At 62.1% G+C, this 56,955-nt stretch carries 51 protein-coding genes and 1 tRNA gene (1 of these 52 only partly in view); 23 read left to right on the plus strand and 29 right to left on the minus strand.

All coding sequences use genetic code 11. The features are described from left to right. Nucleotides 1-197 (plus strand): hypothetical protein (locus AAFO90_RS09790; RefSeq protein ID WP_347509274.1); only part of this gene is annotated, 197 nt, incomplete at its 5' end. Between the two features lie 194 nt (nt 198-391). Here the strand turns inward: AAFO90_RS09790 and AAFO90_RS09795 are convergent. From AAFO90_RS09795 to AAFO90_RS09810, 4 genes are all read right to left on the minus strand, one after another. After that, the gene (locus tag AAFO90_RS09795; protein WP_347509275.1) at nt 392-844 is read right to left on the minus strand and encodes a thioesterase family protein; all 453 of its coding nucleotides are present in this window, start codon (nt 842-844) and stop codon (nt 392-394) included. A 15-nt stretch (nt 845-859) separates the two neighbouring features. After that, a complete protein-coding gene (locus AAFO90_RS09800) occupies nt 860-1,906 on the minus strand; it encodes a methyltransferase (RefSeq protein WP_274828192.1) in 1,047 nt (348 codons plus the stop codon). Nucleotides 1,907-2,199: 293 nt separating this feature from the next. Continuing rightward, nucleotides 2,200-2,922, minus strand: coding sequence for a CpXC domain-containing protein (locus AAFO90_RS09805; protein WP_274828193.1), 723 nt, complete (start codon nt 2,920-2,922; stop codon nt 2,200-2,202). Nucleotides 2,923-2,944: 22 nt separating this feature from the next. Then, nucleotides 2,945-8,479, minus strand: a complete 5,535-nt coding sequence (locus tag AAFO90_RS09810; RefSeq protein WP_347509276.1) for a hypothetical protein — start codon at nt 8,477-8,479, stop codon at nt 2,945-2,947. A gap of 312 nt (nt 8,480-8,791) precedes the next feature. Here AAFO90_RS09810 and AAFO90_RS09815 point away from each other — a divergent pair, with 312 nt between their 5' ends. Beyond that, a complete protein-coding gene (locus AAFO90_RS09815) occupies nt 8,792-9,142 on the plus strand; it encodes an META domain-containing protein (protein WP_347509277.1) in 351 nt (116 codons plus the stop codon). A gap of 35 nt (nt 9,143-9,177) precedes the next feature. Here AAFO90_RS09815 and AAFO90_RS09820 read toward each other — a convergent pair whose 3' ends face one another. The 7 genes from AAFO90_RS09820 to AAFO90_RS09850 all read right to left on the minus strand — a co-directional run bounded on the left by AAFO90_RS09820 (nt 9,178) and on the right by AAFO90_RS09850 (nt 15,765). Further along, nucleotides 9,178-10,110 (minus strand): AEC family transporter, encoded by a 933-nt coding sequence (locus tag AAFO90_RS09820; RefSeq protein ID WP_274828195.1) that lies wholly within the window; start codon nt 10,108-10,110, stop codon nt 9,178-9,180. Between the two features lie 41 nt (nt 10,111-10,151). Next, the gene (locus AAFO90_RS09825; RefSeq protein WP_065271017.1) at nt 10,152-10,949 is read right to left on the minus strand and encodes an MBL fold metallo-hydrolase; all 798 of its coding nucleotides are present in this window, start codon (nt 10,947-10,949) and stop codon (nt 10,152-10,154) included. Beyond that, nucleotides 10,949-11,761 (minus strand): TatD family hydrolase, encoded by an 813-nt coding sequence (locus tag AAFO90_RS09830; protein WP_347509278.1) that lies wholly within the window; start codon nt 11,759-11,761, stop codon nt 10,949-10,951. The genes AAFO90_RS09825 and AAFO90_RS09830 overlap by 1 nt, the downstream gene beginning before the upstream one ends. A gap of 67 nt (nt 11,762-11,828) precedes the next feature. Then, a complete protein-coding gene (locus tag AAFO90_RS09835) occupies nt 11,829-12,947 on the minus strand; it encodes a DNA polymerase III subunit delta' (RefSeq protein WP_347509279.1) in 1,119 nt (372 codons plus the stop codon). After that, on the minus strand, nt 12,944-13,597 hold the full coding sequence (gene tmk / locus AAFO90_RS09840) for a dTMP kinase (protein WP_274828198.1): 654 nt from the start codon (nt 13,595-13,597) through the stop codon (nt 12,944-12,946). Before tmk ends, AAFO90_RS09835 begins: the two co-directional genes overlap by 4 nt. Then, complete coding sequence (locus tag AAFO90_RS09845; protein WP_065273536.1) at nt 13,594-14,724, minus strand: D-alanyl-D-alanine carboxypeptidase family protein; 1,131 nt, start codon at nt 14,722-14,724, stop codon at nt 13,594-13,596. The genes tmk and AAFO90_RS09845 overlap by 4 nt, the downstream gene beginning before the upstream one ends. A 123-nt stretch (nt 14,725-14,847) precedes the next feature. Next, the gene (locus AAFO90_RS09850; RefSeq protein WP_347509280.1) at nt 14,848-15,765 is read right to left on the minus strand and encodes an SPOR domain-containing protein; all 918 of its coding nucleotides are present in this window, start codon (nt 15,763-15,765) and stop codon (nt 14,848-14,850) included. A 248-nt stretch (nt 15,766-16,013) separates the two neighbouring features. Here AAFO90_RS09850 and AAFO90_RS09855 point away from each other — a divergent pair. From AAFO90_RS09855 to AAFO90_RS09865, 3 genes are all read left to right on the plus strand, one after another. Beyond that, nucleotides 16,014-16,103 (plus strand) — tRNA-Ser (locus tag AAFO90_RS09855). A 143-nt stretch (nt 16,104-16,246) separates the two neighbouring features. Then, nucleotides 16,247-16,744, plus strand: a complete 498-nt coding sequence (locus AAFO90_RS09860; RefSeq protein ID WP_347509281.1) for an N-acetyltransferase family protein — start codon at nt 16,247-16,249, stop codon at nt 16,742-16,744. A 129-nt stretch (nt 16,745-16,873) separates the two neighbouring features. Then, nucleotides 16,874-17,662 carry a hypothetical protein gene (locus tag AAFO90_RS09865; protein WP_347509282.1) on the plus strand — a complete coding sequence of 263 codons (789 nt, stop codon included), beginning with the start codon at nt 16,874-16,876 and terminating at the stop codon, nt 17,660-17,662. Nucleotides 17,663-17,676: 14 nt separating this feature from the next. Here the strand turns inward: AAFO90_RS09865 and AAFO90_RS09870 are convergent, their stop codons facing one another. From AAFO90_RS09870 to AAFO90_RS09890, 5 genes are all read right to left on the minus strand, one after another. Further along, the gene (locus AAFO90_RS09870) at nt 17,677-18,621 is read right to left on the minus strand and encodes a hypothetical protein (RefSeq protein ID WP_347509284.1); all 945 of its coding nucleotides are present in this window, start codon (nt 18,619-18,621) and stop codon (nt 17,677-17,679) included. 16 nt (nt 18,622-18,637) lie between these two features. Continuing rightward, on the minus strand, nt 18,638-19,951 hold the full coding sequence (locus tag AAFO90_RS09875) for a TRAP transporter large permease subunit (protein WP_065270971.1): 1,314 nt from the start codon (nt 19,949-19,951) through the stop codon (nt 18,638-18,640). Then, entirely contained in the window at nt 19,948-20,661 is a 714-nt protein-coding gene (locus AAFO90_RS09880) for a TRAP transporter small permease subunit (protein WP_347509285.1), read from the minus strand. Before AAFO90_RS09880 ends, AAFO90_RS09875 begins: the two co-directional genes overlap by 4 nt. An 81-nt stretch (nt 20,662-20,742) precedes the next feature. Beyond that, nucleotides 20,743-21,723 carry a TRAP transporter substrate-binding protein gene (locus AAFO90_RS09885; RefSeq protein ID WP_274867359.1) on the minus strand — a complete coding sequence of 327 codons (981 nt, stop codon included), beginning with the start codon at nt 21,721-21,723 and terminating at the stop codon, nt 20,743-20,745. 55 nt (nt 21,724-21,778) lie between these two features. Further along, on the minus strand, nt 21,779-23,020 hold the full coding sequence (locus AAFO90_RS09890) for an FAD-binding oxidoreductase (RefSeq protein WP_347509286.1): 1,242 nt from the start codon (nt 23,018-23,020) through the stop codon (nt 21,779-21,781). 144 nt (nt 23,021-23,164) lie between these two features. On the opposite strand from AAFO90_RS09890, the gene AAFO90_RS09895 reads away from it, so the two are divergent. Continuing rightward, on the plus strand, nt 23,165-24,070 hold the full coding sequence (locus tag AAFO90_RS09895; RefSeq protein WP_347509287.1) for a LysR family transcriptional regulator: 906 nt from the start codon (nt 23,165-23,167) through the stop codon (nt 24,068-24,070). Between the two features lie 148 nt (nt 24,071-24,218). Beyond that, the gene (locus AAFO90_RS09900) at nt 24,219-24,956 is read left to right on the plus strand and encodes an aspartate/glutamate racemase family protein (protein ID WP_347509288.1); all 738 of its coding nucleotides are present in this window, start codon (nt 24,219-24,221) and stop codon (nt 24,954-24,956) included. 15 nt (nt 24,957-24,971) lie between these two features. Here the strand turns inward: AAFO90_RS09900 and AAFO90_RS09905 are convergent, their stop codons facing one another. From AAFO90_RS09905 to AAFO90_RS09915, 3 genes are read right to left on the minus strand one after another with little or no spacing between them, the layout of a single operon-like run. Then, nucleotides 24,972-26,018: an ABC transporter substrate-binding protein gene (locus AAFO90_RS09905; protein ID WP_347509289.1), complete on the minus strand. Its 1,047-nt coding sequence runs from the start codon at nt 26,016-26,018 to the stop codon at nt 24,972-24,974. Beyond that, a complete protein-coding gene (locus AAFO90_RS09910) occupies nt 25,988-27,403 on the minus strand; it encodes a sensor histidine kinase (RefSeq protein ID WP_347509290.1) in 1,416 nt (471 codons plus the stop codon). The genes AAFO90_RS09905 and AAFO90_RS09910 overlap by 31 nt, the downstream gene beginning before the upstream one ends. Continuing rightward, entirely contained in the window at nt 27,400-28,065 is a 666-nt protein-coding gene (locus AAFO90_RS09915) for a response regulator transcription factor (RefSeq protein ID WP_347509291.1), read from the minus strand. Before AAFO90_RS09915 ends, AAFO90_RS09910 begins: the two co-directional genes overlap by 4 nt. Nucleotides 28,066-28,187: 122 nt before the next feature. Here AAFO90_RS09915 and AAFO90_RS09920 point away from each other — a divergent pair, with 122 nt between their 5' ends. From AAFO90_RS09920 to arsB, 8 genes are all read left to right on the plus strand, one after another. Beyond that, nucleotides 28,188-29,168 (plus strand): tripartite tricarboxylate transporter substrate-binding protein, encoded by a 981-nt coding sequence (locus AAFO90_RS09920; protein ID WP_347509292.1) that lies wholly within the window; start codon nt 28,188-28,190, stop codon nt 29,166-29,168. Nucleotides 29,169-29,264: 96 nt separating this feature from the next. Next, nucleotides 29,265-29,759, plus strand: coding sequence for a tripartite tricarboxylate transporter TctB family protein (locus AAFO90_RS09925; RefSeq protein WP_065270962.1), 495 nt, complete (start codon nt 29,265-29,267; stop codon nt 29,757-29,759). Nucleotide 29,760: 1 nt separating this feature from the next. Continuing rightward, nucleotides 29,761-31,278: a tripartite tricarboxylate transporter permease gene (locus AAFO90_RS09930; protein ID WP_347509293.1), complete on the plus strand. Its 1,518-nt coding sequence runs from the start codon at nt 29,761-29,763 to the stop codon at nt 31,276-31,278. 142 nt (nt 31,279-31,420) lie between these two features. Beyond that, on the plus strand, nt 31,421-32,332 hold the full coding sequence (locus AAFO90_RS09935; protein ID WP_347509294.1) for an MBL fold metallo-hydrolase: 912 nt from the start codon (nt 31,421-31,423) through the stop codon (nt 32,330-32,332). Between the two features lie 155 nt (nt 32,333-32,487). Continuing rightward, nucleotides 32,488-33,333, plus strand: a complete 846-nt coding sequence (locus AAFO90_RS09940) for a helix-turn-helix domain-containing protein (RefSeq protein ID WP_347509295.1) — start codon at nt 32,488-32,490, stop codon at nt 33,331-33,333. Next, nucleotides 33,330-34,328, plus strand: coding sequence for an ArsJ-associated glyceraldehyde-3-phosphate dehydrogenase (locus AAFO90_RS09945; protein ID WP_347509296.1), 999 nt, complete (start codon nt 33,330-33,332; stop codon nt 34,326-34,328). The genes AAFO90_RS09940 and AAFO90_RS09945 overlap by 4 nt, the downstream gene beginning before the upstream one ends. Then, on the plus strand, nt 34,325-35,590 hold the full coding sequence (gene arsJ / locus AAFO90_RS09950) for an organoarsenical effux MFS transporter ArsJ (RefSeq protein WP_347509297.1): 1,266 nt from the start codon (nt 34,325-34,327) through the stop codon (nt 35,588-35,590). The genes AAFO90_RS09945 and arsJ overlap by 4 nt, the downstream gene beginning before the upstream one ends. Beyond that, nucleotides 35,587-36,603, plus strand: a complete 1,017-nt coding sequence (gene arsB / locus AAFO90_RS09955; RefSeq protein ID WP_347509298.1) for an ACR3 family arsenite efflux transporter — start codon at nt 35,587-35,589, stop codon at nt 36,601-36,603. The genes arsJ and arsB overlap by 4 nt, the downstream gene beginning before the upstream one ends. Before the next feature lie 19 nt (nt 36,604-36,622). Here arsB and AAFO90_RS09960 read toward each other — a convergent pair whose 3' ends face one another. From AAFO90_RS09960 to AAFO90_RS10005, 10 genes are all read right to left on the minus strand, one after another. Beyond that, nucleotides 36,623-37,480: a TauD/TfdA family dioxygenase gene (locus tag AAFO90_RS09960; protein WP_347509299.1), complete on the minus strand. Its 858-nt coding sequence runs from the start codon at nt 37,478-37,480 to the stop codon at nt 36,623-36,625. 31 nt (nt 37,481-37,511) lie between these two features. Next, nucleotides 37,512-38,303: an SDR family NAD(P)-dependent oxidoreductase gene (locus AAFO90_RS09965; RefSeq protein ID WP_347509300.1), complete on the minus strand. Its 792-nt coding sequence runs from the start codon at nt 38,301-38,303 to the stop codon at nt 37,512-37,514. Then, complete coding sequence (locus AAFO90_RS09970) at nt 38,300-39,742, minus strand: AMP-binding protein (RefSeq protein WP_347509301.1); 1,443 nt, start codon at nt 39,740-39,742, stop codon at nt 38,300-38,302. The genes AAFO90_RS09965 and AAFO90_RS09970 overlap by 4 nt, the downstream gene beginning before the upstream one ends. After that, nucleotides 39,742-40,341 (minus strand): thermostable hemolysin, encoded by a 600-nt coding sequence (locus AAFO90_RS09975; protein WP_347509302.1) that lies wholly within the window; start codon nt 40,339-40,341, stop codon nt 39,742-39,744. Before AAFO90_RS09975 ends, AAFO90_RS09970 begins: the two co-directional genes overlap by 1 nt. A gap of 111 nt (nt 40,342-40,452) precedes the next feature. Next, entirely contained in the window at nt 40,453-41,820 is a 1,368-nt protein-coding gene (locus tag AAFO90_RS09980) for an ATP-binding protein (protein ID WP_347509303.1), read from the minus strand. Beyond that, nucleotides 41,817-42,494 carry a response regulator transcription factor gene (locus AAFO90_RS09985; RefSeq protein ID WP_274832381.1) on the minus strand — a complete coding sequence of 226 codons (678 nt, stop codon included), beginning with the start codon at nt 42,492-42,494 and terminating at the stop codon, nt 41,817-41,819. The genes AAFO90_RS09980 and AAFO90_RS09985 overlap by 4 nt, the downstream gene beginning before the upstream one ends. A gap of 11 nt (nt 42,495-42,505) precedes the next feature. Then, a complete protein-coding gene (locus AAFO90_RS09990; protein ID WP_065270950.1) occupies nt 42,506-43,105 on the minus strand; it encodes a DUF6134 family protein in 600 nt (199 codons plus the stop codon). Nucleotides 43,106-43,269: 164 nt separating this feature from the next. Beyond that, nucleotides 43,270-45,000: an OFA family MFS transporter gene (locus AAFO90_RS09995; RefSeq protein WP_347509304.1), complete on the minus strand. Its 1,731-nt coding sequence runs from the start codon at nt 44,998-45,000 to the stop codon at nt 43,270-43,272. Between the two features lie 346 nt (nt 45,001-45,346). Continuing rightward, a complete protein-coding gene (locus AAFO90_RS10000; protein ID WP_347509306.1) occupies nt 45,347-46,720 on the minus strand; it encodes a sigma-54 dependent transcriptional regulator in 1,374 nt (457 codons plus the stop codon). Between the two features lie 128 nt (nt 46,721-46,848). Further along, entirely contained in the window at nt 46,849-47,769 is a 921-nt protein-coding gene (locus AAFO90_RS10005) for a LysR family transcriptional regulator (protein ID WP_065270947.1), read from the minus strand. A gap of 149 nt (nt 47,770-47,918) precedes the next feature. On the opposite strand from AAFO90_RS10005, the gene AAFO90_RS10010 reads away from it, so the two are divergent. From AAFO90_RS10010 to AAFO90_RS10045, 8 genes are all read left to right on the plus strand, one after another. Continuing rightward, nucleotides 47,919-48,890: a membrane dipeptidase gene (locus AAFO90_RS10010; RefSeq protein ID WP_347509307.1), complete on the plus strand. Its 972-nt coding sequence runs from the start codon at nt 47,919-47,921 to the stop codon at nt 48,888-48,890. A gap of 121 nt (nt 48,891-49,011) precedes the next feature. Further along, the gene (locus tag AAFO90_RS10015) at nt 49,012-50,673 is read left to right on the plus strand and encodes a hypothetical protein (protein WP_347509320.1); all 1,662 of its coding nucleotides are present in this window, start codon (nt 49,012-49,014) and stop codon (nt 50,671-50,673) included. Then, complete coding sequence (locus AAFO90_RS10020) at nt 50,670-51,320, plus strand: DUF3726 domain-containing protein (RefSeq protein WP_347509308.1); 651 nt, start codon at nt 50,670-50,672, stop codon at nt 51,318-51,320. The genes AAFO90_RS10015 and AAFO90_RS10020 overlap by 4 nt, the downstream gene beginning before the upstream one ends. 52 nt (nt 51,321-51,372) lie before the next feature. Beyond that, nucleotides 51,373-52,392: an Ldh family oxidoreductase gene (locus AAFO90_RS10025; protein ID WP_347509309.1), complete on the plus strand. Its 1,020-nt coding sequence runs from the start codon at nt 51,373-51,375 to the stop codon at nt 52,390-52,392. Nucleotides 52,393-52,770: 378 nt separating this feature from the next. Then, nucleotides 52,771-53,358 (plus strand): heme NO-binding domain-containing protein, encoded by a 588-nt coding sequence (locus tag AAFO90_RS10030; protein WP_065270943.1) that lies wholly within the window; start codon nt 52,771-52,773, stop codon nt 53,356-53,358. Next, nucleotides 53,355-54,365 (plus strand): GGDEF domain-containing protein, encoded by a 1,011-nt coding sequence (locus AAFO90_RS10035; protein WP_065270942.1) that lies wholly within the window; start codon nt 53,355-53,357, stop codon nt 54,363-54,365. Before AAFO90_RS10030 ends, AAFO90_RS10035 begins: the two co-directional genes overlap by 4 nt. Before the next feature lie 239 nt (nt 54,366-54,604). Continuing rightward, entirely contained in the window at nt 54,605-56,671 is a 2,067-nt protein-coding gene (locus AAFO90_RS10040; RefSeq protein ID WP_347509310.1) for a molybdopterin-dependent oxidoreductase, read from the plus strand. 41 nt (nt 56,672-56,712) lie between these two features. After that, nucleotides 56,713-56,955 carry the start of a PLP-dependent aminotransferase family protein gene (locus tag AAFO90_RS10045; RefSeq protein ID WP_347509311.1) on the plus strand. 1,182 nt of this gene lie beyond the right edge of the window, so 243 of the gene's 1,425 nt are visible here — the first part of the coding sequence; its start codon is at nt 56,713-56,715; its stop codon lies beyond the right edge, outside the window.

Raw genomic sequence — 56,955 nt, forward strand, 5'->3', positions numbered from 1 at the left:
GCCCGATCCGCCCAGCTCCAGGCGTTTGCGCGACCGCAGACGCCGCTCGGCGCGAAAAACGCTTGTCCAGCGGGCAAAATCAGGCGATCTTGACGTCAGACGGCAGGCCACTTGGGGAATGTCGGTTTCAATGGCATGAGCTTGAGCTTGAAACCGATAAAGGAAAGGTTGCCCTTGAACGGGAGCCTGCTGAGTGAAGATTTTGAGCTGAAAATCGGTAGTGTAAGCTGGGGCCCAGTGTCTTGCAGTTGAGCGGAAGAGCCCGCATCGGGGCAGGGTATCCCCGCACCGATGCGGGCCGGTGCAAGCATCCTACGTCGACACTCGGCCGTGGAAATGCGGGCATTGGCCCAACAGGGAGAATGCGCCCCTCTGGTCTCCAGCGCCTGGCCTATGCCAACTGGCGCACAGCCCGCCCGGCCCATTCCGGGGGCGGGGACAGGACGGCATCCAAAAGGCTGTTATAGATCGCCTCGGGGAAGGCCGTGGCACGTTGCTGGCGCGTATCGTAGTGCAGCAGCATGCATTCAAACGTCGCGCATTCCTGATCGGCCGACCACATTGTGTGCCCGATCTGCAAACGTTTGCTGTCCACGCCCAGGATCGCGGCCTCGATTGACAGGGTTGCCGGAGCGCGCACTTCCCCCACGTACCGCAGGTGCGTCTCAAGCGTATATAGCGCGCAGCCCGTTTCCTCGAAATATGCGGTACCGATCCCGAAACGGTCTTGCAGTTTCCATGTCGCATTGCTGAACGGGACCAGATAGTAGGCTTCGTTCAGGTGGCCATAGGCATCCAGCCACTCCTGCTGAAGCGGCTCTTCGTGTACGCGAAATGTCGACATCTCCGCTCCCCCGGCTCAGGCAGGTTTGGAAAAGACGACCAGTTTGGTCATCGCGGGGATTAGGTTGTCGACGGTCTCTACCTCGAAACCGATCTTTTTGCCCATTTCCGTCAGCCAGCCCACCGACAGCGAACGGGCGTCGGGGGTAAAGGCCATGTGCTGCAACTGCCAGAGTGCGGCCAGCGCGGGTCCGCGGCGGTTCTCTTCCACCATGAAGTCATGCACCATCAGCTTGCCACCGGGAGCCAGCGCCTCAAAGCCTTTCGTCAGCAGGCCCTCGACGTCGTCGCCGGGAACGCCGCTCATCAGATAGGACATCAGGATGGCGTCCTGGTTGCCTGGCCACTGGATTTCGATGGCGTTGCCTGGAATATAGCGCACCCGGTCGATCAGACCGGCCTCGGAGACAAAGCCCCAACCGATTTCTGCCACGTTGGGGAAGTCGATGATGGTGGCCTCAAGGTTCTCATATTCGTTGCACAGGCTGATGGTCATCGCGCCGGTGCCGCCGCCCACGTCCAAGAGGGTCTTGGCATGGGACAGGTCCACAGTGCGGGCCAGTGTGCGCCCCGGGCCAAGCGAGCCGGCGTGCTGGCTTTCGGAATAGACCGAAGCCTGTTCTTCATCCGCCATCCAGTGCCGGTAAGAAGCGATTGCATCCTCGGAGAGTTCGCCTTTCATCACCGCATTCAACTGCAGCAGGAAAGGGTACATCTGTTGGTCGATCTGATAGCGAAGATAATCGCCGAAATCGTATTTCGATGTTTTTGAAAGGAAATTCTGAGCGGCGGGGGAATTCTTGATCTTGTCATCGTCCGTGTTGCTCAGCAGCCCGACGCTGGCCAGCGCGGTTGTCAGCGTGACGATGCGGTTGAGCGGCACATCTGCGGCCTCTGACAGTTCTTTGGCCGTCTTTGGGCCGTCCGCGAGCAGTGAAAAGATACCGACATGCAGACCGGTGAACAGCGCCTTTGATGCCATGAAACTGAAAGCGATGGACGACAGATCCTCCGCGCTTTCGATTGCATTGTTGTCGAGTGTCGCCGGGGTCAGATCCTGCATGAAGCCCACTTACCTTTCTGTCATTTCGGATGTGTCTGGGAGCATACACAGCCGTAGCTGTCACGCAACAGTAGTGCCGGAAACATGTTACAAGTTGTCGGTTTTGAGCCAAATTTTGATGCATTCTACGGTGAAGAGCGCCTTCCATCCCTGCTTTTCCAGCCGCGATGGGCAGAGCACGGATGGGTTTAACCGCACCTAGTGGCAGGGCAGATCGCCTGATGTCTGCCCGACAAGAGGAACGTTTTTGCCCCCCGCCGCCGCGGTTTGCGCTGAGTGTCGGCTGCGCGGTGTTAACCTGCCTGGCGTTCATCGCCCGTATGGCGGCCTTCACCCATGTAGAGTTTCTGCATATCGACGAAAGGTCCTGTCTCCAGCCGACCGCGGATCGCGGCCCATCCCTCCGGGTTGTCGTGGATCACCTGATACAGCTCTGATGGCACGTTCAGGTATTCAATGTATTTTTCCGATGCGGTTTCCAGCCAGGCAAAGACATAGCTGCCGGTCTCTTCGTCCACATCGACAAGCCGCAGCTCAATGCCTTCAGCCAAGGGGGCGGTTTCGACGCTGCGCAGGATGTGCAGCTTCATCATCTCGACGATCACATCGTCCAGATCCAGCTGCCGCAGCAGCAATTTTTCCCGCACCGCTGGCCAGCCAAAGGTCAGTCGCACGGTTAGCCCTTTGCCGACCTCCTGCGCGGCAGCGGGGGCCTGCGACCCATAGCTGGTGGAAAACAGATCATTGGCCTCATCCTCCAGCTCCAGATGATCGCGCAACCGGTTGGCGGGCATCGCAGCGATCCATTGCCCGCGCCCGGCGTCGAGGTAATTGAACTGCGGTTGCAGGCGAAAACTCTCGCCGCAGGCGGGGCAGGCCGCGTCCTGAAACCGGTTTTCCAGGATGTCGTCCCGTAGGTCGGGACGACGGTCGGCGTTGACACTGCCGACGGCGGACATGGAAACGGGCGCCTCGCATTGCGGGCAGAGCAGATTGACGGGATGAAACAGGGACATCGGTCGACAGCCTTTCGATCAGTCAGAGTTTGGACAACCAGTCAATCGCCGGATGGTTCGGTTTCAGCTTGCCCGAGTGATAGGCGGCATAAAGTTCGGAAAACCATTCGCCCGGCGCCCGGAACTGGTAGCCGGTCATGCCCTTGGCGCGTGCGCCAAGCAGATAGGAGGTCCAGCTGTTGGTATAACTCTCCTGATACACAACACCGTCAATCGCGAGCTTCTTGGCAGAGGTCATGCTGGACCATGGTTTTGCGGGCTCCGAGGCGCTATCGATATGCGCCTGAACCTGAACGCGCCGGGTTTCCCATTCTTCGTCCGTGCAGGTCTCGTCCGCGGGTTTGTCCGGGGCGTGGGCGCTTGTGTTATGGGCCATGTATTCGGTGATATAGTCCTTGTCATATTTGAACTTCTTGGCAAATTTCTCGGCGATGTCCGAAATCGCCATGCCGTATTCGGTCCAGCCACCGAAATCCTTTTTGCTGCCGTTGCTGTTCATGAAACCGTGTTTGTCATCCACCGCATGGCCAACCTCGTGCAGGGTGTTCCAGTTGAAGAAGGTCACCGGTTCTTCGTTCGCGGGTTTGCATTTTTCCAGCTCGGTGCGCTCTTCCGGGGTGGCCGCATCATCCAGGCTGCCGACCGCGTCATCACTGCCGAAGGCATAGTTGGGCGACAGGCCCGCATCACCTTCGTGCATCACGATCCGCTTCTCGTTGCCCTGGTACATGGATCCGCCTTTGTCGGCTTCGTTGATGGCGAATTTCTTCAGCGAGTCATTGTTGAGCGTGTGGTCCAGCGGCAAGTCTTGCATTGCCTTGTAGAAGGCCACGATATTGGGGCCTTTCAGATCGCCATCGGCGATTTCGGTGGCTGGCGCCAAGTTCTTGTTGCTGAAGTTCTTGATATCGCAGCCAAAGCGCGCCTTGAAGGCGACCTTGACCACCGCGCGCTGGGCTTCCGGCTCCAGATTGTCGATCATCGCATCCAGCTCGGCGGTGCCACCCGGGCGTGCCAGGATTTTCTCGATGTCTGCCGGGTCTGGCGGCGTATTGGCCCGCATCTGCGCCATGACATAGGCGCTGGTGCCAATGGCGCGTGCCTCTTCCAGCAGCTTGATAGCATCTGCAGGCTGTTTACCTGCGTCCTGCGCCGCGGCATCCGCCAGTTTCTTGCGCATGGTGTCGATGCTGGGTTTGATGGCGTAGCGGTGTTCGTGCCCTTCGAGCACGGCCAGGCGGGGCTCCACTTCCGGTTCGGCGCGCAGCTCTTTGTACGTCTTATGCTGCTTGGCCAGCTCCAATGCGGTTTTGGTCAGGGCGATAGCCTTTTCAATATCGGCGCTGACCGATGCATAGTTCTGGCCACCTCTGGCAGCGGTCTGTGCCCCGGTCAGCAGCTTTTCAACTTCGGCGACCTCGGCGGCGACATAGGCGGCTTCTTCGTGGTCCTCGACCGGGGTCAGGGCCGTGCGGGCGTGGGCGATTTCCTGCGTGATGAAGGCATATTGCGAAATCACCTCATCCGCCGTGTTGCAGGCTTCCAGCGCGGCGAGCAGATGCCCCTTGGCGACCTTGGGCGCCAATCCGTCTTTCTGGCAGTTTTCGATTTCCGCCGTCGCGGTCTTCAGGTGTACCGCTGCGACATCGGCGTTTTCACGGCTGCCGACCACTTTGATCGACAGTTTCGCCGCCTGCACCTGCGGCCACCACGGGGCGCTGTCCTCATCCCCGCCAATGGCAGAATTCACCACTTCAAGGATGCCATGCGTCTTGGCAGTCGACAGGGCCTCTTCGGCCGAGGTTGCAACTTCCTCTGCCATGGTTTTTGCCGTCGCGTAGTCACTTGGTGCCAGCTTGACCAGCGCGTCATATTTGGCTGTCAGCCGGGTCAGCTGCGCCGCGATGGCGTCGGCCTGCTTGTGCGCCTGTGCCTCGTCCAGCTTGGCCTTTGCCTCTGCCCTGGCGGTTTCATACTCCGATGATCCGGTGATCGCGGTCAGCAGCGCCTTGGCAGCCTCGGTAAGTGCCTTCAGCTCTTTCACGGCTTGCGAATAATCGTTTTCCGTCAGGTCGGTCCGGGTGGTGTCGAGCTTGGCTGCCGCCAGCCGGTCTGTCATCTCCTTGATCCGGTCCTTGGTGGCATCGTTGCTTTCGGCGGCCAATGCATCGACCGCCGCCTGCGCATCGGTTACCGCCTGAGGGTAGGGGGCCGCCGCCGCGAGAAGAACCTTGCACGCCTCGATCTTCTGGTAAGCCTTTTCGAACATGCCGCGCGCCGCCGTATAGGTATGCGCGGCCTTCATCGCCTCATATTTGGCGAAATCTGCGTCCGCCCGGGCAATCTGATGCACCCCGGCTTCCTTGCCCGGGCCGATCAGCGTGGCGCGGGGAACCTTGAAATAGGGCCCTTCCCAGCCCAGCACGGTTTTGAGTGTCGTCAGATCCGCGTCGGTGGCCTTTTCCCAACCGGCTGCATCCTTGGCCTTCTCCGCGGCGCCTTTGAAATCCCGCGCGGTTTGCAGCCGGATGCTTTCGTCGATCAGCGCCTGTATCTCGGTCTTTCGATGCTCCAGCTGGGTTTCTACATCGCCGCCCTCGGTGGTGATTTTGGCGATCACCGCGGTGGCCTTGGCCCGGTCGGCCTTGATCGTCTTGTAAAGTTCACCTTCTGCGCGGGCCTGGTCGACCATAGCGCGTGCGGCGGCCAGCTTGGCCTCGGCGCCGTCGTAGTCATAGGCTTCGGGCTTGATCAGATTGTCTGCTTCGCTGGTCAGACGGGTGATGTCATCCAGATGCGGCTGCAGGCAATTGGCATCGTTCAGCGCCGCCAGCCCAGCCACCCGCGTTCCCAGAGAGGTTTTCAGTTCCTCATAGGCGTGATGCTGATGGACCAGCACCATGGCGAGTTTCAGATTGGCGATGGCGCTGTCCAGATGGGCGCGCGCATCGTCATATTTCTTGGCCTTCTTGGCTTTTTCAGCCTCGGCGGCAGGCACCTGCGCCTTGGCGATCGGCAGGGTGAAATCATTGCCGGTATCCGCCGCGACCACCTTGTCCCGGATATCGGTGAAGACCTTGAAGGCCGGATCCCATTTCTTTTTCAGGTTATCCAGCGCGGCGGTATCGGTCAGCCCGTCGAGTTCAACCGAGGCCTCTGCCGCAGCCTTGGCGCTGTCGATGCGTTTTTCCGCATCCGCCAGGCAGGTGTTGGCCGTGGGGAAGTCGAGCTTGAGCGCACGGGCCACGGCTTCGGCCAGCAGCGCCTCGGCATCGGCCAGCATGCCAGCGGCTTGCGGTACGTTCTTCAGCGGGGCGATCTTGCCCTGAACGACCTGGCGCTTTTCCTTGTAGGCCTTACAGGCGTCCGCCTGCGCAGTGGTCGCTGCCCAATCCCCGGCCGTGGCATCCAGCAGGGATATGGCCGTTGAGTATTTGTGAAGCGCTGCTTCCGCCTTGGCCGAGGCGAGATCGCTTTCCATTTTCAGGATGATCACCTGAATGCCCGAGGCGCCATCGTGGTCCTTGAATTCCTTAAGCTTGGCCTCAAAGGCGGTCAGCTTGGGCGCGTATTGCTGCACCACCGGAATTTCGGTTTCCAGAAACGCGCGCAGGTGCCAGAATTTGCCAAGGGTCTTGAGTGACTCGGCGTAGTCCTTGCTCGTGGCGACATCGGAATCGTTGTAATAGCCGTTCGCCTCGGTCAACTTCACCGTGAGCAGGTTTTTGACAGCGCCGGGAAGCGTGGCCCAGTAATCGACCCAAGTCTTGGCCTTGGGCCGGGCGTCTTCATAGCTTTCCCGCAGCGTCCGCACCCGGGCAGTTTTGGCGTAAACTGCGGCGATCTCATCCAGCTTCTTGATGCCATCCTTGAATTTCTTCGCGGCCTTGTCCTGCTGCGCCGCATCGTAAAGGCGTTCCATCTCGCGGGCGGCATCGTCGATCGCGGGATCGCCGACCGTCACCCCACGCGCAGCGTCGGCCAGCTCCTTGCGGTCGGGGTCCAGCGCCATGAAATGGGCAAAGTCATCGGCCAGCACCTCGGCCTTGGTGATCTCGGCCTCAGCAGCCGTGAGCGCCTCAGTCGCGGTTTTCAGATCGTGAGCCTTTGCCTTCGCGATGGCGTCCGTGCGGATGTCGTTGATCTTGGCGATTTCGGGCGCGATTTCCGGGGCCCCGGCCTTTGGATGGCTGGTCAGGGGGACCATCCGCAGGTCAAAGATTGCCAGCGCCTTGCCAAAACCGGTCTTGGCTTCGGTGTCGGTGGCAACTGCCTTTTTCAGCCCGGCAAGGGCCTTTTCGCCAGCCTCCAGCTTGGCCGTGCTGCTGCTTTCGGGCTTGGCCTTGGCTTCGTTCGCCAGCGCCTCGACTTTCTCCAGGGCGGTCCTCCATTTGTCCGGGGTCTGGCTGACCGCCTCGGGCACGATGGTGTTATAGGTCTTCACCGGCCCGTCGCGCAGCTCTTTCAACGCGGCTTCGATACGGGCAATCTGGTCGGAAAGGTCGGTATCATCCGTATCACCAGTGGCCTCGCCCGATGGCGGTGCGGCCTGTTCGGGTTCCTTTTCCGGTGCGTCCGGGCGGGGGATCGTTGTAGTGTCGCCGCCTTCCGCCGCCTCGGCCCCTCCGCTTGGCGGGGCCGGTTCTTCCTGAGGTGCCTCGGCCGCGGCCTGACGAGCCTTGGAAATGGCCTGTGCCAGCGGACCGACCGCCTTCAGCGCGCCTTCGAAATCAGGCGGCGTGGCTTCCACCCTCGCGGTGATCTGCGCCCAGACCGCCTGAATTTTCTCGGATTGGGTTGTCTTGAAGGAGAGAACCTCGTCGATCAGCGGCTTCAGCTTAGCTTCTGCCTGCTGCCACTTTGCCTCAAGCAGGGTTTGCCGCTTGGCCCGGGCGGCGGCGTCCTGGGCCGCCGTCTTCATCTCGACCGACAGCTTGGCCACATGCTCTAGCGCCGTGGCAAAGGCGCCGCTGTCCGCCTTGGCCTGCAGCGCCTTCCAAAGCGCCTCGACCCGGGAAAGATCAATCCCGGCGATCTGGCGCAGCTTCACGAGGTTGGCTTCGACCTTTTTCGCGGCTGCGGCCCATTTCTCCTCTGCCGGATCTGGCGTGCCCGAGGGCGCCGCGGGGCCGTCCGGTTCTGCCGTTTCCGTCGCCGTCTCGCCGCTTGCGGCCTCTTTCGCTGCTGGGGCTTCTTCGTCTTCATCCTTCTCGGCTTCGACGACCTTTCCGTCGGGGTCCTGAATGATGATGCTGTATTTCAGCCCGACGACCATGAACATTTTCTTGGCCTTGCGGGCCATGCCCGGCGGGATCTTTCCTTCGACGATGAGGGTCAGCTCCTTGCCGTCCAGTTTCAGCCGTCCAAAGGTGAATTGCGGCGTCTCCCCATCGGATTTCGCCTGCTTACCAAGCACCTTGGCGGCTTTGGTCTTGTGGGTGAGAAAGACCGAGTCTTCGATCTTCTTGCCAAAACACAAACCAAAGGCCAGCTCGCGTTTGCGGGCAATCGCCATCTGTTGTTTTATTTCTTTCGCGGCAGATCCATCAAGAGGCATTGGGCAGCTCCTGGACTAAAAAACTGTTTAAAACTAGAACATTAGACTCTCGCCCTGTTTCAGGGTCGCACGCGGTTAACGTTTCGGCAAGAAATTTCTTCTTGTGAAACTGTGCAGACTGCGCACACTCAAGGCCCATATGCACCAAGGTGAAACCATGCTGATATTCCTGATAACCGGCTCTGCCGCATGAGGATTTCAGGTCCCTTCCAGGCCCTCATTCTGGCGGTTAGCGCCGGGATTTCCGGTGGCGGATTGCCGGGATATTCTTTTGCCTCGGAGCACGCGAATGCACCCAGTGGAGGTTTCCCAATGGCTTCAACCACGGCAGAGAGTTTCGATGGCGCCTGGATCGTTCAGCGGGTAAAGGGCATCGACATTGCGGGCTTTGACGAAATGCGGTTCGATTTTGCCGAGGGCACGCTCTACGGCTCCAGCCCCTGCCGCAGCTTCACCACCACCTATGGGCCGGACCTGCAGAACCTCATGTTCACGCCGTTTGATATCGGCGGCGGGCTCTGTGACGAACAAACGATGATCGCAGAGCGCGAGTTCCTACAGCAGCTGGGTCTGGTCAACCGGATTGAACTGGCCGAGGACGGACAGCTGGTCATGTATAACTTTGATGAGCCGCTGCTCTGGGCGGTGCGACTGCCCGGCTGAACCTGCGCGAGGCCTAGGCGGGCAGGGGTGGTGCCTCAGGTGAGGACCACGAGCCAGAACCACACCGTCAGTACCGAGGCCCCGGTTGCAATCAATACCGAGGAAGCGGCGACGCGCCGGGCGCGGCCGTACATATTGGCAAAAATATAGGCGTTAAAGCCCGGCGCCATCGCGGCATTGAGAACACCGGAGCGGAACAGATCCTGTTTCAGGCCAAGAGTGCTGCCAAGGGACCAGACGATGGCCGGGTGCACCATCAGGGCGGTTACGCAGACAAATGCGATAGTGCGCAGATCGCCCTCGGGGCGGTATTGCACCAGTACGCCGCCAAGGGCGAACAGCGCCGCCGGGAGCGCGGCGCGGATCAGAAGCTGCAGGGCATCGTCAATTGCACCAGGAATGGTGAGGCCGATCAGGTTGGCGGCAAATCCCAGTGCAATCCCGAGGATCAGCACGTTGCGGAACATCGCAGTCAGCACCGAGCGCGCCATCTTCATGCTGCCGCTGCCGCGGTTCTTGACGATCTCCATCACGGTGATGCCGATGCCATAGCAAAAGGGCGAATGGAACGCGATGATCGCATAGTTGCCGGTCAGATTGTCGGGGCCAAAGGCGCGTTCGGTGATCGGCAGGCCCAGCAAGACCGAATTGGAGAACAGGCAGCAGAAGCCGATGGCCACGCAGTCTTCCCAGTCGCGTTTGAAGATCAGCCGCGCACCGAAGAGGCCGATCAGAAAACAGATCCCCGCCCCGGTGTAAAAGCTGACGAGCAATGTCGGGTCAAAACTGCTGGAGAGATCCAGATTGGCAATCGCCCGGAACAACAAGCAGGGGATGGCAAAGCTCTGGGTGAATTTCATCAGCCCTTCGATATGGCTGTGCGTGAAATATCCCTTCATCGTTGCGGCATAGCCCGCAGCGACCACCAGGAAAACGGGCAGAATGACGTCGATCAGGCTTTGCAGCATATAGTCGTAGTCCTAATGGGCGCTCGCCCGGTTGGGCGGCCCTAGATCGGACTGCGGATCACCATGCCATCATAGGCGGCAGAGATATGATCGGGGGTTTCTGCCTCGACAGTGGCATAATCCATATCGATATGCATGTTGGTCAGCACCGCGCGCCGGGGCTGCATCCGCTCGATCCACTCCAGCGCCTGCGTCATGTTGAAATGCGTGGGATGTGGGGTGCGGCGCAGGGCGTCCAGAACCCAGCAATCCATATCCTGCAGCTCGGGCAGGGCACTGTCGGGGATGTCGACCACGTCGGGAAGATAGACCAGCCCCCCCATCCGGAACCCCAGCGCGTCGATCGACCCATGCCCGACCTCGAAGGGGCGGAAGGGGATTTCTCCGCCAGGGCCATCGATAACAAAGGGGCCATTGATGCTTTGCAGATCCAGGATCGGCGGATAGGGCGATCCTTCGGGTTGCACAAAGGCATAGCCAAAGCGCGACAGCAGGGCATTTTGGGTATCGCCATCGGCGTAGACCGGGATCCGCTTGCGCATGTTGAAGACGATCATGCGCAGATCGTCGATACCATGCACGTGGTCCGCATGGGAATGAGTATAGACCACCGCGTCCAGCCGCCCGACCTCTGCATCCAGCAGCTGGCTGCGCATATCCGGCGAAGTATCGATCAGCACCGTCGTGGTGCCATCCGGGCCGTCGCGCTCAACCAGCATGGAGCAGCGCCGCCGTCTGTTGCGTGGGTTCTCAGGGTCGCAATCGCCCCAGTGACCGCCAAGGCGCGGCACCCCGCCCGAAGAGCCGCTGCCGAGGATGGTAAAGCGCAGTTCAGCCATCAGGCGGCCGCCTGATATTGCGCTGCTTTCCAGAACAACCGGTCGAAATTTTCCTGCGTCTGGGCCGCGAAATCGGCGTAGTCCATGCCAAAAGCCTCGGCGCCGACTTTGGCGGTCAGTGCTGAATAAGCGGGTTCATTGCGTTTGCCCCGGTGCGGCGGCGGTGCCAGATAGGGTGCGTCGGTTTCCACCAGAATGCGATCGATGGGCGCGGCGGCAAAGATGTCGCGCAGCGCCTGGCTTTTGGGGAAGGCGGCAATCCCGGACATCGACAGGTAAAACCCGAGATCCAGCGCCGCCCGGCCAAGTTCCGCCGAGGAGGAGAAGCAATGCATCACGCAGGAATAGCTGCCGTTTTTCATTTCTTCGGACAGGATGCGGGCCATGTCGTCATCCGCGGCGCGGGCGTGGATGATCAGCGGCAGGCCGGTTTCACGGGCGGCGGCAATGTGATTGCGCAGCGAGACCTGCTGAATCTCGGCGCTGTCCGCGGTGTAGTGATAGTCCAGCCCGGTTTCGCCAATGCCGACAAATTTGGGGTGTTTGGCCAGCGCCACCAGTTCATCCACGCTGACCAGCGGCTCATCAGCCGCGCTCATCGGGTGGGTGCCTGCGGCGTAAAACACCGGCGCGTGGATTTCGGCGATGGCGCGCACCGAGGGTTCATTCTTCATCTTGGTGCAGATGGTGACCATCCGGGTGACCCCGGCCTCGGTGGCACGGGCGATCACCTGATCCAGCTCGCCAGCGAAATCCGGAAAATCCAGATGGCAGTGGCTGTCGGTGATCTGGGGAAGGGATGTGCTGCTCATGCCTGTCTTTCGTCGTCTTGTGCGCCGCAGCCCCGGACCTGCCCAGACCAGCCCGGACGAGTCGGGATCAGCGCGACGCGGTTTCCTGCATCTTGAAAACCGTATCTAGGACTAGCGCGGCGGGGTCAAGGTTCACGGCCTGACCGTGGCGGGCGCGTGCCGTTGCTTCGGCAGAAAGGTCAGCCCATGCCCGGCCTTTGTGCGGACCGGGGGCGAGGCGCTGCAACATGGCGGTTTCACCGGGGGCGGCCTCTGGCTGGGGCGGCTGTCCGGTGGCGCCGGTACGGGCCAGCCGGGCCATGGCGACCTCGGTCAGGGTCAGCAGTAGCTCAAATTTTTCCGCGCCGCCACGCTGGGCCGCGGTTTCGGCCAGCGCCATGGCGCGCTGACGGTCCAGACGGGGCAGAGAATCGAGGATCTGTACAAGTTCGGCGTATGTCTTCAGCCCACCAAGGTTCAGAAGACGCAGCGCCGCGCCGACCGATCCGGCCGCCAGCGCCGCAAGATGATCGGCGTTCTCTGGCAGCTCGGCCCCGGATTGGCTGAGGGCGGCCTGCATATCCTCTGCTGACAGAGGGCCAAGGCGCAGCGTGCGGCAGCGCGAGCGGATCGTCGGCAACAGGCGCGAGGGCTGATGCGAAATGAGGAACATGGTGGTCCGCGCGGGCGGCTCTTCCAGCATTTTCAAGAGGGCGTTGGCGGCGCTGGGGTTCATGTCATCGGCGGCATCCACGATCACCACCCGGCGCCCGCCATCGGTGGCAGACAGGCCGAAGAACCGGTTCAGTGCGCGGATATCATCGACAACGATCTGATCGCGCAGTTTTCCCTTGTCGTTATAGCTGCGGGTGATCGCAGCCAGCCCCGGTTCGGCCAGGGCGTGGATCCGGTGCGATACCGGGTGATCCGGGGCGACGTCGAGCGTGGTCGCTGGCGGCGGCGCGCCGAACAGCCCGTCCTCGGCCGGGGGCGTCGCCAGAAGAAACCGCGCGATGCGCCAGGCCAACGTCGCCTTGCCAATGCCCTGCGGCCCGGTCAACAGCCAGCCGTGATGCAACCGGTCCGAGTTGAAGGCGGTAAGAAAATCCTGCTCTGCCTTGTTCTGGCCGAATATCTGCGGGGTTTCCCGCGGGTGTGGCGCGCCTGCGGCCTGATCTGCGCGCGGTAGCTCGTCCTGCGCGCTCATACCGGGTGTCCTTCGGGGGAAAGGGCCGCCAGCGCCTGCGACAGAACGTCCTGCGCGACCGTATCCAGAGCACGGTCGCCGTCCAGAACGCGGAACCGGTCGGGGAATTCCTGCGCCAGTGCCAAAAAACCGGCGCGCATCTTTTCCTGCAAGGACAGGCCGAAATCCTCGAACCGTTCTTCAGTGCCCTGACGCCCCTTGGCGCGCGAGAGGCCGGTGGCCGGGTCCATGTCGATCAGGATGGTAAGATCCGGTTCACGGCCGATCATCAGGTCATGCAGCTGGTCCACCGTAGCGCGCAGATCGCCGCGCGACAGGCCCTGATACATGCGGGTGCTGTCGGCAAACCGATCGCAGATCACCACCTTGCCAGCGGCAAGCGCCGGTTCGATGGTGCGCTCCAGATGATCCCGACGCGCGGCTGTGAACAACAGGATTTCGGTCTCCGCCGACCATTTGTCGGGATCGCCCTCCAGCACCAGCCGCCGGATCTCTTCGGCCCCGGGGGAGCCGCCGGGCTCGCGAGTTAGCACCACCTCGCGCCCTGCCGCCTGAAGCGTCTCGGCCAGCAGCCGACACTGGGTGGATTTGCCGGACCCGTCGATGCCTTCGAAGGTGATGAACAATCCGCGTTCGGGACCGGGTGTCACAGCGCGTCCTCGGGGCCGTTCAGAAAGCGTTTGATCAGAACCTGCGCGGCGGTCTTGACCCGCACCGGAAAGCCACCTGCGGGTACGTCATTCGCCGCCACCAGCGGCAAGCGCACCTCGGGCAACTCATCGGGCTGGAAGACCAGCTCGGCCAGTTTGTCGCCCTTGCGGACCGGCGCGTCGATGGGGCCGGTGTAGACCACCTCGGCGTTGATCTCACTGCCGGTCAGGGCGGGTACCAGGATTTCCAGATCTTCGGCTGGCACCAGGCCTACCGATCGTGCAGCGCCGCGCCATACTTCGGCTTCGGCGACAGGGGTGTCAGCTTTGGCGATGGTTTTCTTGGTAAATTGGCGAAACGACCAGTTAACGAGGGCCTCTGCCTCCTCTGCACGCGCCTTGGTGCTGGCCAGCCCCGTGATCACGAAGATCACCCGCCGGTCGCCCTGTTTGGCCGATCCAACAAGGCCATAGCCCGCCTCGCTGGTGTGGCCGGTTTTCAGACCGTCGGCGCCAATGCCGAGCGTCAGCAGCGGATTGCGGTTGCGGGTGTTCGACGGCGCGCGTCCATCAAATTCAAAGGTCTTTTCCGAAAACAGCGGGTAATACTGCGGAAAATCTTCGATCAGATGCTGGGCAAGAATGCCCAGATCCTGCATCGACATGCGATGCCCAGCGGCGGGCCAACCGTTGGAATTGGCAAAGGTGGCATTGGCCATGCCCAGTTCGCGCGCGCGCTTGGTCATGTAACGGGCGAAACCGGCCTCGGTTCCGTCCGGGCTCAGTGCCTCGGCGATCACCGCGCAGGCGTCGTTGCCCGACAGCACGATGATGCCGCGCAGAAGATCCTCGACCCGGACACGGTCGGTTGTGTCCAGGAACATGGTGGAGCCGCCATAGCTCATCGCGTGTTCGCTGACCGGCAGCTGTTCATCCAGCGTCAGCCGCCCATCGCGCAGGGCTTCAAAGGCCACATAAAGCGTCATCAGCTTGGACATGGAGGCCGGGGGCAAAGGCACCTCGGCATTCTTCGAAAGCAGAACCGTATCGGTGCTTTGATCTAGCACGAAGGCGGCGCGGGCCTTTGTATCAAAGGCCGAGGCCGGAACAGAGGCAATGCTCAGCATAAACCCGGCGCAGGCGGTCAGTTTCAGTGCGGATTTGACAAGATCGATCACCGGTGTGTCATCCTTGTTGGTCTGTGTGCAGGCGACGCGGGGCTGGACGCGGGGCTGGGGGCGTCATGCAGGTCAATTGGTCACCGCGTAGGCATCCGAGAAGCCAGCCTGTTTGACGCTTTTCAGCAGCTGGCTGCGCTCGCTCTTGGTCTGTGCCGGTCCGACGACAACGCGCCAGAAGGGTTTGCCGTTGGAGGATTGCTCATAAACGATCGGGATCATGCCTGCATTGCGCATCTGACCTGCGGTGCGATTGGCGTTTGCCTCGACGCTGAAGATGCCGATCTGGATGTAAGGTTTTTCAAGCGGCGAAACGCGTGTTTTTGCCGTCGCGGGCGTGGGCTGTGGTTTTGCAGGTGCAGCCGCCGTGCTCGCGTCTGGAGCCGACGCATCAATGGCAGCAGCAGCCCCGGCGATCGGGTCCAGCGGTGCCTCTGCTACCGCATCGGGCGTCAGTGCCTCGCTCTGTGCCGTGGTATCTGCGGCATCCTCCGCCGGTTCTGCAGCGACCTCTTCCGGTGCTGTCTCGCGGCGCAGGGCGGTGACGTTCAGTTCGACCGGGGCGCCTGCCAGCATGCCCAGAGCCGCTGCCGCATCCGAGGAGGCCTGAATGCGCGGTCCGGGAATTTCACGCTCGCGGCGGAACAGGGCGCCGATTACGAATTTTCCATTGGCGCTGTTGCGGATGATGACCCGTTCCGGATCCTGCGCATCGGGGTGGGCCACCCAGACACCGCCAAGGGAGGGACGCCCGTCCCAAAGCCCGGCCTCGGTCACCTGAAACACATCCGGCGATTCTACGTCGCGCTCCACCAGCTTGGTGCTGCTGGCGGATGTCGGCGCTGTGTCGGTCGCAGAGGCTTTGGGCTGCAGGAACGGCAACCCGGCGCCGTCTTCACAGGCGGTCAGCATCAGCAGACATAAAGCAGACGCGCAGATCCGCGCGCCGGTTTTTCCGAGTGGCGTGGCCCGAGTTCTGGCCTGTGTCATGGTTCTTCCCTTGCCTGTGCTCAAAGCGGCGATGCGCTGCTTGCCGGGTTCCCGGTCATCGTTTGATTTTGCAAATGATAGCCTGCGTCTTCTTGCATGAAAACCCTGTCCCCAGGCGGGCGGCACAAAAGCATGGCAATTGGCATTATTTCGCGTGCGTTTACATCGGGCGCAGCTCCTTGTTCGAAAAAGATGGCACGATTTTCCCTTGCACGATGTGCTGGCGCGGCCTAAACCGCCAGCTGACCGGGGAGGTGGCAGAGTGGTCGAATGCGGCGGTCTTGAAAACCGTTGAACGTGAGAGCGTTCCCAGGGTTCGAATCCCTGTCTCCCCGCCACCGATTGCATGATGCGATCACCCCCCGATCTTCTTTCGCAATATGCGCTGATCTTGTCCGTTGCTATGGTTGCTCCACGGGTGCGATGCTGCGGGCGCTGGACCCGCGGCGACAACAGGTTGGAACAGTCCAGAGGAGACAGAATGGCCGAGCTTATCCGTCAGGCCCGCCTTGAGGATGCTGAGGCGATTTCAAAGATCGCCAATGACATGATCCGGGATACGCTGATCACCTTTACCAGCGACGAGAAGACCCCCGCTGCCCTGCGGGACGTCATCGCGGAACGCGGTCCGCGTTATCTGGTGGCCGAAGTCGACGGGCAGGTGGTGGGCTTTGCGACCTATAGCGCGTTTCGCGGTGGGCCGGGTTATCGGCACACGGCGGAACATTCGATACAGCTTGCTTCGGCCGCGCAGGGGCGTGGGCTGGGGCGGCGGCTGATGGCGCGGCTTGAGGATGTCGCCCGCGCCGACGGCATCCATGTGCTGGTGGCCGGTGTCAGTGGCGCCAATCCCGGCGGCATCGCTTTTCATGCTTCGCTTGGCTTTGCCGAGGTGGGCCGCATGCCGCAGGTTGGGCGCAAATGGGGGCAATGGTTGGATCTGGTGCTGATGCAGAAGGTCCTGTCAGAGGCGGGCTAACCCGGGGCGGTGGCCTTTGCCTGTCAGTTTTAGGGGCGGTTCGCGTATTTTCTCGAATGCAATTAAAGGAAATATCAATTCTGTCCGGTCAGGATGAGGGCTGCTTGTCGCTCGAAACAGAAGGTTTCCATGGCCCATCGCAATTCTGCACTGGCGTTTACAGCCCTGTCATTCTCTTTTCTGGCCACCGGTTTGGGGGCGAGCGAACAGTTCTCCATTGTCAGTGAACAGTTCTTTCAGAAGGGCGGGGGAGACAGGCGCCCGGTTCTGGCCATCCCTGCCAAGGCCGAGATCATTCCGCGCACGAGTACAGAGACACGGGCACAGCCCGATCTGGAGGCTGAGATGGAGGCAGTACAGGCCAATCTGGCCAGCCTTTTCCGGGGCCGCAGCGGCACCAGCATGTTCCGGGATGTAACGCGCCGCAGCATTGTCGGCGGCGATGCGGCGCGCAGGCTGATGCAATTGATTGCCAGCGCCGAGGCAGGCAAGGCGCAATATGATGCGGTGCAATACGCGGCAACGATCCGTCCTTCGAAACTGCCGACGCATATGACCATCGGCGAAATTTACAAATGGATCGACGACACCCCTGGTCAGCAGCATGCCATCGGCCGCTATCAGTTCATTCCGGCCACCCTGAAACGGCTGGTGAAACATGTGGGGGCCAACCGCTCTGACCGGTTCTCTCCACAGCTTCAAGACCGGCTGGCGCAACAGCTTCTCGAAGAGGCCGGCTTCAGCGCGACCGTGGCAGGGGATATGAGCCGCCATGACTTTATGAACAATCTGGCCAAGATCTGGGCCGGTCTGCCGACCTCCAGCGGGAAGTCCTACTATCACGGTCTGGCGGGCAATAAGGCAGTGCTGAGCTGGGCCAAGTTCGACAAGGAAATGGCGCAGCTTTTCCCAGGCTGACAGTGGGCCATGTGTTACCCGGCCTTTTTTCCAGGTCGAGAGCGCGCATAGACGCGGTGCATCACGACAGCAGTCAGATACATCGGCACCTGATAACAGCCGAGAAAGATCAGCAGCGGATCGGTGGTGCTTGCGGGTAGAGCGATCAGAAACAAAGCAAAATTGCGGTTGCCCGCGACCACGGCATAGGGTGCGGCAACCGCTTCGTGGCCCCGGCGCCGCAGCACGGCATAGGTCAGCAGCTGCATGCCGAAATTGGCGGCCAGCGCGAAGGTCATCCATTTGGCGACCAAGAGGGGATCCTGTCGCAGCGCAGGCCCCAGCGCCGCCATCAATCCCACCACGATCACCGCAAGCGCCAGGGTCGTCATCCCGTCCAGCGCCTGCACCTGCTCCTGACGCAGATCGGGGCGGACCAAGTGGCGCAGGGCAAAAGCGGTAATGACCGTGAGAGCGATAGTGCCGATGAGCCGCAGTGTGGCCCATAGGACAGCTTCCAGCCCGCCAAGATCGGGCACCAGCAGGAAGACCGGGATCACCGTCAGCGGCATCAGCGCCGTGCCCAGCACCAGAACGCGAAAGGCAGGCTCTGGCGCGTGTCCCAGCAGGAGGGTGATATTGGGGGCGCCGGTGACCGACGGGGCGCTCAGCATCAGCACCAGCGCAATTGCCGCGGGCGTTCCGGCGAGACCGGCGAGCCAAAGGAGCAGCAGCGCCGCCAGAGGTAGCATCAGTTGCAGAACCAGAACCGCCCGCAGCGATGACAGCCCTTCGGAAAGTTCGCCAAGGGCGGCGCGGGCACCGATGCGGAATGCGGTCAGGAACAACAGTCCCGCCACCATCTGTGGCAGCCAAGGGCGCAGGAGCCGAGCCAGATCCGGCAGGAGAAGCCCTGCCACAAGGCCCAGAACCAAAGCGGCCCGGCCGTGCCGGGCCACAAAGGCAAGCGCATTCAGCATGCCCTCAGCCCGCCCCTTAGCCGGACGGCGTGCTGCGGATGTTCTCCGGCAGCCAGGTGGCCAGCTCGGGCCAGGCGACAAGGATCACCACCATCACCAGCATCAGGCCGACCATGGGAATGGCAGTCTTCGAGATGTAGGAAATCTCGTGCCGGGTCATGCCTTGCAACACGAAAAGGTTGAAGCCGATGGGCGGTGTCACCTGCGCCATCTCCACCACTACGACGATGAAGATGCCGAACCAGATCACGTCGATCCCGGCCTGACGGATCATCGGCTCGACAATGGCCATGGTCAGCACGACCGAGGAAATACCATCAAGGAACATCCCCAGCACCACGTAGAACAGTGTCAATGCAATGATCAGCACCAGGGGCGACAGGTTCATCTGGTCGATCCAGCCAGCCAGTGCCCGCGGCAGTCCGGTGAACCCCATGGCCAGCGACAGGAAGGAGGCGCCCATCAGGATCAGTGCGATCATCGCCGAGGTGCGTGTCGCGCCCATCAGCGAGGCCGAGAAGGTGTTCCAGGTCAGCGAACCCTGCGCCAATGCCAGCGTCATCGAACCAAGGACACCGACTGCGGCGGCTTCGGTCGCGGTGGCATAGCCCAGGTACATCGACCCGATGACAACGGCGACCAGCAGCAGCACCGGGATCAGGAACCGGCTTTCGGCCAGCATCTGCCCAAGTGTCATTTTCGGCTCTTCCTGTGGGCGTTCGCCTTTGTAGAAAAAATGCCAGCCGACGATATAGGCCATGAACAAACCGGCCAGCACCAGACCCGGAAAAATCCCTGCCATGAACAGCTTGGTGATCGATTCATTGATCGACACGCCATAGACGATCAGCGTCAGCGAAGGCGGGATCATCAGGCCCAGCGTTGCCGCGCCCGCCAGCGTACCGATGATCATGAACTCAGGGTAGCCACGTTTGCGCAGCTCGGGGATCGACATCTTGCCAACGGTGGTCAGCGTCGCGGCGGAGGAGCCCGAGACAGCCGCAAAGATGGTGCAGCCGGCGATATTGGTGTGCAGCAAGCCACCCGGTAGCCAGCGCATCCAGGGCGCAAGGCCACGGAACATATCCTCGGACAGGCGGGTGCGATAAAGGATCTCTCCCATCCAGATGAAGAGCGGCAGCGCTGTCAGCGTCCAGCTGGAGGCGCCGGTCCAGATCGTGGTGATCATCGCGTCGCCTGCGGGGCGGGTGGTGAACAACTCCATCCCGACCCATGCCACGCCCATCAGCGCGAGGCCAATCCAGACCGAGCTGCCAAGCAGGGCAAACAGCACAAAGAGAAAGATGATTGTGGTGTAGATCTCGCTCATTCCACGGCCTCCGAGGTGATGCTGGACCGGCGGGTGATCAGCAGGCGACACAGGTAGTCCCACAAGGCAAGCGCCAGCAGAACGGTGCCGATGGACATGGGCAGCTGCGGCAGCCACACCGGGGTATAGACCCATTCGGACCCGGTCTTGGCCCAAAGCTCCCCCCATTTGCTGGGGGCGGTCGCGAACATGGCGAAAAAGGACAAGAGCCATTCCGGCACGAAATCCTGTCCCTGTGTGCGGTCATTCAGCATCTTGGAAAAGATGTTGGTCTTGATCGCGTAGCGGGCGAAATAGGTCGCTGTGATGGCCGCGATCCACATCGCCACGGCATCGAGAACCAGACCGATCCGGGGGCTGATATTGAGGAAGATCGACACCCGGATATGGGCGCCGCGCGTCAATGCGTGGGCCAGCGCCAGAAAGGAGGTCGCGGCCATGGCATAGCCGGCGTATTCGGTGGAGCCGGGAAAGGTCAGATTGCTCCAACGGGCGACCATCTGCGCCACGATCAGCAGCAGGATCAGCAGCATGAAGCCCGCCGCCAGAACGCCAGAGCCCAGATAAATCCGGTCCGCCAGCCGCTGGAGGGGGCGCAGTATGCGCCCGGCGGGACCGGGGACCAGCAGGCATGCCAGTGCCATAAGGGTTGGAATTACAAACAGCCACAGCCAGAGCGGCAGGCCCAAAAACGGTTGCCAGTCGCGCAAATCGACACCCCCAGAAAGTCAGAAAGGATTAGGCTCCGCCCGCACCAGGCAGGGCGGAGCCGTTGCGCCCGGGTGGGCGGATCAGTTGCCGTTATAGGCGTCGAGAATGGCCTTGCCGTCATCGCCGACCGAGGCCAGCCATTCTTCGGTCATCTTGGCGCCGATTGCCTTCAGCTCACCCAGGAATTCGGGGCTGGCGTCGGTGACGGTCATGCCATTTTCGCTCAGCTGGTCGAAATACCAGTTGGCCAGTTCCTCGGACTTGGCGGCGCAGGCGGCACCGGTTTCATCTGCAGCCTTCTGAACGGCGGCCTGCATATCATCGCTGAGGCCTTCCCAGGCTTGCTTGTTGACGATGACATAGTTGCGCGGCAGCCAGGCGTTAACCTTGTAATAGTGGCTCAGATGCTCCCAGACCTTGCGGTCATAGCCGGTGGAGCCGGAGGAGATGAAGGCCTCGGCAACGCCGGTGGCCAGTGCCTGCGACAGCTCTGCCGCTTCGATCTGCACCGGGATCATGCCCAGCTCTTCGGCAAAGGTGGCGGTGGCGGTGTTATAGGAACGGAACTTCACCCCCTGAGTATCGGCCGAAGAGCCGACTTCCTTGTTGAAGTAGAAGCCCTGACCGGGCCAAGGGCAGGTGTAAAGCGCCACGAGGTTGAGATCGGACAGCTGGGCGTTCACCTTGTCCTTGGCGGCGGCCCACAGCTTTTCGTTGTCCGCGTATGTGGTGGCGACAAAGGGCAGGTTGTCCCAGCCCAGAAGCGGTGCCTCGTTGGCGTGGGCGGACATGAAGCGTTCGCCGATGGGGGCCTGCCCCGTCTGCACGGCGCGCTTGATCTCGCCGCCTTTGAACAGCGAGCCGCCCGGGTGCACGGTGATGTCGATCTCACCGCCGGTATAGTCGCGGACCTTGTCGGCAAATACGACGCCCATTTCCGAATGGAAGTTGGTGGCGGCATAGGCCATGGGCATGTCCCATTTTTCCGCTGCGGCTGCCGCAGCCGACAGGGCCAGGGCAGAGACGGAATATGCGACGGTCTTTGTGAAATTAGCGATCATTGTGATCTCCCTGTTTTGGTTGGTCTTTTTTTATGGTTCTTATGATTTTGGCGCCTCAGGCGAACCGGTCCGGTTCATAGGGGCGCAGGTCGATATTGCTGGGCTGGCCTGCGATCATATCAGCGACCATGCGGCCGGTCTTGGCGCCGCCGGTCAGACCCACGTGGTGATGGCCAAAGGCGGCATAGACGCCGGTGCTGCCGACCTCGCCGATCAGCGGCAGGCTGTCCGAGGGCGCGGGGCGATAGCCTAGCCATTCTTCCTCGCTCTCCGCGACCATCTGCGGGAAACATTCCTTGACCTTGCGGCGCAAGAGCGCCAGCGGTGCCTTGGATTTTTCTTCGCTGAGGCCGCCGAACTCCACCACACCCGCGCAGCGTAGCCCCTGATCCATCGCGGTCGCAACGAATTTCCCCGAGGCAAGCATCATCGGATTGTTGGGGGTCTGGCTGGGCCCCTTGAAGACGATGTGATAGCCGCGCTCGGCCTCCAGCGGCACGTTGAGTCCCAGTTTCTGCATCAGTGGCTTGGACCAGACGCCGGTGGCCAGCACCGCCTCGCGGCACTCAAAGCGGCCCTTGTCGGTGTCCACGGCGCTGATGCGCCCACCGGACAGGTCAAAATCCTTAACCTCGGCCTGTACGAAGCGTCCGCCCATCTCTTGCAGCAACTTCACCAGATCCTGAACATATTTGCCGGGGTTGAGGATAAAGCCGTGATTTTTCATCACCGCGAGCAACTTCATCTCGGGCGCAAGGATCGGCTCCCGTTCCTGTACTTCGGCGCCTTCGATCAGCTCGGGCACGAACCCGGCCTCGCGGCGCAGATCCCAGACGTATTTATCCGCGTCAAAGGCCGCGCGGTTTTCATAGGCAAAGCAATAGTCGCTTTCCTGCACCCATTTGGCCGCGGGGGTGCCACGGGTCAGGGCCTGATGCTGTTCGACGCTGTCGCCGATAACATGGGTCAGCCCCTTGGCGATGCGGCGGGTGTCGCCATCGTTGGCATGCGACAGGTATTTCACCAGCCAGGGCACCAGTTTCGGTGCGTAGGACCAGCGCATGAACAGCGGGAAATTGGGGTCCATCAGGTATTTCGGCCCCTTGGGCAGCAGCCCGGGCGTGGTGACCGGCACAATGGCGCAGCTGGCCAGAATGCAGCCATTGCCATAGGAGGTGCCCATGCCGGGTTCTCCCTTGTCGATGAGCGTTACCTCATGGCCCGCGCGGCGTAGCCAGATGGCGGTGGCGGCGCCGACAATGCCCGCGCCGATCACGATGGTCTGCGGCGCGCTCATGCGGGGGACCGTTCTGCGAAACTGTAGGTGGTCATGATTTCTGTCATTGTCTCTGCTGGTTTTGGCCAACCATGCATAGGGAATGATATCATTTCAAATACTATTATCTGGCAGGGGTATCAGGAAAAATGATATGATTGTGATATGAACCTCAGATTCCGACAGATGCAGGCTTTTCATGCAGTGATGGAAACCGGAACCGTCACTGGTGCGGCGGCGACCCTTGGGATTTCGCAGCCGGGCATTTCCAATCTGCTGAGCCAACTGGAGCGGCAGACCGGGATCAAACTGTTCGAACGGGTCAAGGGGCGGCTGACCGCCACGCCCGAGGCAACGCTGCTATTCCGGGAAATCGATACCGTGGTGCGGGGCTTTGATCATGTGACCCAGGCGGTGATCGATTTGCAGAACAAGCAGGTGGGCCAACTGCAGGTTGCCTCGCAGCATTCGATGTCCTTTGGTTTCATGCCGCGGCTAATCGCCGAATTCGCCCGTGACCGGCCGGATCTGTCGATTTCCTTCCAGTCGCAATATTCGTCCAAGATACAGGAATGGGTGCTGTCGGGCCTGTTCGAGATCGGCATCTGCGAAATGCCGCTTCTGTATGATGCGCTGGATGTGCATCCGGTCACCGTGGAATGTCGCATCGCCATGCCGGAGGCCAGCCCGCTGGCCCGGCACGAGGTAATCACGCCCGATTTGCTGGAGGGCGAACCGTTTATCGTGATGGGGCCGGATCACATGACCCACCGCCGCACACGTGAAGCGTTTCTGCAGGCGGGGGTGCCGCTGCGGGCGCGGGTCCATGCGCATCTGTTCAAGAACCTGCTGAGTTTCGTCAAAGAAGGCATGGGCGTTGCCATCATTGATCCCTTCGTGCTGGATTTCGACCGGGACGGCGGCTTTGTCTCGCGCCGGTTTCAGCCTGCAATCCTGATGGAAATGGCTGTCATCACCTCAAGCGCACGACCGCTTTCGGCGATCGGTCAGGAATTTCTGGACCGGCTGAAAACCGCGCTGGTGCCCTATACCCGGGCCGTGTCAGATTGACCCCGCGCGGTCATACCTGCATCGAAGAGGCCACAACGGGTTATCTCAACGACGCTTATCTGTTGACTTGAGGGCCTGCTATCGCGTGAATTTATGATAATTTTACGATTTATGGCTGTTTGAGAACGCAAAGCGGGAGGGCTCGGATATGGAGCGCGGTGGCAAGACGGTTTACGGAGCGATTGTTGGGATTCTGATGCTGGAAACGCAGTTTCCCCGGGTGCATGGCGATGTCGGAAATGCGCTGACCTGGGATTTTCCGGTGCAGTATCGTGTTGTCGAAGGCGCCAGTCCCGACCGGGTGGTGCGCAATGACCCATCCGACCTGGCCGAGCGCTTTATCGAGGCGGGGCATGACCTGATCCGCACGGGCTGCGATGGTATCACCACCACTTGCGGTTTCCTGTCGCTGATACAGGAGGAGGTGAAATCGGCGCTTGGCGTGCCGGTGGCTACATCCTCATTGATGCAGGTGCCGATGGTGCAAAGCCTGCTGCCCGCCGGGAAACGCTGTGGCGTTCTGACGATCTCCGAAGAGGCGCTGGGCCCGGAGCATCTGGCCGCTGCGGGGGCGCCGCCGGACACGCCGGTGGTGGGAACCGATGGCGGGCGCTGCATGACCCGCGATTTTCTGGGGGACAAGCCGACAATCGACTTCGCGGCCTGTCGTCTCGACATGATCGATGCGGGTCTTGGCATGATGCAAAGCTATCCGGACGTTGGCGCCATCGTGCTGGAATGCACCAATATGGTTCCCTATGCGCGGGACCTGCGCAAGGTCACCGGGGTACCGGTTTATTCCATTTACAGTTTCATCAACTGGTTCCAGGCCGGGTTGCTGCCGCGGCATTTCCCGCTAGAGGTGGATGATCCGCGCTGGATGTGACGCGGCGCGCGCAGGCTATTTCTGACTGACGGCGCTGTGCCATTCGTTCAGGAACCGCGCCCGCTTCAGTCGATCCAGGAACACCAGCAGTCCCGGCCCCAGCTGGATCGGCCGAAGGGGCGCGCTGTGATCGCTGGCTTCGACCGGGTAGCGGTGAAACGGGTAGCCGGGATCGGGATCAGAACCCCAGGCTGCCTGCAACAAATGATCGACAAAGGCTCCGGCCAGATCCGGCTGCTGGGCATTTTCCAGGATTACGGCAGTGCGCAGCATCATGTTGGTGTAATCCTGCGGATCGATGATCACGATACTGTCTGTCAGGTCCGTGCGCGCCAGCGCGTAACTGCCCAGCACATTATAGGCGATGGCGAGATCTCCGCGCGCGACATCGCGGATCATCTGCCCCGAACAGCAGTAAAGCCGCACCTCTAGCCCGCCAAAGATCTCCATCAGGCGCCAGTAAGAATCCGAGGTCCGCGCATCCTGGGTGGCAAACAGATAACCAAGGCCGCTGGTGGCGATGTCATAGGTGCCGAGACGGCCTCGGAAGCGATCGGGGTTCTGTCGTAGAAGGCGGATCAGATCCTGTCGGGTCCGGGGCAACTCCAGCCCGTTAAAGGCGGCGCGCGACAACAGCAGGGACGCAGGCTCCTGCGAAAAGGCAAAGACATGATCACGCCAGTTCGCCCAGTCCGGCATGACGTCGGGCGCGGCAGACCTGTGGCGCCGGGTATAGCCATCGTTGGCCAGTTTGGTCTGCAGGTCCATGGCAGAAGACACGGCGATATCAAACCGCGCCTGCGGGCCCGAACCCGTGGTCACCACCTCCATCAAAACAGCGCTGCTGACGGTGGTGTATTCGATGGCGGTGCCCGGCCTGTCCGCAAGAAAACTCTCGACCAGCGGCGCCAGAACATCCATGTCCGTGGTGGACAATACCCGCAGCGCCGGGGCGCCCTCGGGGCCAAACCGGCGGAACTCCTCCACTTCAAAGCTGTGTGCGGGGAGGACCAGCCCGAGGGCTGACACCATCAGCGCAAGGGAAAAGACAAGGAAACGCATGCTCCGGCTCCTGTATCTGAATGGGCGATGACCAGCTTACCACCGTGGGCTTCGGCAACTTCGCGGGCAATGGTCAGCCCGAGGCCGGAGCCGATTGTCCCGGCGGCATTGCTGCCGCGCACAAACCGTTCGGTCAGGGCGGCTGTGTCTGTGTCTTCGGGAAATCCACCTGCCTGATCTTGGACCGAGACGATGGCGTCCAGCGGTCCCTGCCGCACCGTGACCTCAACATTGGTTTCCGAAGGGGCGTATTTGATGGCGTTATCCAAAATATTGCGCACGGCGTTCTGGATCAGAATGGCATCGCCCCAGAGCGGCGCAACCCCGTCGCATGCAAACTGCAGGTCGATATCCTTCAGATCCGCCACGGGCCGCAGCCGATCGACGAGATCATGGGTCAGCGTATCAAGGGCCACCTCCTTACGTTCCAGACTGTCGGTGCGGAAGGTCACCATGGCATGATCCAAAAGCTGCCCCGCCGCGCGGGAGCTTTCGTCGATGGCGCGGATCATCTCACGCAAGGAGGCCCGGTTTTCTGCCTTGTCCACTCGGCGCAGGGTGATTTCGGCCTGTGCTCGGACCGTGGCCAGCGGCGTGCGGACCCGGTGCGCGGCCTCGGCTATGAAGTCTTCGGATCGCGCGAGGGAGACCCGCAGGCGTTCAATAAACCGGTTCAGTGATTGCACCAGTGGCAGCATTTCGCTGGGCACCGCATGGCGGACCGGGCGCAGATCCTTAGGGCCGCGGCGCGAGACAACGGCACTGAGCGCGTGCAGCGGCTGGATGCTGGATTGTGCGGCCCAGACACCAAGCAGGGCGGAAATCAGGAAAAAACCGCCGCCCATCAACATGGCCCAGCGGGTCAGCCGCCCCAGCTCGGCCGTCTGTCCTTCGCGGGTCTGAGCCACGGTGATGACCACATCGACCGGTCCGTTGTTCAGGGACAGGCGCCGGACCAGCGCCACCATGCGCAGGCTGCTGCCGCGGTAGCTTTCGGTATCAAAGGCGGGATCTCCCGGGGCAGGGCGCTGGGCGGTCTGCGGCAGGTCTTCGTATCCGGTCAGCAGCAGGCCATCCTGACGCACACTGTAGAACACCCTGTCGTCGCTGACATTGCCCAGCATCGAAAGCGCCGCATAGGGAATGTCGAGGGTGACGGCGCCGGACTGTACCCGTACCGAATCCATGATCGATGTCGCCGAGGCGAGCAGGATGCTGTCATGGGTGCGCTGAGACACGTCGCGCGTAAAGACAAGAACGGTGAAAAACAGGATCGTGGCCAGACACGCCGCGCTCATCACCACCTGCAGGATCAACCGGCGCCGCAGCGATCCGCTGGTGCGCAGGGGAGGTGGCTGGGGTGCGGGGGGCTGCGGCGGGGTCATGCCAGCGACATCCGGTAGCCCAGCCCGCGCACCGTCACGATGGCGGCGCCGGATCCAGCAAGGCGCTTGCGCAGCCGACCCACGTAGACCTCGATGGCGTTCTCCGACACTTCCTCGTCGTAGGAAAACAACCGGTCCACCAGTTTTGCCTTGGAATAAATGCTGTCTGGGGCGCTCAGGAAGATTTCTAGCAGCCGCAGTTCCTTGTTGCGCAGCGGCACCGGGGTTCCGGCCACCACAAGCGTGCCGGCCAGCGGATCAAAGACCAGATTCGCGAATCGCTGTTGGTTGGAACTGTTGCCGCCCTGACGCCGCAGAACCGCACGGCAGCGGGCTTCCAACTCGGAAAAATCAAAGGGTTTGGTGATGTAATCGTCAGCGCCAAGGTCCAGCACGCCGACCCGGTCCGACACTTCTGATCGCGCCGTCAGCACGATCACCGGGGTCTTTCCCTCGCGGGCGCGATGGGCTTTCAGGAAACTGCGGCCATCCCCGTCCGGCAACATAATATCCAACAAAATCAGATCGTAATCCGTGGTTGCGGAAAATGCCTCGGCGTCCCGGGCGCCTGGCGCATGGTCGACAACATGGCCATCCATCCGCAACCGGTCACAGACCGCAGCTGCCAGGCTCATGTTGTCCTCAACCAGCAGAAATCGCATCCCATCCCTGTCCTTGATCCGGCGCATGCTGACAGGTCTGTGACAGGTCCGTGTCAGTTTTGCGTGTTCTTCATTCAGTCATGAGCGGCTTGGCCGCCACTTGTCAAATGGGAGGACAACACATGACATTTACCCTGACCCGACGGGCCCTGATGGCTGCGGCGACCGCGACCCTTGCCCTTGGCGCACCCGCGATGGCCGAAGACATGGCCGTCGACAGCATCCATTTCCTGATTCCCGGCGGCGCTGGCGGCGGCTGGGATGGCACTGCGCGCGGCACCGGCGAGGCGCTGACCAAGGCGGGCCTTGTGGGCACCGCATCCTTCGAGAACATGTCGGGTGGTGGCGGCGGCAAGGCCATCGGCTACCTGATCGAGAACGCCGACAGCAACCACGGCACCTTGATGGTGAACTCTACCCCCATCGTGATCCGTTCGCTGACCGGGGTCTTCCCACATAACTTCCGTGACCTCACAATGGTCGCTGGCACCATCGGCGACTACGCCGCCATCGTGGTGGGCAAGGACAGTTCGATCAATTCCATGGCCGACCTGATCGCCGCCTACAAGGCAGACCCGCGCGGCACCGCCATCGGCGGCGGCTCGGTTCCGGGCGGCATGGATCATCTGGTCGCGGCCATGGTGATGAAGGCAGCGGGCGAGAACCCGACTGAGGTCAAATACATCCCCTATGACGCGGGCGGTATGGCCATGGCGGCGCTGCTGTCGGGCGAGATCAAGGCGCTTTCCACCGGGTTCTCCGAGGCCATCGATCTGGCCAACGCGGGCGAGGTGAAGATCATCGGTGTTACCGCAGATGACCGCGTACCGGCCTATGCCGATGCCATGACCATGAAGGAGCAGGGCATAGACGCGAGCTTTGTCAACTGGCGCGGTTTCTTCGGCGCCCCCGGCCTGCCGGAGGAGCGCAAGGCGGCCTATCAGGCAGCCATCGCCAAGATGTACGACACGCCCGAATGGGAAGAGGTGCGGGCTCGCAACGGCTGGGTCAACATCCACAACAGCGGCGAGGACTTCGAAAAGTTCCTGGAAGGTCAGGAAGAGGTCATCAAATCGCTGATGCAGGAACTCGGGTTCCTCTGATCCCGCGTTTCCAAACCGGCGTCGCCTCCGGGGCATCGATAGATCTGCCCGGCAGGCGACGCCATTCCATTTTCCAAGACGTACCCGGAGGAGAACATGGCGCTTGATCGATGGATCGCGCTGGTCATTCTGCTGATCAGCCTCACCTATGGCTATGCGGCCTATTTCACCATGGACGCAGGCCTTCCCCCCTTCATGAAATTCAATGCCATCTGGCCCAGCACCTTTCCCAAGGTCCTGTCGGTGCTGGCGGCCATCTGCGCCCTGATCATTGTGTTGAGCCCGCAAAAGGGCGACAGCGGCCCCAAGGTTGGCGACATCGATCACCGGCGGCTTGGCGATTATAAACTGGGGCAGGCGCTGGCGCTTCTGGCTCTGATGGTGGCCTATGCGCTCTTGCTGCGCCCGGCAGGGTTCCTGATCTCCACGGTGGGCTTCCTGACCCTTGGCGCGGTGATCCTGGGCGAGCGCAAGCTGCACGTCCTGCTGCCCATCGCGGCGCTGGCTGCGGGCGGCGTCTGGTATCTGGTGCAAGAGGTTCTGGGGATCTTCCTCAGCCCCTGGCCGATCTTCTTTGGCGTGGGAGGCTGATATGTTCGAAGGTATCATGATTGGCCTTTCCAGCGCCTTTTCCCTGACGAACCTGATGATGGTGATCGGCGGCTGTCTGATCGGCACGTTCATCGGCATGCTGCCGGGCCTGGGCCCGATGAGCATCATCTCCATCATGATCCCGGTGGCGATCACCATCGGCGACCCTTCTGCGGCGCTGATCCTTCTGGCCGGGGTCTATTATGGCGCGATCTTTGGCGGCTCGACCTCGTCTATCCTGATCAATGCGCCGGGGGTTGCTTCGACCGTGGCGACTTCGTTTGACGGCTATCCGTTGGCGCGGCAGGGCAAGGCCGGTAAGGCGTTGACGGTGGCGGCGATCTCGTCCTTCTGCGGGGGCAGCATCGGCGCGGTGCTGTTGATGATCTTTGCGCCCGCGCTGGCAACCGTGGCGCTGCTGTTCCATTCCGCAGAGTATTTTGCGCTGATGGTGGTGGGGCTGTCGGCCATCGCGGCCTTTGCCGGAACCGGTCAGGTGGTGAAGGCGCTGCTGATGACGTTGCTGGGGCTGATCATGGCCACCGTGGGCGAGGGCGCGCTGTTCAATATGCCGCGTTTCACCATGGGGATCATGGATCTGCAGTCCGGCTTTGGTTTTATCACCCTTGCCATGGCCATGTTCGCCCTGCCCGAGGCGCTGTATCTGGTGCTGGATCCCAGCCGTTCCAAGACGGACGGTGGCAGCAGCGAGATCAGGGACCTGCGCATCACGCGGGACGAGGCGCGCGCGATTGCCCCGGTGATTGGTCGCCAATCGATCCAAGGGTTTTTGATCGGGGTGTTGCCGGGGGCAGGGGCCACCATTGCGTCCTTCCTGGGCTATGCGGTGGAGCGCAATATTGCGCCCAAGGAGGAGCAGGAGCAGTTCGGCAAGGGCTCGGTCAAGGGGCTGGCCGCACCGGAAAGCGCCAATAACGCGGCCTGCACCGGATCCTTCGTGCCGCTGCTGACGCTGGGCATTCCCGGATCGGGCACCACGGCGATCCTCTTGGGTGCGCTCATCGCGCTCAATGTCTCGCCGGGGCCGCGCCTGATGATCGACGAGCCGCAGATCTTCTGGGCAGTGATCATCTCCATGTATGTGGGTAATCTGGTGCTGCTGGTGCTGAACCTGCCGCTGATCCCCTATATCGCCAAGGTGCTGGCAGTGCCGCGCAACTACCTGATCCCCTTCATCCTGTTCTTCACCTTGATGGGGGCCTACATCGGGCAGAACAACGCAACCGAGTTGCTGATCCTCGTTGGGCTTGGCGTCTGCGCGACCATACTGAGGTTCGCGGATTACCCACTTGCCCCTTTGTTGATCGGCTTCATCCTTGGCTCAATGCTGGAGGACAACTTTGCCCGGGCGATGCAGCTTTATGACGGGCTGGGCTTCCTGCTGGACCGGCCGATGACGCTGGCGCTTCTGGTGCTGGCGGGGCTTCTGGTGCTGTTGCCAAGCTATCGCGCGCGCCGGGCACGGCTGCGGCAGGCAGGGGTGTCCGACGGCGACTGAGTATTAGCCCTGAAATTATGAACTGGCCCGGGCGGACATGCCGGGCCAGTCTTTTTGTCTGCGTCGGATGGTCCTCTGTCTGACGCTCGCCCACTCTGGCAGGGTCTTACGGGAACGCGCGCAGATGCCGGGAGGGCTGCACATGAAATCACTTACCTTGACCCTTGTTCTGTCAGTCCTGCCGCTGGCCGCCTTCGCGGATGTGCTGGAGGTGCAGAAGGTTACCGATGATGTCTGGGCGCTGGTTGGTCCGAAAAGCCAGCGCAACACTGAAAACCTTGGCAACAATGCCACCTTCGGCGTGGTGGTCACCTCCGAGGGGGTGGTGCTGATGGATCCCGGCGGTTCGTGGAAAGGCGCCGAGATGATTGACGCCACCATAGATCAGATCACCGATCAGCCGGTGACCTATGTGATCGACACCGGCGGGCAGGATCACCGCTGGCTGGGCAATGGCTATTGGCAGGCGCAAGGCGCAACCGTGATCGCATCCGAGGCTGCCGTGGCGGATCACAAGGACCGACAGTCTATGCAGATGACGATGCTTTCGCAGCTATTGGGCGATGAACTGGCAGGCACCGAGCCGCGCTATGCCGATGTGACCTTTGAAACGGGTCATGATCTCATGGTCGGTGGTCTGACCTTCCAGATCACCCATCACGGGCAGGCCCATACGCCGGGCGACAGTTTTGTCTGGCTCAAGGACCGCGATGTGATGTTCACCGGGGATATTGTTTATGTGGAGCGGATCCTTGGCGTCGGGCCGCAGTCAAATGCCAAAAGCTGGATCGAGACCTTTGAGGCGATGGCGGCCTATGAGCCGACCCATGTGGTTCCCGGCCATGGCCGCGCCACCACGCTGGAACAGGCCCGCGCCGATACCTACGACTACCTTGTGAACCTGCGCTCCCAGATCGGTGCCCTGATCGAAGAGGGCGGCGACATCATGGACGCGCCCGGGATTGATCAATCTGCCTTTGCCGGGCTTGAGCAATTCGACAGCCTGGCCGGGCGCAATGCGCAGACGGTCTATGAGGAGATGGAGTGGGAATAACCCCGCTTGCCGTTCTGTAACCTGTAGCCGCCTCCATCCCGGGGGCGGTTTTTGTTTCGGCCTGTGTTGTCAGGCCTGTGTCATCAAGCCTGTGTCATCAAGTCGTTACAAAATCTTCACTGGAACGCGCGCCATATTTCCAATATTCATGAAATATGGAAAAAGAGATTCCCTCCCGCCTGACCACGCTTGGTCATCCACAGCGACTGGCCATTTTCCGGCTGCTGATGCGGCGCTATCCGGACCGGATGCCCGCAGGTGAAATCGCCGGGGCGCTGGATCTGAAGGCAAGCACCCTTTCCACCTATCTGTCTGCGCTGATGCAGGCGGGGTTGGTGACGCAGGAACGGGCCGGGACCTCGCTGCTCTACACCGTCGATATGTCAGCGGTGCAACAGACCTTTGACTATCTGATGCTCGATTGTTGTCGCGGGCGTCCGGACCTTTGCCTGCCCGCCGCCACTTCCCCCCAAACAGGACACCCCGCCATGACCGCGCGCAAATACAACGTGCTATTCATCTGCACTGGAAATTCCGCTCGCTCGATCTTTGCCGAAAGCATCCTGCGCGACCGGGCGCCGGATCGCTTCAACGTCTATTCCGCCGGAACCCGACCCCAGTCAGACCTGAACCCCTTCGCGGTGGAGGTGCTGCAATCCAAGGGGCACGACACCGCGCATCTGCGGGCCAAGAACACGTCTGAGTTTACAGGTCCTGGTGCGCCGCAGATGGATTTCGTTTTTACCGTCTGCAATCAGGCCGCCAATGAGGAGTGCCCGGCCTGGGACGGTCAGCCGATCAGTGGCCACTGGGGCATGCCGGACCCGGTCAAGGCCGAGGGCACCGATGCCGAAAAAAGCCTCGCCTTCCATCAGGCTTATGGCGCGCTGAAACGCCGGATCGAGGCCTTTACGGCGCTGCCCATCGAAACACTGGACCGCATCGCCCTGCAACACGCGGTGGATGATATCGCCAGCCAAGCACAGGAAGACACCCAATGACCACATATGCTTTGAACGGCCTTGGCCGGATCGGAAAACTTGCCCTGAAACCGCTGCTGGAGCAGGGCGCGCAAATCGCCTGGATTAACGACGCGCTGGGTGATCCGGAAATGCACGCACATCTTCTGGAGTTCGACACGGTGCATGGGCGCTGGGATGCAGAGTTTTCCCATGATGCAGACAGCGTGACGATCAATGACATGCGTCTTCCCTTCATCGGCACCTCCGATCTGTCCAAACTGCCGCTCGACGGCGTGGATGTGGTCATCGACTGCACCGGTGTGTTCAAGACAGAGGCCAAGCTTGCCCCTTATTTCGACGCGGGCGTGAAAAAGGTCGTGGTCTCCGCCCCGGTCAAGGATGGCGATACGGCCAATATCGTCTATGGCGTCAATGAGGGCACCTATGATCCGGCGCGCCACAGCATCGTGACGGCTGCCAGTTGCACCACCAATTGCCTGGCGCCTGTGGTCAAGGTGATCCACGAAAATCTGGGTATCCGGCACGGCTCCATCACCACCATCCACGATGTCACCAATACCCAGACGATCGTCGACCGCCCAGCCAAGGACCTGCGCCGGGCGCGCTCGGCGCTGAATTCGCTGATCCCGACAACCACAGGCAGCGCCACGGCAATTACCCTGATCTACCCGGAGCTGACCGGGCGCCTGAATGGCCATGCGGTGCGGGTGCCGCTGCTGAATGCTTCGCTCACCGACTGCGTTTTCGAGGTGGAGCGCGAAACCACCGCCGAAGAGGTCAACGCCCTGTTCAAAGCTGCCGCGGAAGGGGAGCTGGAGGGCATCCTTGGCTATGAGACCCGCCCGCTGGTCTCGACCGATTACACCAATGATCAGCGCTCTTCGATCGTGGATGCGCCCTCGACCATGGTGATCAATGGCACCCAGGTGAAGGTCTATGCCTGGTATGACAATGAAATGGGCTACGCTTGGCGCCTTGTCGATGTGGCCCTGATGGTCGGAGCCTCACTGTGAACCATCGCCCCGAGGGACTGTCGGCCTATATCGCGGTGACGGCGGCCTATTGGGCCTTCATGCTCACCGATGGGGCGCTGCGGATGCTGGTCCTCTTGCATTTTCACACCCTTGGATTCTCTCCGGTGCAGCTGGCCTATCTCTTTGTCCTTTATGAGATCGCCGGGATGGTGACCAACCTCTCGGCGGGCTGGATCGCGGCGCGGTTCGGGCTGGCGGCGACGCTTTATGCCGGGCTGGGGTTGCAGATCGTGGCGCTGGGCGCGCTGACGCAGCTGGATCCGGACTGGGTCATCGGCGCCTCGGTCGTCTTCGTGATGTGCGTGCAGGGGATTTCCGGTGTGGCCAAGGATCTGGCCAAGATGTCGTCGAAATCGGCGGTGAAACTGCTGGCGCCATCCGCAAACGGTGGGCTGTTTCGCTGGGTGGCGGTGCTGACCGGATCGAAGAACGCGGTGAAGGGGCTGGGCTTTTTGCTGGGGGCGGCGCTGCTGGCGACGCTTGGGTTCAGCTGGTCCATCATTGCCATGGCCGTGGTTCTGGCGCTGGTCTTTGCCGCTATCGTGACGCTGATGCCGCCGGGACTGCCGACCGGGCGCAAGGGCGCAAAGTTTTCCGAGGTGTTCTCGAAATCCGCCAATGTGAACTGGCTGTCAGCGGCGCGGGTGTTCCTGTTCGGCGCGCGCGATGTCTGGTTCGTGGTGGGCATCCCGATCTATTTTTACGCGGTGCTGTCGGATGGATCCGAGGCGGGCAACCGCGCGGCCTTCTTCATGATCGGCACATTCATGGCGGTGTGGATCATCCTCTATGGTGCGGTGCAGGCCGCTGCACCGTGGCTGCTGGGCGCAGCCAAACGGCCTGAGGGCGCCTTGATCCGCGCCGCGCGCGGCTGGGCGCTGGCGCTTTTTACCGTGCCTGCGGCGCTGACCCTGGCGGTCTGGATGTCGCCGGAGCCGCAGCCTTGGCTGACAGCGGTTCTGGTCCTTGGCCTTCTGGCCTTTGGGGCGCTGTTCGCGGTGAACTCTTCGCTACATTCCTACCTGATCCTCGCCTTCACCAAGGCTGAGCGGGTGACGATGGATGTCGGGTTCTACTACATGGCCAATGCGGGCGGGCGCCTCGCTGGTACGCTTCTGTCCGGGCTGACCTATCAGGCCGGGGGGCTGGCGCTTGTTCTGGGGACGGCGGCCCTAATGGTGGCGCTGTCGGCGTGTGCTGCAGGCAAATTGCATGTCGAAGGGGCGGAGGTTACGCCATGAGCATCTTTGAAAGATATCTGAGCGTCTGGGTCGCGCTGGCCATGGTGGCGGGTATCGTCATCGGCAATATCGCACCCGCGCTGGTGCAGATGATCGCGGCAGCGGAGCTGGCGCGTGTCAATCTGGTGGTTGCAGTGCTGATCTGGGCGATGGTCTATCCGATGATGGTCGGCGTCGATCCGGCCGCGGTGAAGGATGCTTTCAAACAGCCGCGGGGCTTGGGCATCACGCTGGTGGTCAACTGGCTGATCAAACCCTTCACCATGGCGCTGTTGGGGCTGTTGTTCTTCGAAGGCATCTTTGCCGATCTGGTATCGCCCGAGGATGCGCAGCAATACATCGCCGGTTTGATCCTTCTGGGCGCGGCGCCCTGTACCGCGATGGTCTTTGTCTGGTCGCAACTGACGCGGGGGGATGAGAATTACACCCTGCTGCAGGTGTCGCTGAATGATGTGGTGATGGTCTTTGCCTTCGCGCCCATCGTCGCCTTCCTGCTTGGCGTCACAGATATCGAAGTGCCCTGGGAGACGCTGGTTCTGTCGGTGATCCTCTTTGTGCTGCTGCCGCTGTTGGCCGGGATCTGGACCCGGAAAAGGCTGGGCAGCGCGGCGCGGATTGAGGGGTTTCAGGCCCACGTCAAACCCTGGTCGGTGATTGGGTTGATCGCGACGGTGACGATCCTGTTCGGCCTGCAGGGGCAGGTGATCCTGGACCGGCCCGAGGTTATCGCGCTGATCGCGGTGCCCATCCTGATCCAGTCCTATGGGATCTTCGCGCTGGCCTATGGCGCGGCCTTCGCGCTGAAGATGCCGCACCGGATCGCGGCGCCTTGCGCCCTGATCGGCACCTCGAACTTCTTTGAACTCGCGGTCGCGGTTGCGATCTCGCTGTTCGGGCTGAATTCCGGCGCCGCGCTGGCCACTGTGGTCGGTGTGCTGGTCGAGGTGCCGGTGATGCTGTCGCTGGTGGCCTTTGCCAACCGGACCCGCAGCCGGTTTCCCGGCAACGGGTGAGGGCACAGAGGGACTATAATCAGACCCGGCCCATGCCGATGAACAGCTGGCGATCCTGATCCTTGATCGCTCGACGCCCGTGCATGATGCGGGTATTGTCGAGCACAGCGATATCGCCGTCCTGCCAGTTGATCTCGGTGGTGCTGTCTTCGGCCAGTTCGCGCAGCTCCTCGATCTCTTCGGCGCTGACGAGGCTGCCATCTGCCAGCCGGTAGACGGGCGGCTCGTAATTGTGCGACGGACCCAAAACCGCATTGGCAAAACCCGCAGCGCCGGACAGGGCCGAGGGCCGCACCGGGTTCAGCGTGATGTGATAGGTGAGCGAGCCGTCCTCGTGCATGTCGAAATCCTGGTTCGGGATCGCTGCCTTGAATTGCAGGATATGCTCTTCGGTCACCTCTTCAGGTTCCGAGATCGCGGGGTGTTCATTGGCCAGGTAGCGTTTCCACAAAAGTTCCGGCAGCTTGCGCGAGACGGTCATCGGCTGGCTCCACCGGGCGCGCTGTGCGTCCGACATGCTGGCCAGCACATCACGCCCGTCGCAGATCGTGGTCTGCGAGCCTTCAAAGGCGGCCTTGGCGGAGTAGAAGGCGACGATATCGGGGCAGACTGGGGTGTTGCCGTTTTCGATATGCAGGCCGATCGGGCCAAGCCCGGCATCCACCATCTGGGTGTTGCGCTCGGAAAATTCCCGTGCGGGGTCAAAGGTGATGGTGCTGCACAGCTCGGCTGTCAGGGCGCTGAAGGCGGCCATGTCGACGTCAAAGCCCCGCAGCAGCGCCCAGCCGTCGCGGCTCAGATGGTCGCGGACGGCGGCAATGGCGGGGGCATCGATCTGGCTGCCGGTGCGCGCGGCGCGGATCACGGTATAGGTCATGTTTGGTCTTTCTACTTGAAATCAGAAGGGTCTAGGCGCGGCGCAGGCTGTCCAGGGCGGCGATGGTTTTCTCGGCGCGGGCCTGAGCCCCGACAGAGCGATCGACCAGCTGCGGGAACAGCCGCTGGACTTTGACAAAGAACCGCTCTTTGCCGCGGGGAAAGCTTTCGCGTTTGCCTTTGCGGATTGCCTCCCAGGCTTCTGCAGCCACCCGTTCGGCGCTGTCGAGCGTCATGTCCAGCGGTTCGATCAGGGCGCCGAATTCGCTTTCGGCGGCGGTGCGGGCGGCGCGCGGGGCGATGTAGGTGACGCCAACGCCGCTGCCAGACAATTCGCGCCGCAGCGCGTCAGAAAAGCCCCGCAGGCCGAACTTCGTCGCCGAATAGGCCGCGAAATAGGGGTAGGCGATATCGCCGAAGACAGAGCCGATGTTTGCCACGCGTCCCTTGCCTGCGCGCAGGGCGGGCAACAGATCCCGGGTCAGCGCGATCGGGGCCATCAGGTTTGTGTCCGTCATCGCCTGCAGCTGAGCGTCGCCAAGATCCGTCAGCCGCCCGACGGTCAAGCAGCCGGCATTGTTGATCAGGATATCAAGCCGCCCACCGACCTGCACCACCAGCCTTGCGCGATCCTCAGCAAGGGTCACGTCTGCGGGCAGGATGGCGCTCTCAGGCAATCCTGCGAGCGTGGCGGTCTCTTCCAGCTTGTGCCGGCTGCGTCCGGTGATCAGCGGCACATGGCCAAGGCGTGCGGTTTCCATCGTCAGCGCCCGGCCGATGCCGGATCCCGCGCCGGTGATGAGAACGGTCTTTTTCTGGGTCATGAGGCAAGGCTTTCGGCTGTCTGGGAAAGAGGCTGCGCCGGGCGGTCGTTGATAATCCGGGCGGCGACGGCGCGGTTCGGGGTGCCTGCCGCAAAGAGCAGGCCCGGCTCTGTCGGAGAGGTCAGGATTACCGCCGCAGGCTGCGCATAGGGCGGGATCCCTTCCAGTGCGGCGGCGATGTCTGTGCCGCTGATCGGAGCCACGGCGGCGACCACGAGAACCAGCGATCCGTCCTGGTGCAGACCAAGGGCCGAGCTGACGACGCGGGGATCGGCGTTGATCCTTTGCTCGACCCACTCGGGTGAGATGTTGCGTCCGGCGCCGGTGACGATCAGCGCGTCCTTGCGCCCGTCCACGATCAGACGCCCGTTTTCGATGCGGCCTAGATCGCCGGTGTGCCAGCGGGCAGGGGGCGGATCGCCATTGAGATACCCGGTCATCACGGTGGGGCCTGCGACGGTGATCTCGTCGTCGATGATCTGAACGTCGAGCCCCTCCAGAATCTCTCCGACGGTGCCGATGGCATTGTGTCCGGGGCGGTTCATAGCCACCACGGCGCAGCATTCCGACAGACCGTAGCCTTCGTGCGCCGGGATGCCGACAGCCTCGGCGGCGTGCAACAGCGCGGGCGAACTGGCAGCGCCGCCGACGGCCACGAAGCGTAGTGAGTTGGGCGCCCGGCCGTCCTTGCTGCTGAGGTCTTGAACCCAGCGCCCCAGAAGCGCGGGCGCCAGCAGGCTGGTGGTGGGCCTTTCGCGGGCAAAGGCGGCGGTCAATGGTCCGATTTCGGCGCCGAACAGAGTGCGCGTGGCGTTGAAGTCAAACCGGGTTTCCGCGCCCGCCAGAATGGGCAGGAAGATCCCGCAGATCTGTTCCAGAAGCTGCGCCAAGGGCAGGATCGACAGGTGGCGATCGCTGTGCGTCGGGGCCACCACGGGCAGCAGTGCATTCAGCGAGGCCTGCAACTGGCTGCTTCCGATGACAACGCCCTTGGGGCGCCCGGACGAGCCGGAGGTGTAGATGATCCGCTCTGCCTTGGAGGCTGCCGAGGTCGGGGCTGGTAGTGCTGCGGCATCGGTGTGGCTGAGCGACAGGAGGATCTCCGGCAAAGCGCTTTGCCCGGCGGTTTCGGGTGCGGTGATCAGCGCGCCGATCCCGGCGTCCTTGATCACATGGGCAATCTGCTCGGGCGCAAAGAAAAACGGCAGCGGCACCTGCCGACGGCCGGTGAGGGTTAGCGCCAAATCGGCCACGACATAGGCGCAGCCGCCCGGAAGGGCGATGCCAACGGTACGCGGCGCACCGTCCAGCCGCGCCGCAAGCGCGGTGACTTCGGCGGCAAGATCGGCCCAGGTCAGGCTGTCGCCATCGCCGGAAAAGGCAACCGTTTGCGGGCGCTCTGCCGCGTGACACCACAGGGCCTCGAATACCATGTCCATTATGCAGCGCCTCCCTGAAGGCCCGGCAGTGATGCAGGCGCAGCGGTGCCGGGCGTCAACAACGCGAGATCCGTCTCGGTCTCGATAAAGGCGCAGACCCAGGGATCAGTGTCGTAATAGCTGCCCCAGTTGGCTGGGTCCGCCACGCGGTCCGCCGCAGCGGCGCAAAGGGGGATATAGCCCAGCCCGGTGCGCGTCAGCAGGCGGCGCAGGGGCAGGGTGGCAGTGAATACGCCGCAGACCACGCCCTGCTGCCGTCCCCAGTCGATCATGCGGTCGAGCAGGGGCAATACCGGAAAGGGCGACACCGAGGCCAGGGATGTGACCTCCATGATCTGGCTGGCGTGGATATCGCGTCCGGTGCGTTCCTTCAGGACCTCGCAGAAATCGCCATTCAGGTAGCAGTCCGAGAAAAACCCGTCCTGCGCCGTGCGGATCCCGGCGGCGCAGAGGATCTTACCCTCTGCGTTGGAGGCTGCTGCCAGAACCGGGGCAAAGCCTTTGACCTGCGCCGCATAGGTGGTGTCGTAAACGTCACGGATATGGGCCTCAGCGGCTTCACGGCCGGGAGAGGTCGGCGTCAAAAACTCAATTCGCATGGAGCGCCTCGCTTGGATTTCCTGTTGTCTAGGGAAATCGCCCGCCAGGCTTACAGCCCGCTTACAGGTTCGCAGAACCATGGGCGGAGGAGGTCAAGTATCTGTGATGTTTTATGAAAATTCGATGCTGAACCGGCTGCCACCGCCATCCCGGTCAGCAATGTCGACCCGGGCGCCATGGGCCTCGGCCACGGCCTTTACAATGGCCAGGCCAATTCCTGAGCCCTTGCCTTGGCCCGGCTCGGAGCCGCGGTTGAAGCGTTCGAACAGCGCCTCACGTTCCGTCTCCGGCACCCCGGGACCGCGATCCAGAACCGCGATGCCGGGTGGATTTGCCATGACGCAGATTTCAACCACGGTTCCGGCGGGCGAATAGATCAGCGCATTGCGCACGAGATTGTCCAGCGCGATGGCCAGAAGGCCCTCATTGCCGCGGATCCGGACGCCCTTGGCGCCGGTTACGGCGAGGCTTTTGCCCGCGCGGATGGCGTTCGGGGCCTGAGCGCAGGATATCTGCACCGCCAGATCGTCCAGAGCAATCTCCTGAAAGGTCGAAGGTTCCAGCGCATCGGCCCGGGCCAGATCGATCAGCTGTTCAAAGATCTGCTCTAGCTGTTTCAGATCCTGTTTGAGGCGTTGGCGGACCTCGGCGTCACCGATGGTATCGACGCTGGAGTGCAGCACCGCGAGAGGGGTGCGGACCTCATGCGCCACATTGGAGGAAAACTCGCGCTGCGACCGGTAGCCTTTTTCCAGCCGGGCAAAGGCGCTGTTAACGGCAGCGACGAGGGGCACGATCTCGGACGGCAACCCTTCGGGCGAAAGGCGCTGGTCCGGGGCGTCGGGGCCGATACTGTCGGCCTGCTGCATGACGCGATCCAGCGGCCGCAGGGAGAGCCGCGCCGCCAGCAGCGCCGATGACAGTACCAGCACCGCGCCAAGAATGATCCAGATGATCTGCTCTTCTACCTCGTGCCACATGGCATCAAAGATGCTGGTATCGGCGATGGGGGCATAGGCCGAGGCAAGGACGCAGATCTTCAGCCCTGCATTGATGCCGCACAGAGCCATGCCGCGCCGCTCTCCCGGCAGGTCAATCTCGGCTGCGGTGCCAAGCGGCAGCGGTGCAATCTGCGCCTTGATCTGCGGAGAGGTCTCACCGCCCGCGAGCAGCTCCATTTCCGGGCCAAACACCGTATAGCGATAGGCACCCTCGGCGCCGCGAAACCGGAGCGATTGCACCGGCAGGCCATAATTCTCCGCCTCCGGGTCGGCCTGAACCAGAACTTCGTTTGCTTCGCGCAGCAGGGTCTCTTCGAGGTTTTCTTCCAGATGTTCGAAAAACTCGGAGATCAGGATCGTGACGGACATTGCGATGGCAAGCAGCAGCGCCAGGACGATATTGACTGTCAGCTTGCGCTGCAGTGAGCCCGGTCCGCCAAGGGGGGCATGGGCAGACTGGGTGAGGGCGGCCTTCATTGACCGTCGTCTTCCATCAGGTAGCCGATGCCCCGCAGCGTGTGGACGGTGCTTGCGGCGCCCAGATCCTGCAGTTTCTTGCGCAGCCGGTGAATCGCGACTTCGATGGCGTTCGGCGTTGGCGGCGCATCAAATCCGTAAAGCGCGTTCTCAATGCTGTCCTTGGACAGGATGCGCCCCTTGCGGCGCATGAAGACCTCCAGCAAATCCAGCTCGCGACGGGAAAACCGGGCGGGCTGGCCAGCAATCTCAACGGAACGATCGTTGGTGTCAAAGCGGATGTTGCCAAGGCTCAGCTTCAGCCCCAGCGCACCGCCCGGGCGGCGCAGAACGGCGCGGATGCGGGCGATCAACTCGCTGCTGTCAAAGGGTTTGACCAGATAATCGTCAGATCCGGCGTTGAGGCCCTTCACTCGTTCGTCCAGTGCATCACGGGCGGTGCAGATGATCACCGGCGTGTCGGCATTGGCCTGTTTGATCCCATCAAGCACCGACAGCCCGTCCATGTCCGGCAGGCCCAGGTCGAGGATGATCGCGTCATAGGAATAACTGCGCGCGGAATGCACCGCATCCGCGCCAGTCGCCACCCAGTCGACGACGAAATCATTGCTTTCAAGGCTGGCACAGGTGTTTTGCGCCAACCTTTCGTTGTCTTCCACATAGAGAAGCCGCATGGGCTGCGATCCTATTTGCGCAGGTAGGTCACGGTTGACCCATCATCGGCCTTGAAGGAAACATGTGCAAGGTCTCCGTTCTGATCATACCAGACATCGCGTTCGAGATCGCCTGAGATACGATAGTGATGGGCGCGCAGCTGGCCGCTGCGGGTGGGGACATTCTGAACACCCAGATCGATCACCCGCACCGACATGACGCTGCCGTCGATGGTGTTGAGCAACTGGCGGCGTTTCAGAATATCGTCGTTCCACAGGCTTGCGGGCAGCAGGCCGCGCCCCTTTTCGCTGATCTGATGCGCGTCGCCGTCATCATCGGTGGCCGAGCGGATCGAGGTCATCTTGCCATTTGCCCATGTCTCGACGCTGTTCTGCTTGAAGGCATAGGCATTGACGCGGATCAGCGGGATCTTGACGGCGATATCGGTGACGACCTGAACGGAGTATTTGGCAGCAGAGCCGGAGAAGCTGTAGCTGAGCTCTCCGATGTCCTTGCCCTTGCGAATGACGTCAAAGCGCAATGCGCCCTGGCTGGGTGGGGAAGAGGCCAATACCGGCGTTGCCAGCCCGATGGCTGTGACCAGAACGGCGAGTTTCCTGAGGATCTGCATGACACGCTCCTTGCGATATTTGTACAGGGTTGGCGCCCGATATGGGTGGTGCCGCTTACGCGAACCTTACGGGCGTGACCGGGGCATGGGCCGTGCGTGGCGATAAATGCAAAAAGGGAGCCTGCGTTTGCAGGCCCCCTTCAGGTTCTGGGATTTTTTTGGAGTTACTCGGCGGGCGAGGGTGCTGCGCCGGTTTCCGGGTGGTGGTGGTGCGAGCCCACCGGCCGGATCAGGAGGTTGGCAAAGAAGGCCACAATCAGCAGAGCCGCCATGCAATACATGGTCGTATTGTAAAGGCTCGGCGTCGGATCGACGATGCCCTGCGGTGCGATCTCCATCAGCTTGGCGATTGTCACCGTCTTGGCGGACACCAGAGCGTCCAGCTGCGACACCGGCGCGCCAAAGGCAGTTTCAAAGGCCTGCGCATCCACCTTGGCGGCCAGATCGGTGATCGCATTGTTCACCGACATCTGACGCAAGGACGTGATCGCAAGCGGACCCAGCACACCAGCGGTGGACCATGCGGTCAGCAACCGGCCGTGAATGCCGCCCACGTGCATGGTGCCGAACATATCCGCCAGATAGGCCGGGATGGTGGCAAAGCCGCCGCCATACATCGAGAAGATGATCATCGTCGCGACGTAGAAGCCGATCAGATAGAACATCGACGGGTTCGCGGCGCCTGCAGTGGCGAAATAGGGGATCGACAGGTACAGGATCGTGCCCAGGATGAAGAAGGCGTGATAGGTGTTCTTGCGCCCGATGAAGTCAGAGGTCGAGGCCCAGAAGAAGCGGCCGACCATGTTGAAGACCGAAATCATCAGAACATAGGTCGAAGCAAAGGCCGCGGTCACGATCAGCGGCATGGTGGTGCCGTAGATTTCGGACATCATCGTCTTGGCGACGCCGATCACACCGATGCCAGCCGTCACGTTGAAGCACAGCATCACCCACAGCTGCCAGAACTGCGGTGTTTTCAGCGCCTGGTCGATATGGACGTGGTTCTTGGTGATCAGACCCGAAGCGGCCGGTTTCGGCTCCCAACCTTCGGGTTTCCAGCCCTCTGCCGGAACGCGATAGCTGAAGGAGGCGATGATCATCACAATGAAATAGACGATGCCAAGGGTCAGGAAGGTGGAGGATGCGCCGGTGTCGCCGGTGCCAACCACATAGATGCCAGCCTCGCCGCCGCCGGGCAGGGCTGCCGCCTGGGACGCCGATGCGATGACGACCTCAACCATGCCGTTTGCGGTCTGGGCAAACACTCGGCCGCCTTCGATCACGGTGTCGATGGCTTCGCGCGTGCCAAGGTATTCAGGTGCCTTGGCATAGATGGACAGCAGCCAGCCTTTGACCGGGGCCGCGATCATCGCGCCGCCGCCAAAGCCCATGATGGCCATGCCGGTTGCCATGCCGCGACGGTCCGGGAACCAGCGCAGAAGGGTTGAAACCGGCGAGACATAGCCAAGGCCCAGACCGCAGCCGCCGAGGGCGCCATAGCCAAGGTAAACGAGCCACAGTTGATGGCTGGCGATCCCTGCCGAGCCGATGAGGAAACCGCCGCCCCAGCAGAAGGCAGCAACGGTGCCGACCATGCGCGGGCCAACTTTTTCCAGCCATTTGCCGGCAAAGGCAGCAGCCAGGCCGAGGAACACGATGGCGACCGAGAAGATCCAGACCACCGAGGTCAGGCTCCAGTCGTCAGCAGCGGGGCTGACAACGCCCAGCTGGCGCGTCAGAGCAGGGTTGAATACGGACCAGGCGTAGACCGAGCCGATGCACAAGTGGATGGCGATCGAGGCCGGGGGTACCAGCCAGCGGTTGAAGCCGGGGCCTGCGACGATGTTTTCCTTCAGCAGAAAGGAAAGCGGCCCCCGATTGGGTGCGGAACTCATATGGATTATCCTCCAAATTATTGACCGGCTGGCGTCTCTCTCCTCCCCGAGGTCGGCTGCCGAAGCTGGGCATGCGAGCGCATGCGACATGGTAGTCTTCGGCTGTTGTGAAGGGGTGCGTCAATGTTTTAAATATAAAAAACAATAACTTACGCTGACGTTTTGTCGGAGCGCTATAGTCGCGACCCGGGACAATTTGGACATTTTGGAAATTGTTTCCCAGCCAGGGGGTAAAATTTGCGCCAGTTTGTCCGGTTGTTCAATTCGGTAAAAATATGCGTGATCAGGTACCAGCAGCGGTTTCGGCAGAGGGCGCCAGAGCGCGAGGGGATGGACGATTCCCGGCTTACAATCCCCAGGAGGCGCATTTGCGGTCGATGGTCTTTCGCGAGACGCCCAGCCTGCGGGCGGCTTCCGAGCGGTTGCCATCGACAGCCTCCAGCGCGCGCAGGATCTCGCGCCGCTCGATCTGATCCAGCGGTTCGATCTGGCCGCTGCCGTCCGCCGGGTGGGCCAGCGTTTCCAGGGGAAAGCTGCCAAAGATCAAAGAGCGCTCGATGAAGTTGCGCAGCTCCCGGATATTGCCCGGCCACTTATGGCGCAGCAGGGCACTGCGGGTACGGGGATCGATCTGCAAGGGCGCGCGGGTCAGCTGCTCGGCGATCTCCTGCACGAACAACTCGGCCAGTTCCACCACATCGGTGCCGCGCTGGCTCAGCGGGGGCATCACCGCTTCGATCACATTGAGGCGAAAGAACAGATCCTCGCGGAAACGCCCGGCGGCGACTTCGTCCTTCAGCGATTTGCTGGTGGAGACGACAAAGCGCACATCCAGCTGGGTGCTGCGTTCGGTGCCAACAGGGCGGACCAAGCCATCCTCCAGCACCCGCAACAATGCCGCCTGCGCCGACGCGCTGAGACCTGCGATCTCGTCCAGGAACACGGTTCCGCCCTGCGCCGAGGGCAGCAGCCCCTCGCGTCCACCTTGCGCGCCGGGGAAGGCGCCGGGCGCATGGCCGAAGAGTTCGAATTCTATCATCTCTGCCGGAATGGAAGCGCAGTTGATCGGCACAAAGGGATGCGCCGCCCGGTCCGAGGCTGCGTGCAGGTGCCGCGCCGCGACTTCCTTGCCGGTACCAGAGGCGCCGGTGATCAGAACCGGCGTGCTGACATCGCGGACCTGATCCAGCACCCGCCGCACATCGGCGATCGCATCCGAGCTGCCGATCAGTTGGTTGCGCAACCTGCGCCCGGTGTCGGCGCTGTTCAGCTCGTGCAGCAAAAGGGCGTTCTCGCGCCGCAGCTGAGCCATCTGGATGCAGCGTTGTACCGCATTCAGCATTTGGTTCGAGCGGAAGGGCTTCAAAACAAAATCCGCAGCCCCGGCGCGCATCGCCTCGATCGCGGTTTCCAGATCCGCATAGGCGGTGATCATGATGGTATCGGTAAACCCGCCGGCGCTGCGCTGATGGGCCAGCCAGTCGATGCCCTTTTGACCGGGCATGATGTTGTCCAGGATCATCACATCGAAATGCCGCTGGGCCAGCAGCTCTCCGGCTTCTTCGGTCGTCGCGGCCTCAGCGACCTCTCGGCAGTGGGGCGCGAGCGTTTTGACCAGGAAGTTGCGCATGCCCGGTTCGTCATCCACCACCAGGATGCTGGCCTGCGCCAGTCGGTCGGTCAGTTCGTTTCCGCTCTGCGCTTCTGTTGCCTGTGCCACCGCAGGTCTACCCGTGTTCTGTTGTCTGAGTGCAATAGGGCATGCCCGCCAAACTCAGCCCGGTCAAGAAAAGCCAGCCTGCCAGGTCATGAACTCTTCGCGAGCAAGGGTAGCGGAGGGGCTGGGGCTTACGTCTGGAACGGGGCGGCCGTCAGCTGGATCTGCCGCTCCAGCTCGCGGGCCACCGGCAGCAGCGGGGCGTCGGCCTTGCGCAGCAGGTGAATGTGGCGCCGGGCTTCGGGATCGGCCAGCGGGCGAAAGACCAGACCAGAGGAACCGAGCAGCAGCATGGTCATCTCCGGCAGGATGGTAATGCCCAGACCGGCGCGCACCATGGCCAGAAGAGAGGTCACATTGTGCCCCTGCAGCAGTGCCTCCCGGTGCAGGCTCTGCGCGACCTTGGTCCGGATCCCGGCGGACAGGGGATTGGCGATCAAGGACTGTTCGGCGATGTCGCGCCACGACACCGGCCCGCCGGGCGCTGCCAGCGGATGCCCATCGGGACAGATCAGACCAAAGGCATCTGACATCAGGTTGCTGCAATGCAGGCCAGTATGCGTTGGCGGATCCAGCGCGGGCATCGCATCTGAATCCGGCAACCCTGCCGTGGCAATGCCGATATCGACCCGGTCCCGGCTCACCTCGCGGATGATGGCGCGTGATTCCATATCCCAGACCTCGATCTGGACACCGGGAAACCGCGCGATGAAACTGGAAATCGCCTGCGGCAGGATGCTGCCCGCCACCGAGGGCACCGCTGCCACGCGCACCCTGCCGGTTCTGGCGCTGGCAAAGCCTTCGATTGCGCGCACCGTGGTGTCGAATTGCTGCAACTCCCGATCCGCCTGTTCCAGCACAAAGGCGCCAAGCGCAGTCAGCTTGTTCTTGCGTCCGGTCTCGAACAACGGCTCTCCCAGATGGTCCTCCAGCTGTTTCAGCGTCATCGAAACCGCTGATGGCGTGCGTCCCAATTGCTGTGCCGCCCCGGTCAGCGTGCCGGAATGGGCCACCGTGGCAAAGCATCGAAGCATCTCAATTTTCAGCGCCATTTTCAAAATTTCTGAAATGAGTTTGAGTTGTTTGAGTTTGTGTGAAAGCGGATGCCGAGTCCATAGTTTCATCCAAGGCAAATATCGGACCCGGAGAAACGCCATATGGACCAAACTGCACTGCGCCGTGTTGCATGGGGCCGGCCCTGATGCGGATCGACGCGCTGCAATATGCCAACTGGTCCGAAAAGATCTTTCGCCAGCTGCGCGAAGGGGGCGTCGATGCGGTGCATGTCACCATCGCCTATCACGAAGGGTTTCGTGAAACGGTTCTGAACTTTGAACAATGGAACCGCTGGTTCGAGCAATACCCGGATCTGATCCTCAAAGGCACGCAGGCGAGCGATATCGATCGGGCGCGGGACAGCGGGCGCACGGCCATCTTCTTTGGATTTCAGAACCCGTCCCCGATCGAGGATGACATCGGGTTGGTCGAAATCCTGCACACGCTCGGCGCTCGGTTCATGCAGCTGACCTATAACAACCAATCGCTGCTGGCGACGGGCTGTTACGAGGCCGAGGACAGCGGTATCACCCGCATGGGGCGACAGGTGATCCGCGAGATGAACCGCGTCGGCATGGTGATCGATATGAGCCATTCCGCCGACCGCTCTACCATCGAAGCGGCAGATCTGTCGCAGCGTCCCATCGCCATCACACACGCCAACCCGCACGGCTGGATGCCTGCCTTGCGCAACAAGCGTGACGATGTAATCCGGGCGGTGACGCAGAACGGCGGCATGATTGGCTTTTCGCTCTACCCGCATCATCTGAAGGACAAATCCGACTGCACGCTGGACAGTTTCTGCAGCATGATCGCCCGCACCGCCGATAGTTTTGGAGTGGAGCATTTGGGGATCGGCTCGGACCTGTGCCAGGATCAGCCGGACAGCGTGGTGGAATGGATGCGCGTCGGGCGCTGGAGCAAGGAGATCGACTATGGCGAAGGCTCCGCTGACGCCGCCGGATTTCCGCCGATGCCGGATTGGTTCCGCGACAACCGCGATTTTGGCAATATAGAAACTGGCTTGCGCGCTGTTGGCATGAACGCGGGTGAGGTCGCCGCGATCATGGGCGGCAACTGGTACCGCTTTTTCAGCGAGGGGTTCGGCCCGGCATAGGTCATTTGCACCGGGTCAGAGGAAAACACTGGAAAAACAAGGGTAAGCAAAGAAGGAGGGCGGCTTGGAAAGGGAAGCATCGGATCACCGACCCGCTGGGCTGCGTCCGCCTGAAACCGTGATGCGCCTTGCACGGCTGGGATCTTTCCATCAGTCGCGGCTGTCCTTCATGCGCATTCTGACCCGCCGGATGCAGGCCGAGGGCTGGTGCTTTGACAGGCCGGTGTTCGAGATCGGCGACGACGGGACGGGACACGCGGTCTACAGCGCCCATGGCCCTGAACGCAGCTATTCCCTTATGGCCTTTGCCCATGACCTGCCGCCGGAAAAACGCTCTGACCGGGTGATAGCCGAGGCCTGGGATGCGACCTTTGCCTTGTTCGATGGTGTTCCGGGCGCCGACGACATTGCCCGCCTAGCGCAGAACGTGCCGCTGCAAGAAGCTGGCCGGGTGAGCGAGCGCGAGCTGTCGGTGTCGCGGGCGAACCGCTCGGTGCGCCTGTGGGAACACGTAGTCTCGGCGCTGGCGGCAGGCTGCCAGCCCGACCCGGCGCAGATCGAGGCGGTTGGCTATCTGATGCGGACCACGGCAGTCTATGGCTCGGGCAAACTGGGCGCTGCCGACCGCGAGATGATCGCGGACAGGCCGGAATGCGCGGCGCCGTTTCAGGCCGAAATGCTGTCGGTGTATCTGACCCGGACCTTTGTTCGGGATCTGGTGCAGCACATGGCGGATGCCCGCGCCCGTGCTCGCTCGGGTGGGACTGCGGCGCGTCTGGATCCGGCGCTGGCCCGGCGTCTGGGCATCGGCAATTCCACCGGCCTTGGCATGGCGCCCTTTTTGCTGAACCACCCGGTTCTGTTCAACAACTGGATCACCGCGCGGGAAACCGCGCTGGAGCGGGTGCGGAGCCTGCCGCAGGCCAACCCGCAAGAGGTGGCCCGGTTTCGCGACCTCTTTGCCCGCGCCCGCCGTTCCGTGGCGCACTGGCAGACCGGGCACCCGGGGCAGGCGTGGAAGCGATCCGTACTGATCTCGGATATCGACCATTTGGCCGGGCATCTGGAGGGCGATGTTCTGTCGGCCCCGCACCCCTGGGATGGTTTGTACCGCTGGGCAGAGCGATCGTTGTCCTGCGAAGGGCAGGAATGGTTGGTGTCGCTGATGCTGGAACCCTATGGCGCGCTGGTCGATGATCTGGCCACCGCCATGGCCTCTGGGGAGGGGGAAACCCGGCGCATTGCTGGCGCCATGACGCTGGGACGTCTGCGGCAGCTCGTGCAGCGCTCCCATGACTGGGCGCTGGCCATCGACTGGGATCTTCCCGAAACCACTGCCCGCGTCTGGTATGTTTCGGAGGAAAAACTGGAACCGCGCCTGGGTGAACGGGCCGAGGAACCCATCGCCCCCTATGAGCAGCCTCTGGCCCCGGGGCGAGATGTGGCGGCGCTGTATCACGCGATGGAAGGCTGGCCCGAGGAAGCGAACGTGGCGGAATTTCTGCTGCGCCACCCGGAGCACAGGCACGCGGTGCGGCGGGTACAGATCGTCGCCGAGGCGCCCTATGCCGAAATCCGGGACAATACGATTGCCTGCGATCTTCTGCCGATCGACATGCTGCGCTGCAAACTGTCTTTCTTCGGGGCGATGCATTTCGATCCGCGGTCCGATCGCTGGGTGCGGATCTGCATGTTCGGTAATGCGCCTTATCCCGAAGAGCTGTCGGCGCGCGATGGAGATTTCTGGATCTATCCGGAACCGACGGAGATGCCAGACGCATGAACCTGTCGCTGAACGAGATCGAAGCCATGTGCAAACGCGCGGCGCGGGGCGCTGGGCTGCCCTGGGGGCTGGCGGAGGAAGTTGGCGCGGCGGCGCGTCTTCTGGCCGGGGTGGCTTTGCCCGGCCCGGAGCAGCTGGCCGCGCTGCTGGCGCGCAACGATCTGCGTCCCGTGGCCGCGCTTGCTCCGACGGCGATAGAAGGCGGACGCTGGCGCGCGGCCATGGGGCGGCTTTGCCCCCTGGTGTCGGGCAGTGCGCTGAGCGACCGGGCCGCCCAGCTTGAGACCGGTACGGTTTTTGAGATGGAGGAGGTGGATTTTCCCTTGCTGCTCTTGCCCTTTGTGGCGGCGGCAGCGCAGCGGTTGGACCGGCCCGTAGCGCTTGATTGGCCGAATATGCGGCTGGTGACCGATGGTCGCCAGATCTGCGCGACCGGCACGCGGCAAGAGATGCTGCGCGATCATGTGCCTTGGCTGCGCTGCCACGCGGAGGCAACGTTGGGGTCTCCCCTTGCGCCAGTCAGGCGCGGGCAGGTCACAGATGACGCCTGGGCGCAGCTGTCCACCTTCGCCCATCGCACCTATGCCCCGGCGACTGAGGCCTCGCGCTTGCGCGGCGCAGGGGCCGGGTTGGCGGACAATGACTGATACGGAGATTGATACGGGATGAAGACGTGAAACGGACAGAAAGCGGAGACAGATGAGCGCGACAGAAACCCTCTCTCTGGCAGAGATCGAAGATCTGGCGCTCCGGGCGCTGATGGCGGCGGGGACCAGCCGTGAAAATGCCGCGCCTTTGGCCCGGGCTACGGCCATGACCGAAGCGGATGGGGTTGCCTCCCATGGTCTGGCCTATGTGCCGATCTACGCCGAGCATGTGACATGCGGCAAGGTGGACGGTCAGGCCCAGCCGCAGGTCTCCAGATCCCGGCCCGGCGTGGTGACTGTGGATGCAGCTACCGGGTTTGCCCATGCCGCGATCGATCTTGGGTTTGAACATCTGATCCCGATGGCGCGGGAGCAGGGGGTTGCGGTACTTGCGATCCGCAATTCCTACAATTGCGGCGTTCTGGGCTGTCACACCCAGCGGCTGGCGCAGGCGGGTCTGATGGGCATCGGCTTTACCAATGCGCCTGCTTCGATCGCGCCATCAGGTGGCGCGCAGCCGGTTCTGGGCACCAATCCCTTTTCTATCGCAGCGCCAGGCCCCGATGGGCAGGTCATGGTTCTGATCGACCAATCCGCCAGCGCCATCGCCAAAAGCGAGGTGATGAAACACGCCCGCGAAGGCAGACCGGTTCCCGAAGGCTGGGTGCTAGATGCGACGGGCAATCCGACCACGGACCCGGAGGCGGGACTGAAGGGCACCATGGTGCCTGCCGGGGGGTACAAGGGCGTTGGCGTGGCGCTGATGGTCGAGATGATGGCGGCAGCGATGACCGGAGCCCTTTTGGGCAGTGAGGCCAGCCCGTTTTCGGGGCCGGTAGGCGGGCCGCCCCGCACCGGACAGTTCTTCATTGCCATCGATCCGGGCGCGACCTCGGGGGAAGGTTATGCAGACCGCATGGGTGCGCTTGTGGCCTCGGTCCAGGCGCAGAAAGGCGCGCGCCTGCCGGGCGATGGGCGTGCCGCAGCACGGGCGCGGGCAGAACAGGCCGGGGTCGCGGTCAGCACGGCAACCCTTGCGCGGGTGCGGGCACTGCTGCCGCACCGCGACTGATGCAGGAAAGGATGCAAGCAAGATGCCATCTGGCTTGACGGGTGCGGGTTGGCATCGCTAGGGTCCGCGCCGGAACTCTTTCAAGCAAATGATGTCGCGTCGGTGCCTGCTCTTGGCGCTAAGATATCAGGTGCCCGTGTCCTGTGAGCCTGGTGCGGATTATGCCGTTTCACCGGGAGTTTACCGGGCTGTGTGCGTACGACCACCTCCGGGGGCTTGTCCTGTCGGTAAGGGATACCTAGAGGCTGCGGTCTGTTTCGGGGGAGGCACGTGGATGTGCCCGGAACGTGGTGCTGTTTGGATGAATTTTGCCGATGTTGGGCGTTTTTTAACACACAGGGCCCAATAATGGGACACGGTAGGAAAAGGGGCCAAGATATGCATGGTCTGATCAACAGGGCGATCCAGGCTTTTGTGACCAGCACCTATGGCGCGGACCGCTGGTATGAAATCATGGATGTGGCTGGGCTTGGGTTTCGACAATTCGAGGCCATGCTGACCTATACGGATGACCAGTCGAACAAGATGCTGAGTGCCATGGAAACGGTGCTGGAGCGTCCGCTGCCTGAGATGCTTGAGGATATGGGGACCTTTCTGGTGTCCAACCCTCAGGTCGAAGCCCTGCGCCGCCTGCTGCGGTTCGGCGGGGTCAATTATGTTGAGTTTTTGCATTCTCTGGATGACCTTCCGGGGCGTGCCCGTCTTGCCGTATCCGATCTTTATCTGCCGGGCTTGGAATTGTTGGAACAGTCACCGGGCCATTTCGAACTGGTTTGCCAGCCGGGGCTGCCCGGCTATTCAAATGTCATGATGGGTGTTTTGCGGGCCATGGCCGACGATTACGGAGATCTCGTTATTCTGGATTCAAGCGGTGCGCAGGACGGGGCAGAGGTGATTTCCATCACCCTGGTGGAAAGAGAATTTGCCGAAGGGCGGGCCTTTGATCTGGGAGCGCATTCCCTATGATGACCAATGAACAGCTTGCCGTCATCGCGGATCAGATCTGCCCGATGTATGCGATCGTGGATGCCAAGGGGTATATCCAGCGCGTCGGCCCCACGCTCAGAAAGCTCCGACCCGATCTGAAATGGGAGGGGCGCCGGTTTTTCCGTGTCTTTGATCTGTCGCGCCCGCGCCGGGTTCGGTCCATGGCGGACCTGGTCAATACGGCCGGGTCCAAATTGCATTTGCATTTTCGGGACACGCCGCAAACCAGCCTGAAAGGCGTTCTCGTGCCTTTGCCACAGGGGCAGGGCGCGATCATCAACCTGTCCTTCGGGATCTCGGTTCTGGAAGCCGTGCGGGATTATGATCTGACCAGCGCGGATTTTTCTCCAACCGATCTCACCATCGAGATGCTTTATCTGGTTGAGGCCAAGTCCGCCGCGATGGAGGCCTCGCGCCAGCTGAACCTGCGTCTGCAAGGGGCCAAGATCGCGGCCGAGGAACAGGCCTTCACAGATACGCTGACGGGCCTCAAGAACCGCCGCGCCATGGATCACATTCTGGATCGGTTGATCAGCGGCGGCCGGGATTTTGCCCTGATGCATCTGGATCTCGATTACTTCAAACAGGTCAACGACACGCTGGGACACGCCGCCGGGGATGCGGTGTTGCAGCATGTGGCCCGTGTCATGGTAGAATGCACCCGCCAGTCCGATACGGTTGCGCGTGTTGGCGGCGATGAATTTGTCCTGATCTTCAATGACCTGCGCGATCTGCGCCAGATCGAAGGGCTGGCGAGACGGCTGATCTCCGAATTGGAGGTGCCGATTCCCTATGGCGGCAAGATGTGCAAGATTTCGGCGAGCGCGGGCACTACGCTTTCGGCTTGGCACAGCGGCACCTTTACCGCTGCGGAAATCCTGAATGAATCGGATGTCGCGCTTTATGCGGCCAAGGGATCTGGCCGGGCGCAGCATTGCTTCTATGAAAAAGGCATGGAAAACAAGGTTCTGGCCCTCGATCACTGATCGGCCCAATTCCGTCGTTTCTGTCTGCCTGTTGCCGTAGCTTCTTTTCCTCGTTACCTGATTTTTGGCGCCTCTTGCAGGCGCCAAAAGCGCGTGTGGTGGCCAGATAGCGGGCCAGTTTGGCCCTCCAGTCCCATGCTTTCACCAGATTGGTCTGGTCATTTTTGCCCAAATTGGAGCTTAACGCCCTCCCAGTTGCCGGTGTATCCGCCCTTTCAGTGTTGTTTTCAGAGGCCGAGATGACCAATCAAGACCTGACCGCCTTTCGCCCAAGCGTTTGTCCACTGGATTGCCCGGATACCTGCAGCCTCACCGTCAAGGTCGAGGACGGCAGGATTTCCGAAGTCCGGGGATCGACAGCGAACCCCTTCACCGCCGGGGTGATTTGCAACAAGGTGGCCCGCTGCTATCCGGATTTCGTGCATGGCGCGGCGCGCTTGCGGCACCCCTTGAAACGGACCGGCCCGAGGGGATCGGGGTCTTGTGAGCGGATCACCTGGGAGGAGGCGCTGGACCTGATCCATGCAGGTTTCAACCAGGCAATCGAGGCGCATGGGTCGCAATCGGTTCTGCCGCTTAACTATGCCGGGCCGCATGGTGAACTGGCCGGGGGCTCAATGGACCGGCGGTTCTTCTACCGGATGGGGGCGACGTTGCTGGATCGCGGGCCGCTCTGTGGTGGTGTGCGCGGAGAGGCCTACGCCAGCCTCTTTGGCAGCGCGCCGGGCATGCCGCCGGAGCAGGCAGTGCAATCGGATCTGATCCTTGTCTGGGGCAACAACGTCACGGTCTCCAACCTGCATTTTATGCGCGTGATCAAAGAGGCCCGTAAATCCGGCGCGCGGGTGGTGGTGATTGATCCCAAGCGGATCAAGCTGGCCGAGCAATGCGATATGCACCTGCAACTGCGACCGGGGACCGATGTGGTTCTTGCGCTGGGACTGGCGGCCGAGTTGGAGCGGCGCGATGCGCTGGATATGGCCTTCATCGGCGAATGGACCCATGGGTTTGACGTCTATATGGAGGAGGCCCGCGCCTATACCCCGGATCGTGTCGCCGACATCTGCGGCCTCCCGGTGGAAGAGCTGCACCAATTGGTGGACTGGATCGTCGCGTCCCGCCGGATGGCGAGTTCCTTTGGCAACGGGATCGAACGGACCCGCTCGGGCGGTGCCGGGCTGCGGGCGGCGATGGCTCTGAATGCGCTGACAGGCCATCACGGGCGCCTCGGTGCCGGGGTGGTCGCGAAATCCGGGGCCGCCGCGCCAAAGACCACGGCCCGCCTGCAGGGGGATCATCTGATCCGGCCCGGCACGCGCTGTTTCAATATCGTGGATGTGGCGGAAAAGATGCTGGACCGGAGCCTTGATGTGCCGGTCGGGGCCGTAATGATCTACAACCACAACCCTGTTGCAACGCACCCCGATCAAGACCGGATGATCGAGGCCCTGACGCAAGAGGACCTGTTCATAGCAGGCGCGGATGTGGTGATGACGGATTCCATGGCCTATTGCGACGTGATCCTGCCTGCCGCCAGCCATTTCGAATATGATGACATCTATGGCGCCTATGGGCAGAACTACATCCAAAGGGCCGCCCCGGTGATCGCGCCGGTGGGGGAAAGCCTGCCCAATACCGAGATCTTTCGCCGATTGGCCGCCCGGTTCGGGTATCAGGAGCCCGAGTTCCGCGACAGTGACAAGGACCTGATGGATCAGGCCATGGACGCGTCGCATCCGGTGTTCGGGGGTAAGCCACCCAGCGAGATGTCCTGCGACCGGGCCATCGCGCTGACCGCAGGGGATGGCAGTCCGCTGGTGCTGTGCCACTCGGTGATGCCGCAGACGCCGTCTGGGCGGATTGAGCTGTTCAGTCAGGAACTTGAGGATCGGTTCGGATGCGGTGTGCCGCGCTATGACCCCGCCCCGCAGGATCTGCCGTTGGTGCTGGTCACTCCCAGTTCGGACAAGCGCACCAACGCGACCTTTGGCCATCATGCGCTGTCGGCGGGGGCCGAGGTGGTACAGGTGCATCCGCAGGATGCCGAGGCACGCGGACTCAGCCATGGCGATCCCGTCACCGTCTGGAATGCCCGGGGCGAGGTGACCTTTACGCTGGAGGTGACAATTGCCACCCGGCCCGGTGTGGCCTACAGCCCCAAGGGCACCTGGCTTTCCAGCTCGCGCAGCGGCCGCACGGCGAATGCGCTGATCCCCTCGGCCCTGCGCACGGATATTGCCGGGGGCGCCTGCTATAACGAAACCTTCGTGGATCTGCGGCGTGGGTGGGATAGTAGACCGGACTGACGCAATGGGGCAGTATTGGGCGGAACGTGGAGACCAATACCGTGCAGCAGGTACCCGGGCCGACCTTTTCTATTGACCGCAGTCTGTCTGTTCCCGTGTTCGAGCAGATCTGCACGGCGCTGCGGACGCGGATCGCGGCAGGAGAGATCCCGGAGGCCAGCCAGCTGCCGGCCACCCGCAGTTTCGCGGTAGAGCTGGGCGTGTCGCGTTCGACCGTGGTGGCGGCCTATGAGCAGCTGGAAGCCGAAGGCTACATCGCGGGAAAACGCGGTTCGGGGTTTACC

Source organism: Phaeobacter sp. CAU 1743 (genome assembly GCF_039839315.1).
GTDB classification, from domain to species: Bacteria; Pseudomonadota; Alphaproteobacteria; order Rhodobacterales; family Rhodobacteraceae; genus Phycobacter; species Phycobacter gallaeciensis_A.

Excerpts from the sequence above, each read along its gene's own strand:
- AAFO90_RS09795 (WP_347509275.1), bottom strand. The coding sequence starts at position 844 with ATGTCGACATTTCGCGTACACGAAGAGCCGCTTCAGCAGGAGTGGCTG.
- AAFO90_RS09800 (WP_274828192.1), bottom strand. The coding sequence starts at position 1,906 with ATGCAGGATCTGACCCCGGCGACACTCGACAACAATGCAATCGAAAGC.
- AAFO90_RS09805 (WP_274828193.1), bottom strand. The coding sequence starts at position 2,922 with ATGTCCCTGTTTCATCCCGTCAATCTGCTCTGCCCGCAATGCGAGGCG.
- AAFO90_RS09810 (WP_347509276.1), bottom strand. The coding sequence starts at position 8,479 with ATGCCTCTTGATGGATCTGCCGCGAAAGAAATAAAACAACAGATGGCG.
- AAFO90_RS09815 (WP_347509277.1), top strand. The coding sequence starts at position 8,792 with ATGGCTTCAACCACGGCAGAGAGTTTCGATGGCGCCTGGATCGTTCAG.
- AAFO90_RS09820 (WP_274828195.1), bottom strand. The coding sequence starts at position 10,110 with ATGCTGCAAAGCCTGATCGACGTCATTCTGCCCGTTTTCCTGGTGGTC.
- AAFO90_RS09825 (WP_065271017.1), bottom strand. The coding sequence starts at position 10,949 with ATGGCTGAACTGCGCTTTACCATCCTCGGCAGCGGCTCTTCGGGCGGG.
- AAFO90_RS09830 (WP_347509278.1), bottom strand. The coding sequence starts at position 11,761 with ATGAGCAGCACATCCCTTCCCCAGATCACCGACAGCCACTGCCATCTG.
- AAFO90_RS09835 (WP_347509279.1), bottom strand. The coding sequence starts at position 12,947 with ATGAGCGCGCAGGACGAGCTACCGCGCGCAGATCAGGCCGCAGGCGCG.
- AAFO90_RS09845 (WP_065273536.1), bottom strand. The coding sequence starts at position 14,724 with ATGCTGAGCATTGCCTCTGTTCCGGCCTCGGCCTTTGATACAAAGGCC.
- AAFO90_RS09850 (WP_347509280.1), bottom strand. The coding sequence starts at position 15,765 with ATGACACAGGCCAGAACTCGGGCCACGCCACTCGGAAAAACCGGCGCG.
- AAFO90_RS09860 (WP_347509281.1), top strand. The coding sequence starts at position 16,247 with ATGGCCGAGCTTATCCGTCAGGCCCGCCTTGAGGATGCTGAGGCGATT.
- AAFO90_RS09865 (WP_347509282.1), top strand. The coding sequence starts at position 16,874 with ATGGCCCATCGCAATTCTGCACTGGCGTTTACAGCCCTGTCATTCTCT.
- AAFO90_RS09870 (WP_347509284.1), bottom strand. The coding sequence starts at position 18,621 with ATGCTGAATGCGCTTGCCTTTGTGGCCCGGCACGGCCGGGCCGCTTTG.
- AAFO90_RS09875 (WP_065270971.1), bottom strand. The coding sequence starts at position 19,951 with ATGAGCGAGATCTACACCACAATCATCTTTCTCTTTGTGCTGTTTGCC.
- AAFO90_RS09885 (WP_274867359.1), bottom strand. The coding sequence starts at position 21,723 with ATGATCGCTAATTTCACAAAGACCGTCGCATATTCCGTCTCTGCCCTG.
- AAFO90_RS09890 (WP_347509286.1), bottom strand. The coding sequence starts at position 23,020 with ATGAGCGCGCCGCAGACCATCGTGATCGGCGCGGGCATTGTCGGCGCC.
- AAFO90_RS09895 (WP_347509287.1), top strand. The coding sequence starts at position 23,165 with ATGAACCTCAGATTCCGACAGATGCAGGCTTTTCATGCAGTGATGGAA.
- AAFO90_RS09900 (WP_347509288.1), top strand. The coding sequence starts at position 24,219 with ATGGAGCGCGGTGGCAAGACGGTTTACGGAGCGATTGTTGGGATTCTG.
- AAFO90_RS09905 (WP_347509289.1), bottom strand. The coding sequence starts at position 26,018 with ATGCGTTTCCTTGTCTTTTCCCTTGCGCTGATGGTGTCAGCCCTCGGG.
- AAFO90_RS09910 (WP_347509290.1), bottom strand. The coding sequence starts at position 27,403 with ATGACCCCGCCGCAGCCCCCCGCACCCCAGCCACCTCCCCTGCGCACC.
- AAFO90_RS09915 (WP_347509291.1), bottom strand. The coding sequence starts at position 28,065 with ATGCGATTTCTGCTGGTTGAGGACAACATGAGCCTGGCAGCTGCGGTC.
- AAFO90_RS09920 (WP_347509292.1), top strand. The coding sequence starts at position 28,188 with ATGACATTTACCCTGACCCGACGGGCCCTGATGGCTGCGGCGACCGCG.
- AAFO90_RS09925 (WP_065270962.1), top strand. The coding sequence starts at position 29,265 with ATGGCGCTTGATCGATGGATCGCGCTGGTCATTCTGCTGATCAGCCTC.
- AAFO90_RS09930 (WP_347509293.1), top strand. The coding sequence starts at position 29,761 with ATGTTCGAAGGTATCATGATTGGCCTTTCCAGCGCCTTTTCCCTGACG.
- AAFO90_RS09935 (WP_347509294.1), top strand. The coding sequence starts at position 31,421 with ATGAAATCACTTACCTTGACCCTTGTTCTGTCAGTCCTGCCGCTGGCC.
- AAFO90_RS09940 (WP_347509295.1), top strand. The coding sequence starts at position 32,488 with ATGGAAAAAGAGATTCCCTCCCGCCTGACCACGCTTGGTCATCCACAG.
- AAFO90_RS09945 (WP_347509296.1), top strand. The coding sequence starts at position 33,330 with ATGACCACATATGCTTTGAACGGCCTTGGCCGGATCGGAAAACTTGCC.
- arsB (WP_347509298.1), top strand. The coding sequence starts at position 35,587 with ATGAGCATCTTTGAAAGATATCTGAGCGTCTGGGTCGCGCTGGCCATG.
- AAFO90_RS09960 (WP_347509299.1), bottom strand. The coding sequence starts at position 37,480 with ATGACCTATACCGTGATCCGCGCCGCGCGCACCGGCAGCCAGATCGAT.
- AAFO90_RS09965 (WP_347509300.1), bottom strand. The coding sequence starts at position 38,303 with ATGACCCAGAAAAAGACCGTTCTCATCACCGGCGCGGGATCCGGCATC.
- AAFO90_RS09970 (WP_347509301.1), bottom strand. The coding sequence starts at position 39,742 with ATGGACATGGTATTCGAGGCCCTGTGGTGTCACGCGGCAGAGCGCCCG.
- AAFO90_RS09975 (WP_347509302.1), bottom strand. The coding sequence starts at position 40,341 with ATGCGAATTGAGTTTTTGACGCCGACCTCTCCCGGCCGTGAAGCCGCT.
- AAFO90_RS09980 (WP_347509303.1), bottom strand. The coding sequence starts at position 41,820 with ATGAAGGCCGCCCTCACCCAGTCTGCCCATGCCCCCCTTGGCGGACCG.
- AAFO90_RS09985 (WP_274832381.1), bottom strand. The coding sequence starts at position 42,494 with ATGCGGCTTCTCTATGTGGAAGACAACGAAAGGTTGGCGCAAAACACC.
- AAFO90_RS09990 (WP_065270950.1), bottom strand. The coding sequence starts at position 43,105 with ATGCAGATCCTCAGGAAACTCGCCGTTCTGGTCACAGCCATCGGGCTG.
- AAFO90_RS09995 (WP_347509304.1), bottom strand. The coding sequence starts at position 45,000 with ATGAGTTCCGCACCCAATCGGGGGCCGCTTTCCTTTCTGCTGAAGGAA.
- AAFO90_RS10005 (WP_065270947.1), bottom strand. The coding sequence starts at position 47,769 with ATGGCGCTGAAAATTGAGATGCTTCGATGCTTTGCCACGGTGGCCCAT.
- AAFO90_RS10010 (WP_347509307.1), top strand. The coding sequence starts at position 47,919 with ATGCGGATCGACGCGCTGCAATATGCCAACTGGTCCGAAAAGATCTTT.
- AAFO90_RS10015 (WP_347509320.1), top strand. The coding sequence starts at position 49,012 with ATGCGCCTTGCACGGCTGGGATCTTTCCATCAGTCGCGGCTGTCCTTC.
- AAFO90_RS10020 (WP_347509308.1), top strand. The coding sequence starts at position 50,670 with ATGAACCTGTCGCTGAACGAGATCGAAGCCATGTGCAAACGCGCGGCG.
- AAFO90_RS10025 (WP_347509309.1), top strand. The coding sequence starts at position 51,373 with ATGAGCGCGACAGAAACCCTCTCTCTGGCAGAGATCGAAGATCTGGCG.
- AAFO90_RS10030 (WP_065270943.1), top strand. The coding sequence starts at position 52,771 with ATGCATGGTCTGATCAACAGGGCGATCCAGGCTTTTGTGACCAGCACC.
- AAFO90_RS10035 (WP_065270942.1), top strand. The coding sequence starts at position 53,355 with ATGATGACCAATGAACAGCTTGCCGTCATCGCGGATCAGATCTGCCCG.
- AAFO90_RS10040 (WP_347509310.1), top strand. The coding sequence starts at position 54,605 with ATGACCAATCAAGACCTGACCGCCTTTCGCCCAAGCGTTTGTCCACTG.